The sequence below is a fragment of the Leifsonia sp. GW821-FHT13C05 genome, assembly GCF_058806515.1.
Genome location: NZ_JBXAPT010000009.1, coordinates 1 through 54,467 on the forward strand (window position 1 = coordinate 1; position 54,467 = coordinate 54,467).

At 64.1% G+C, this 54,467-nt stretch carries 61 protein-coding genes and 1 pseudogene (1 of these 62 running past the window's edge); 16 read left to right on the top strand and 46 right to left on the bottom strand.

Features of this window, described 5'->3' with window-relative positions:
* The coding region (locus tag AC1ROC_RS18950) for a LysR family transcriptional regulator (RefSeq protein ID WP_493001862.1) at positions 1–431 on the bottom strand (431 nt) is incomplete at its 3' end.
* Between the two features lie 109 nt (positions 432–540).
* Positions 541–1,443, bottom strand: a complete 903-nt coding sequence (lgt, locus tag AC1ROC_RS18955) for a prolipoprotein diacylglyceryl transferase (protein WP_085370130.1) — start codon at positions 1,441–1,443, stop codon at positions 541–543.
* Between the two features lie 469 nt (positions 1,444–1,912).
* Here lgt (AC1ROC_RS18955) and AC1ROC_RS18960 point away from each other — a divergent pair, with 469 nt between their 5' ends.
* Genes AC1ROC_RS18960 through AC1ROC_RS18975 form a run of 4 tightly spaced genes read left to right on the top strand, consistent with a single transcriptional unit; the run spans position 1,913 to position 4,296 of the window.
* The gene (locus AC1ROC_RS18960) at positions 1,913–2,116 is read left to right on the top strand and encodes an antitoxin VbhA family protein (RefSeq protein ID WP_085370113.1); all 204 of its coding nucleotides are present in this window, start codon (positions 1,913–1,915) and stop codon (positions 2,114–2,116) included.
* Entirely contained in the window at positions 2,109–2,867 is a 759-nt protein-coding gene (locus tag AC1ROC_RS18965; protein ID WP_493001863.1) for a Fic/DOC family protein, read from the top strand. The genes AC1ROC_RS18960 and AC1ROC_RS18965 overlap by 8 nt, the downstream gene beginning before the upstream one ends.
* Positions 2,864–3,478, top strand: coding sequence for a recombinase family protein (locus AC1ROC_RS18970; protein ID WP_493001864.1), 615 nt, complete (start codon positions 2,864–2,866; stop codon positions 3,476–3,478). The genes AC1ROC_RS18965 and AC1ROC_RS18970 overlap by 4 nt, the downstream gene beginning before the upstream one ends.
* A gap of 38 nt (positions 3,479–3,516) precedes the next feature.
* Positions 3,517–4,296: a hypothetical protein gene (locus AC1ROC_RS18975; RefSeq protein ID WP_493001865.1), complete on the top strand. Its 780-nt coding sequence runs from the start codon at positions 3,517–3,519 to the stop codon at positions 4,294–4,296.
* On the opposite strand, the gene AC1ROC_RS18980 is transcribed toward AC1ROC_RS18975, so the two are convergent.
* The 3 genes from AC1ROC_RS18980 to AC1ROC_RS18990 form a co-directional block, all read right to left on the bottom strand.
* Positions 4,208–4,483 (bottom strand): helix-turn-helix transcriptional regulator, encoded by a 276-nt coding sequence (locus tag AC1ROC_RS18980; RefSeq protein WP_493001866.1) that lies wholly within the window; start codon positions 4,481–4,483, stop codon positions 4,208–4,210. The two genes, AC1ROC_RS18975 and AC1ROC_RS18980, sit on opposite strands and share 89 nt — an antisense overlap.
* Positions 4,483–4,779: a glutaredoxin family protein gene (locus AC1ROC_RS18985; protein WP_493001867.1), complete on the bottom strand. Its 297-nt coding sequence runs from the start codon at positions 4,777–4,779 to the stop codon at positions 4,483–4,485. Before AC1ROC_RS18985 ends, AC1ROC_RS18980 begins: the two co-directional genes overlap by 1 nt.
* Positions 4,780–5,033: 254 nt before the next feature.
* Complete coding sequence (locus AC1ROC_RS18990) at positions 5,034–5,342, bottom strand: hypothetical protein (protein ID WP_493001868.1); 309 nt, start codon at positions 5,340–5,342, stop codon at positions 5,034–5,036.
* A gap of 242 nt (positions 5,343–5,584) precedes the next feature.
* On the opposite strand from AC1ROC_RS18990, the gene AC1ROC_RS18995 reads away from it, so the two are divergent.
* The 3 genes from AC1ROC_RS18995 to AC1ROC_RS19005 are packed head-to-tail and all read left to right on the top strand — an operon-like array spanning position 5,585 to position 8,523.
* Positions 5,585–5,983, top strand: a complete 399-nt coding sequence (locus tag AC1ROC_RS18995; protein ID WP_493001869.1) for a plasmid mobilization protein — start codon at positions 5,585–5,587, stop codon at positions 5,981–5,983.
* Between the two features lie 38 nt (positions 5,984–6,021).
* Positions 6,022–7,623, top strand: a complete 1,602-nt coding sequence (locus AC1ROC_RS19000; protein ID WP_493001870.1) for a relaxase/mobilization nuclease domain-containing protein — start codon at positions 6,022–6,024, stop codon at positions 7,621–7,623.
* 15 nt (positions 7,624–7,638) lie between these two features.
* The gene (locus AC1ROC_RS19005) at positions 7,639–8,523 is read left to right on the top strand and encodes a hypothetical protein (RefSeq protein ID WP_493001871.1); all 885 of its coding nucleotides are present in this window, start codon (positions 7,639–7,641) and stop codon (positions 8,521–8,523) included.
* Positions 8,524–8,531: 8 nt separating this feature from the next.
* On the opposite strand, the gene AC1ROC_RS19010 is transcribed toward AC1ROC_RS19005, so the two are convergent.
* The gene (locus tag AC1ROC_RS19010) at positions 8,532–9,218 is read right to left on the bottom strand and encodes an RES family NAD+ phosphorylase (protein WP_493001872.1); all 687 of its coding nucleotides are present in this window, start codon (positions 9,216–9,218) and stop codon (positions 8,532–8,534) included.
* Positions 9,215–9,886 carry a hypothetical protein gene (locus tag AC1ROC_RS19015; protein ID WP_493001873.1) on the bottom strand — a complete coding sequence of 224 codons (672 nt, stop codon included), beginning with the start codon at positions 9,884–9,886 and terminating at the stop codon, positions 9,215–9,217. Before AC1ROC_RS19015 ends, AC1ROC_RS19010 begins: the two co-directional genes overlap by 4 nt.
* Positions 9,887–10,049: 163 nt before the next feature.
* Here AC1ROC_RS19015 and AC1ROC_RS19020 point away from each other — a divergent pair, with 163 nt between their 5' ends.
* The gene (locus tag AC1ROC_RS19020; RefSeq protein ID WP_493001874.1) at positions 10,050–10,694 is read left to right on the top strand and encodes a hypothetical protein; all 645 of its coding nucleotides are present in this window, start codon (positions 10,050–10,052) and stop codon (positions 10,692–10,694) included.
* Between the two features lie 68 nt (positions 10,695–10,762).
* Here AC1ROC_RS19020 and AC1ROC_RS19025 read toward each other — a convergent pair whose 3' ends face one another.
* The 5 genes from AC1ROC_RS19025 to AC1ROC_RS19045 are packed head-to-tail and all read right to left on the bottom strand — an operon-like array spanning position 10,763 to position 14,232.
* The gene (locus AC1ROC_RS19025; RefSeq protein WP_493001875.1) at positions 10,763–11,698 is read right to left on the bottom strand and encodes an SDH family Clp fold serine proteinase; all 936 of its coding nucleotides are present in this window, start codon (positions 11,696–11,698) and stop codon (positions 10,763–10,765) included.
* Positions 11,695–12,030, bottom strand: a complete 336-nt coding sequence (locus tag AC1ROC_RS19030; protein WP_493001876.1) for a ubiquitination-like system serine protease family protein — start codon at positions 12,028–12,030, stop codon at positions 11,695–11,697. Before AC1ROC_RS19030 ends, AC1ROC_RS19025 begins: the two co-directional genes overlap by 4 nt.
* Complete coding sequence (locus AC1ROC_RS19035) at positions 12,018–13,343, bottom strand: ThiF family adenylyltransferase (RefSeq protein WP_493001877.1); 1,326 nt, start codon at positions 13,341–13,343, stop codon at positions 12,018–12,020. Before AC1ROC_RS19035 ends, AC1ROC_RS19030 begins: the two co-directional genes overlap by 13 nt.
* Positions 13,344–13,390: 47 nt before the next feature.
* Complete coding sequence (locus AC1ROC_RS19040) at positions 13,391–13,774, bottom strand: E2/UBC family protein (protein WP_493001878.1); 384 nt, start codon at positions 13,772–13,774, stop codon at positions 13,391–13,393.
* Positions 13,771–14,232 carry a multiubiquitin domain-containing protein gene (locus AC1ROC_RS19045; protein ID WP_493001879.1) on the bottom strand — a complete coding sequence of 154 codons (462 nt, stop codon included), beginning with the start codon at positions 14,230–14,232 and terminating at the stop codon, positions 13,771–13,773. Before AC1ROC_RS19045 ends, AC1ROC_RS19040 begins: the two co-directional genes overlap by 4 nt.
* Before the next feature lie 91 nt (positions 14,233–14,323).
* On the opposite strand from AC1ROC_RS19045, the gene AC1ROC_RS19050 reads away from it, so the two are divergent.
* Positions 14,324–14,530 (top strand): DUF6290 family protein, encoded by a 207-nt coding sequence (locus AC1ROC_RS19050; protein ID WP_493001880.1) that lies wholly within the window; start codon positions 14,324–14,326, stop codon positions 14,528–14,530.
* 441 nt (positions 14,531–14,971) lie between these two features.
* Positions 14,972–15,304, top strand: a complete 333-nt coding sequence (locus tag AC1ROC_RS19055; RefSeq protein WP_493001881.1) for a DUF7882 family protein — start codon at positions 14,972–14,974, stop codon at positions 15,302–15,304.
* A gap of 18 nt (positions 15,305–15,322) precedes the next feature.
* On the opposite strand, the gene AC1ROC_RS19060 is transcribed toward AC1ROC_RS19055, so the two are convergent.
* A complete protein-coding gene (locus AC1ROC_RS19060) occupies positions 15,323–15,595 on the bottom strand; it encodes a hypothetical protein (protein WP_493001882.1) in 273 nt (90 codons plus the stop codon).
* Positions 15,596–15,676: 81 nt separating this feature from the next.
* Between AC1ROC_RS19060 and AC1ROC_RS19065 the strand changes: the two genes are divergently transcribed.
* Positions 15,677–15,892, top strand: coding sequence for a hypothetical protein (locus tag AC1ROC_RS19065; protein WP_493001883.1), 216 nt, complete (start codon positions 15,677–15,679; stop codon positions 15,890–15,892).
* 1,119 nt (positions 15,893–17,011) lie between these two features.
* On the opposite strand, the gene AC1ROC_RS19070 is transcribed toward AC1ROC_RS19065, so the two are convergent.
* Positions 17,012–17,434: an Hsp20/alpha crystallin family protein gene (locus tag AC1ROC_RS19070; protein WP_493001884.1), complete on the bottom strand. Its 423-nt coding sequence runs from the start codon at positions 17,432–17,434 to the stop codon at positions 17,012–17,014.
* Positions 17,435–17,926: 492 nt separating this feature from the next.
* On the opposite strand from AC1ROC_RS19070, the gene AC1ROC_RS19075 reads away from it, so the two are divergent.
* Complete coding sequence (locus AC1ROC_RS19075; protein WP_493001885.1) at positions 17,927–18,250, top strand: MerR family transcriptional regulator; 324 nt, start codon at positions 17,927–17,929, stop codon at positions 18,248–18,250.
* 615 nt (positions 18,251–18,865) lie between these two features.
* Here AC1ROC_RS19075 and AC1ROC_RS19080 read toward each other — a convergent pair.
* From AC1ROC_RS19080 to AC1ROC_RS19140, 13 genes are all read right to left on the bottom strand, one after another.
* The gene (locus AC1ROC_RS19080; protein ID WP_493001886.1) at positions 18,866–20,602 is read right to left on the bottom strand and encodes an FAD-dependent oxidoreductase; all 1,737 of its coding nucleotides are present in this window, start codon (positions 20,600–20,602) and stop codon (positions 18,866–18,868) included.
* A complete protein-coding gene (locus AC1ROC_RS19085; RefSeq protein ID WP_493001887.1) occupies positions 20,599–20,859 on the bottom strand; it encodes a UBP-type zinc finger domain-containing protein in 261 nt (86 codons plus the stop codon). The genes AC1ROC_RS19080 and AC1ROC_RS19085 overlap by 4 nt, the downstream gene beginning before the upstream one ends.
* On the bottom strand, positions 20,859–21,326 hold the full coding sequence (trxA, locus tag AC1ROC_RS19090) for a thioredoxin (protein ID WP_391508838.1): 468 nt from the start codon (positions 21,324–21,326) through the stop codon (positions 20,859–20,861). Before trxA ends, AC1ROC_RS19085 begins: the two co-directional genes overlap by 1 nt.
* Positions 21,323–23,953 carry an ATP-dependent chaperone ClpB gene (gene clpB / locus AC1ROC_RS19095; RefSeq protein ID WP_493001888.1) on the bottom strand — a complete coding sequence of 877 codons (2,631 nt, stop codon included), beginning with the start codon at positions 23,951–23,953 and terminating at the stop codon, positions 21,323–21,325. Before clpB ends, trxA begins: the two co-directional genes overlap by 4 nt.
* Positions 23,944–24,255: a chaperone modulator CbpM gene (locus AC1ROC_RS19100; RefSeq protein ID WP_121264501.1), complete on the bottom strand. Its 312-nt coding sequence runs from the start codon at positions 24,253–24,255 to the stop codon at positions 23,944–23,946. Before AC1ROC_RS19100 ends, clpB begins: the two co-directional genes overlap by 10 nt.
* On the bottom strand, positions 24,255–25,178 hold the full coding sequence (locus AC1ROC_RS19105) for a J domain-containing protein (RefSeq protein ID WP_121264504.1): 924 nt from the start codon (positions 25,176–25,178) through the stop codon (positions 24,255–24,257). The genes AC1ROC_RS19100 and AC1ROC_RS19105 overlap by 1 nt, the downstream gene beginning before the upstream one ends.
* 3 nt (positions 25,179–25,181) lie before the next feature.
* Positions 25,182–25,736, bottom strand: a complete 555-nt coding sequence (locus AC1ROC_RS19110) for a nucleotide exchange factor GrpE (RefSeq protein ID WP_493001889.1) — start codon at positions 25,734–25,736, stop codon at positions 25,182–25,184.
* A gap of 58 nt (positions 25,737–25,794) precedes the next feature.
* On the bottom strand, positions 25,795–27,666 hold the full coding sequence (dnaK, locus tag AC1ROC_RS19115; protein WP_493001890.1) for a molecular chaperone DnaK: 1,872 nt from the start codon (positions 27,664–27,666) through the stop codon (positions 25,795–25,797).
* 108 nt (positions 27,667–27,774) lie between these two features.
* Entirely contained in the window at positions 27,775–28,392 is a 618-nt protein-coding gene (locus AC1ROC_RS19120; RefSeq protein WP_121264513.1) for an HdeD family acid-resistance protein, read from the bottom strand.
* Between the two features lie 138 nt (positions 28,393–28,530).
* A complete protein-coding gene (locus AC1ROC_RS19125) occupies positions 28,531–28,959 on the bottom strand; it encodes an Hsp20/alpha crystallin family protein (protein ID WP_121264516.1) in 429 nt (142 codons plus the stop codon).
* Between the two features lie 431 nt (positions 28,960–29,390).
* Positions 29,391–30,653 carry a hypothetical protein gene (locus AC1ROC_RS19130; RefSeq protein ID WP_121264519.1) on the bottom strand — a complete coding sequence of 421 codons (1,263 nt, stop codon included), beginning with the start codon at positions 30,651–30,653 and terminating at the stop codon, positions 29,391–29,393.
* 277 nt (positions 30,654–30,930) lie between these two features.
* Positions 30,931–31,716: a hypothetical protein gene (locus AC1ROC_RS19135; RefSeq protein WP_147440236.1), complete on the bottom strand. Its 786-nt coding sequence runs from the start codon at positions 31,714–31,716 to the stop codon at positions 30,931–30,933.
* The gene (locus AC1ROC_RS19140) at positions 31,713–32,093 is read right to left on the bottom strand and encodes a hypothetical protein (protein WP_085370095.1); all 381 of its coding nucleotides are present in this window, start codon (positions 32,091–32,093) and stop codon (positions 31,713–31,715) included. The genes AC1ROC_RS19135 and AC1ROC_RS19140 overlap by 4 nt, the downstream gene beginning before the upstream one ends.
* A 438-nt stretch (positions 32,094–32,531) precedes the next feature.
* On the opposite strand from AC1ROC_RS19140, the gene AC1ROC_RS19145 reads away from it, so the two are divergent.
* Complete coding sequence (locus AC1ROC_RS19145) at positions 32,532–33,176, top strand: cation diffusion facilitator family transporter (protein WP_183080111.1); 645 nt, start codon at positions 32,532–32,534, stop codon at positions 33,174–33,176.
* Between the two features lie 102 nt (positions 33,177–33,278).
* Here AC1ROC_RS19145 and AC1ROC_RS19150 read toward each other — a convergent pair whose 3' ends face one another.
* From AC1ROC_RS19150 to AC1ROC_RS19160, 3 genes are all read right to left on the bottom strand, one after another.
* Positions 33,279–34,193: a cation diffusion facilitator family transporter gene (locus AC1ROC_RS19150; protein WP_183080112.1), complete on the bottom strand. Its 915-nt coding sequence runs from the start codon at positions 34,191–34,193 to the stop codon at positions 33,279–33,281.
* Positions 34,194–34,381: 188 nt separating this feature from the next.
* Positions 34,382–34,756 carry an ArsR/SmtB family transcription factor gene (locus AC1ROC_RS19155; protein ID WP_085370094.1) on the bottom strand — a complete coding sequence of 125 codons (375 nt, stop codon included), beginning with the start codon at positions 34,754–34,756 and terminating at the stop codon, positions 34,382–34,384.
* A 572-nt stretch (positions 34,757–35,328) separates the two neighbouring features.
* Positions 35,329–35,733, bottom strand: a complete 405-nt coding sequence (locus AC1ROC_RS19160) for a four-helix bundle copper-binding protein (RefSeq protein ID WP_085370093.1) — start codon at positions 35,731–35,733, stop codon at positions 35,329–35,331.
* Positions 35,734–35,836: 103 nt separating this feature from the next.
* Between AC1ROC_RS19160 and AC1ROC_RS19165 the strand changes: the two genes are divergently transcribed.
* Positions 35,837–37,288: a hypothetical protein gene (locus AC1ROC_RS19165; protein ID WP_085370092.1), complete on the top strand. Its 1,452-nt coding sequence runs from the start codon at positions 35,837–35,839 to the stop codon at positions 37,286–37,288.
* A 312-nt stretch (positions 37,289–37,600) separates the two neighbouring features.
* Here the strand turns inward: AC1ROC_RS19165 and AC1ROC_RS19170 are convergent, their stop codons facing one another.
* The 8 genes from AC1ROC_RS19170 to AC1ROC_RS19205 all read right to left on the bottom strand — a co-directional run bounded on the left by AC1ROC_RS19170 (position 37,601) and on the right by AC1ROC_RS19205 (position 46,203).
* A complete protein-coding gene (locus tag AC1ROC_RS19170; RefSeq protein ID WP_085370091.1) occupies positions 37,601–37,903 on the bottom strand; it encodes a metal-sensitive transcriptional regulator in 303 nt (100 codons plus the stop codon).
* 29 nt (positions 37,904–37,932) lie between these two features.
* On the bottom strand, positions 37,933–40,137 hold the full coding sequence (locus AC1ROC_RS19175; RefSeq protein WP_085370090.1) for a heavy metal translocating P-type ATPase: 2,205 nt from the start codon (positions 40,135–40,137) through the stop codon (positions 37,933–37,935).
* A gap of 91 nt (positions 40,138–40,228) precedes the next feature.
* Positions 40,229–40,510: a YHS domain-containing protein gene (locus tag AC1ROC_RS19180; RefSeq protein ID WP_085370089.1), complete on the bottom strand. Its 282-nt coding sequence runs from the start codon at positions 40,508–40,510 to the stop codon at positions 40,229–40,231.
* A 36-nt stretch (positions 40,511–40,546) separates the two neighbouring features.
* On the bottom strand, positions 40,547–42,862 hold the full coding sequence (locus tag AC1ROC_RS19185) for a heavy metal translocating P-type ATPase (protein ID WP_085370088.1): 2,316 nt from the start codon (positions 42,860–42,862) through the stop codon (positions 40,547–40,549).
* Between the two features lie 215 nt (positions 42,863–43,077).
* Complete coding sequence (locus tag AC1ROC_RS19190) at positions 43,078–43,287, bottom strand: heavy-metal-associated domain-containing protein (protein ID WP_085370087.1); 210 nt, start codon at positions 43,285–43,287, stop codon at positions 43,078–43,080.
* Positions 43,288–43,424: 137 nt separating this feature from the next.
* On the bottom strand, positions 43,425–44,939 hold the full coding sequence (locus AC1ROC_RS19195; RefSeq protein ID WP_085370086.1) for a multicopper oxidase family protein: 1,515 nt from the start codon (positions 44,937–44,939) through the stop codon (positions 43,425–43,427).
* Between the two features lie 109 nt (positions 44,940–45,048).
* The gene (locus tag AC1ROC_RS19200) at positions 45,049–45,666 is read right to left on the bottom strand and encodes a DUF305 domain-containing protein (RefSeq protein ID WP_085370085.1); all 618 of its coding nucleotides are present in this window, start codon (positions 45,664–45,666) and stop codon (positions 45,049–45,051) included.
* Positions 45,667–45,747: 81 nt separating this feature from the next.
* Positions 45,748–46,203: a hypothetical protein gene (locus tag AC1ROC_RS19205; protein ID WP_143465915.1), complete on the bottom strand. Its 456-nt coding sequence runs from the start codon at positions 46,201–46,203 to the stop codon at positions 45,748–45,750.
* A gap of 280 nt (positions 46,204–46,483) precedes the next feature.
* On the opposite strand from AC1ROC_RS19205, the pseudogene AC1ROC_RS19210 reads away from it, so the two are divergent.
* Together AC1ROC_RS19210 and AC1ROC_RS19215 are read left to right on the top strand one after the other, a co-directional pair.
* Positions 46,484–46,953: pseudogene (locus AC1ROC_RS19210) on the top strand (DUF4396 domain-containing protein); the annotation flags it as partial.
* Positions 46,954–47,499: 546 nt separating this feature from the next.
* Positions 47,500–48,225 carry a multicopper oxidase domain-containing protein gene (locus AC1ROC_RS19215; protein ID WP_493001895.1) on the top strand — a complete coding sequence of 242 codons (726 nt, stop codon included), beginning with the start codon at positions 47,500–47,502 and terminating at the stop codon, positions 48,223–48,225.
* A 255-nt stretch (positions 48,226–48,480) separates the two neighbouring features.
* Here AC1ROC_RS19215 and AC1ROC_RS19220 read toward each other — a convergent pair whose 3' ends face one another.
* From AC1ROC_RS19220 to AC1ROC_RS19255, 8 genes are all read right to left on the bottom strand, one after another.
* The gene (locus AC1ROC_RS19220) at positions 48,481–48,879 is read right to left on the bottom strand and encodes a DUF3566 domain-containing protein (RefSeq protein ID WP_085370082.1); all 399 of its coding nucleotides are present in this window, start codon (positions 48,877–48,879) and stop codon (positions 48,481–48,483) included.
* 50 nt (positions 48,880–48,929) lie between these two features.
* A complete protein-coding gene (locus tag AC1ROC_RS19225) occupies positions 48,930–49,673 on the bottom strand; it encodes a cytochrome c biogenesis CcdA family protein (RefSeq protein WP_085370081.1) in 744 nt (247 codons plus the stop codon).
* A gap of 37 nt (positions 49,674–49,710) precedes the next feature.
* Positions 49,711–49,992 carry a hypothetical protein gene (locus AC1ROC_RS19230; protein WP_085370080.1) on the bottom strand — a complete coding sequence of 94 codons (282 nt, stop codon included), beginning with the start codon at positions 49,990–49,992 and terminating at the stop codon, positions 49,711–49,713.
* 46 nt (positions 49,993–50,038) lie between these two features.
* Positions 50,039–51,055 (bottom strand): c-type cytochrome biogenesis protein CcsB, encoded by a 1,017-nt coding sequence (gene ccsB, locus AC1ROC_RS19235; protein WP_085370079.1) that lies wholly within the window; start codon positions 51,053–51,055, stop codon positions 50,039–50,041.
* Entirely contained in the window at positions 51,052–52,746 is a 1,695-nt protein-coding gene (resB, locus tag AC1ROC_RS19240; protein ID WP_085370078.1) for a cytochrome c biogenesis protein ResB, read from the bottom strand. Before resB ends, ccsB begins: the two co-directional genes overlap by 4 nt.
* A 29-nt stretch (positions 52,747–52,775) precedes the next feature.
* A complete protein-coding gene (gene lgt / locus AC1ROC_RS19245) occupies positions 52,776–53,711 on the bottom strand; it encodes a prolipoprotein diacylglyceryl transferase (RefSeq protein ID WP_085370077.1) in 936 nt (311 codons plus the stop codon).
* 66 nt (positions 53,712–53,777) lie between these two features.
* Positions 53,778–54,407: a TlpA family protein disulfide reductase gene (locus AC1ROC_RS19250; RefSeq protein WP_306293898.1), complete on the bottom strand. Its 630-nt coding sequence runs from the start codon at positions 54,405–54,407 to the stop codon at positions 53,778–53,780.
* A protein-coding gene (locus AC1ROC_RS19255) for a M23 family metallopeptidase (protein WP_143465913.1) crosses the window boundary here: on the bottom strand, positions 54,400–54,467 show its final stretch. It continues 1,210 nt past the right edge of the window; 68 of the gene's 1,278 nt are visible here — the last part of the coding sequence; its start codon lies beyond the right edge, outside the window; its stop codon occupies positions 54,400–54,402. Before AC1ROC_RS19255 ends, AC1ROC_RS19250 begins: the two co-directional genes overlap by 8 nt.

Consider the following 54,467-nt stretch of genomic DNA (forward strand, 5'->3'; position numbering starts at 1 on the left):
CCGATCGCCGCCGCCGAGCTGCGGACGGCCAGGAGGACCGCTTCGCTGTTCGCGGCCGTCAGCTCGATGCGCGGCCCACGCACACCGGTACTCAGCGCCGTGAGCCAGCGCGGCGCGAGATGCTCCGCGATCGTCATGCTGGCGGCGATATGCAGCGTGTCGTCCGTCGTCTGGCGCAGGGAGGCGACGGAGGCGTCGAACCGTTCCGTGGCGTCCAGGAGGTCGGCGGCCCACTCCACGATGAGGGCGCCGGTCTCGGTCGGATGCGCGCCCCGAGTGCTGCGAACGAGCAGAGCAGCGCCCAGATCCAGTTCCAGCGCCGCGAGCCGCATCGAGGCCGCCTGTTGCGTGACGCCGGCTTCGCGGGCTGCGGAGGAGATGCTACCCGTCCGGGCGACCGCCACCAACAGCCTCAGGCCTGCAATGTCCACGAGCACCTCAGTCTTCGCACTCGCCCACGCTATCCCTCCTCGACGCCCGAGCTTCTCGCGGCGGCGCCGAAGTCAGCAGTTGCACCGATCCCTTGGCGGCGGCTGCCGGTCAGCTCCGCTGAGCTTCGACGGTCGTCCGTTCGGCCGCTTGGGGTTTCAGGTCGGTGAGTGCCGGCCGCAGATAGGGGGAGGGTTCGGCGCCCGGGTGTCGACGGGCCTGGACGATGAACAGCGTGATTCCGACGGCGACGGCGGCGAAGGAGGCCCACACGTTCGCGGGGATTCCCAGCCACCCGTCGCTGGTCGGGTCGATGCGGATCGCTTCGAGCCAGCTGCGGCCGAGTCCGTACCAGATGAGGTAGAGCGCGAGCACGCGACCCCACTGCAGGCGGAATCGCCGCTCGAGGAGCAGGATCAGGGCGACACCGACGAGGTTCCAGATGATCTCGTAGAGGAAGAGCGGGTGGAAGAGCGTGTCGGGCGGCATGCCGGCGGGGAACTTGGGATTGGTGGCCTCGATCTGCAGACCCCACGGGAGTGTAGTGGGGAGGCCGAAGAGTTCGTGGTTGAAGTAGTTGCCGAACCGCCCGAGTGACTGGGCGACGAGCAGCGCTGGGGCGAGCGCGTCGGCGAACGCCCAGAACCGAAGACCTGCGCGTCGGCAAGCGATGTAGACGCCCAGTGCTCCGCCGAGGAGCGACCCGTAGAGCGCGTTGCCGCCGTCCCAGATGGCGAAGACATTCCAGAGGTTCGCGCCGGGGTAGAAGTAGTCGCCGACGTGGGTGAACACGTGGTAAAAGCGGGCGCAGACGATGCCGAGCGGCACGGCCCAGAGGACGACATCGAGCACGATTCCGCGGTCGACGCCGCGGCGACCGAGCCGGCGCGCGGTGATCAGGGCCGCGGCGATGATGCCGCTGAGAATGCACAGCGCATAGGCGTGCACAGTCAGTGGACCTATCTGGAACTGTGCAAATTGCGGGGGCGGGCTGGGGATGCTCAGGGCGAGCACGGATCTCCTCGTATTCAACCGACGGTGAGCTAGTGCATGTTCTGCCGAAGAGCGGAAGCGCAAAGCGGGAGCCGGACAGCGGGCAGTAAGTGTGTGTGCCGAGATGTTCGTGCCTTCTCGCTCGTTCCGACCGCGGGGCGTCCCAGCTCACGCTCCGACCCTAAAGCACAGGCCCTGACCAGCGCGGGGTAAGTAGTGCGCCGAGGCTAGCAGCGGCTGCGAATGTTCACACGGTCGGCCCTTCTCTTCCACTTCGGGGTTTCTGAGCTGTGAACGAGATCGCGGGCCCGCTTGCATGGGTGTGCGAAAACGATCGTTTGCGAGCAGCTCCTCGACCGGCGAGGCGTGCCGCGAAACTTCGCGGATCGCGTATTGATCAAAACCCTTGCCGAAACCCTCTTCTGTTCAGAACGCTATCTGGGGGTTTTTGAGCAGGTCTGGTAGAATGAAGAGGTCGAAAGGGGCAGCGATGAGCGTCAAGACCGCGAGCACTATCTCCGCCGCTGAGCGCGAGCTCCGCGAGCGTGTGGTGGCTGACGCCGCGCACAGCTCCGAGATGGAGGGTCTGTCTTCCACGGCCGAGTACCGTGCGGACGCTGCAGCGTTCGTCGAGGGGGAGTTCGACGCCGACGAGCTGGTGCGCCGCACCCGCGCCCGCTACGGCCTTGCCTGAGTTCGTCGACCCGTACCTCGAGCCCGCCTCGGGCATCCTCCGCAATAACTTCGGCATCACCGATCAGCGTGCCCTCGACGCAGCTGAGGCGGACCTGGTTGAGGCGCGCCGCGTCCAAATGATCATCCGACCGGTGAAGGTCACCGGGGATCTGCGACAGCTGCAGGCGATCCACGGTCAGTTGTTCCAGGACGTCTACGACTGGGCCGGCCAGCTGCGCACCGTCGATATCCGCAAGGGCACGGATGCGGAGGCGGAATTCTTCATGCCGGTGTCCCGGCTCGAGTCGGGGGCAGGGTTCGCGTTCGCGGAGCTCGCGGATGACAATCAGCTGCACGGGCTGGACCGTGACCGGTTCGTCGACCGGCTGGCGCACCACTACGACCAGGTGAACTACCTCCACCCGTTCCGGGAGGGCAACGGGCGTGCCCAACGGATCTTCTGGACGCAGGTCGCCGCAGGCGCCGGTTATGACCTGGACTGGAGCCAGGTCACCGGCGCCGAGAACGACAGGGCGTCGCGGGACGCGATGGAGCGGCGAGACTTCTCCGGGCTGCACATGATGTTCGACCGGATCGTGCGGCCGGCGACGCCGGGCGGCCGGCTCACACCGGAACGGCTGGAACAGCTGCGGACGTTCGCAAGCATGGGCGGCCCCGCCACGCCGTCGCGTGGCATCTCGTCGGCCTCGGCGCGGCCGACGCGATCGCAGACGCAGGGATATGACTCCGATCTTGGGAGGGGACGATGACCGTCGTCGGATACGCGCGAGTGTCGAAGCGGGAGCAGAACCCACGAGCGCAGGAAGCTGAGCTGAAAGCGGCTGGTGCCGAGCGCGTCTTCATCGACCACGGCGACTCCAGCCGGATTAAAGACCGCCCGCAATGGGTCGCCTGCATGGACTACATGCGGGCCGGTGACGTTCTGCTGGTGCGGCGCCTGGATCGCCTCGGGGGTACCGAGCGGATCCTGATCGAAACGTTGCACGAGCTCGAGGATAAGGGTGTCGATATCAAGAGCCTGACTGAACCCGTCATCGACACCACAAGCCCGATGGGCCGCGCGCTGTTCGGCATCGTCGCCGTGTTCGCGCAGCTGCGCGTGGACACCATCAGAGAGAACACGCGACTGGGGCTCGAGTATGCACGCGCCCAGGGGCGGGTTGGCGGCCGCCCAACTGTCATGACGTCGGAGCGCATCGAGGTCGCGAGGCAGATGCGTGCGCAGACACCGCCGGCGACGTGGGACGCGATCGCCAAGACCCTCCGCGTTGGCTCCGCCACCGTTCGACGTGCTTTGGCGCAGGCGACCGAAGATGAGAACGCTGCTCGCGAGCCCGAAGTGCGCGCGGGCGCGAAGTAGTGTCCGGTTTCCGGAGGGACGAGCTCTACGCAGCCGCCGTGGTGGAGCATGTGTTGGGTGCGAGCGTGGTGCAACTCGATGTGCCTGGCGCACCGCGGAAAACGATCGATGGTGAGATCCGCTACGGGGACGGCAGGAGAGCCGGCCTTGAAGTGACAAGTGTCGAGGACAGTTCCGAGCACCACCTCAGAGCGAAGCTCAAGACTCGGCCTAGTGCGCCGGCACCTGGACGCCTAACGTGGACGATCCACGCGCCTAGCGTGCGTGACCTTGCTCGGCTGGAGAAGCTCTATGAGCGGGTGATCGCGTTGGCTGAGCGACACAACGTAACCCGCCCGGAAGACTTGCCGCTTGACGTAATTCACGGTGATCCTGAGCTGGAGTGGCTCGCTTGGGAGGTGGGCCCGGTGATGTGGGGATACCTACCCAGCGGAAAACCGAAGGTCTATTGGATGCCGCCTGTTGCCGCCGCCATATTCAGCAGCGAGGGCGAGGCGATCGCCGAGGGTGTCGACGCCGCTCTCCAGGTCGATCCCGCCCGCGACCACATTGCGAAGCTGTTGGCCGCTCCGTACGACGAGCGGCACCTGTTCCTCATCGTCGGGACGACGGGTCTCAGCAACGCGGCCGCCTATGCGCTTATCGAACCCAGCGAGGTACCGTCCGAGGATCCCGCCCTCCCGGTCGGGATTGATCACCTGTGGCTGGCGCCTGGCTGGGGGCAGACGGTCACGGTGTGGAGCCGTCCGACTGGATGGCGGCACGAGCGGCTGCCAGATCCGCCCCGATCGGCTGAGCGGAGCACAGCCACTCGTTGACGTCGCCTCGGATGTATCGCACGGTTCGTTTGCCGATCGTGATGTACGCCGGCCCTTGACCGCGCTGGCGCATCCGGCGCAGCTCGTCGAGTGTCAGTCCTGTCTCTGCGGCGGTCTCTTCTGGTGTGTAGGAGCGCAGCTGGGCGGGCACGGTGACGCGGTGCCGGCGGAGGTATTCGGCGCTCATCACTGGCAGTTTTCGCAGTAGAGGGCGTCCATCGGATCGACGGGCACCTGGTACACCTCGAGCGCCTGCTGGGATGCGAGTCGTGCGATCAGGTCGGGCCGGTATCCGTCCCAGCTGCTCCCGTCGACGACCGTGACCGGCGCCATCGCGTAGGAAGTTCCCACCGCCTGCAGGGGGTAGTCGTCCGTGCTGACTGACACCAGCTCGTAGACGATGCCGGCGTTGTCCATTGCTGCTTTGGTTTTGTCGCTTGTTGCGGATCCGGACTCCACGTACAAGGTGACGTTCGTGCTCATGGCGCGCTCCCTCTCTCATCTGAAACCCATTTGCCTTTCGGCGCTTTTGCCGAAACAGCGCTGGGGGTGAATGAGCAAGGGACCGTGGAATACCGGAGGGAGCGCAGCGAGTGAGGATATGCCGCGAAAGCTCTTGCTCAGAGAGGAACGGTGCGTACCATCACTTAGCCGAAAGGCAACGGAGTTGCCCAACGAACAGGCCCCACCGAGCGACGCTCGGCGGGGCCTGTTCTAGAAGCTGAGGAGCCGCAGGCTCACCCTTCAATGCTCTGTGGCTGAGGTGCAGCTGCAGCACGGCGCTTACGCGCTCGGGGCGCGGACTGTCCCGGCGCACGAGCGCCAATCTCGCGCAAGTTCTTCTCTGTCCACCCCGCGGCAAGCGCAGCACTCCACGCCTTATCGTGCGCGGCGGCAGCATCCTTGACGGCCTGCTCCGCAGCGTCGAACGCGTTGGTCGCGGACACGAGTTCTTCAACGGAGCGCACGCGCGCGTTCTGCTCCGCCTCGATGATGGTCCGCGCCTTCCGGGCGGCTTCCTGTGGGTCCAGTTGTACGTCGCTCATAGCCACAGATTAACAGGACCGCAACCGGTCCACTAGGCGTAACGTTGCACCCTCCAGGCGCTGCCTCACCGTTGCTCGCGCATCGTTCGGGCGGGAGCCCCAGACGGAGCAAGCTATACAGTTACCCGGGGCAATTGGCTTGTGGTGCTGGACTGCCTGGTCCGGCACCGGCATACTTGTCGTATGGTCCCCGGCCAGGAGGCGGGTTCGCTGCGCTGGGCCAGAGGGACGGGGGAGGGGCGATGTCGGAGCAGAATGAGAACCGACTGTTCGGTCGTTCTCGTCGCGCCAACGTCCGCGGTGAGGCGAAGCGCGTCAAGCGGTACGAGGTTTCGGTGACTCCGGAGGAGGACACGCAGCTGCGTGCTCGTGCCGCGGTTCGTGGGGTGACCGTTCCGCGTCTGTTGTTTGAGTCCGCGATGAGCGGTCATGTGCAGACGGACACGGATCGTAAGGCTGCGATTGTGGAGATTTTCGCGGTTCGCCGGTTGCTTGCGAACCTGGCGAACAATGCGAACCAGCTTGCGAAGTACGCGAACAGTGAGGGCACGTTTCCGGCCGAGGCGGAGGCGATCGTCACGGAGTACCGGTCGCTTGTTCCGCGCCTGTCCGCAGCGATTGAAACGCTGGCAGACTCATGATGCCGAACATCACCCGGGGGAGCCGGATGGGTGGGCTTATGATCTACCTCGCCGGCCCCGGTCGCTCGAACGAACACGAGGAACAGCACCTCGTCGCCGGCAACTCCGCCATCGTCACGATGCACGGATACGGTGTGCTGGATCGTGAGACGGCGTTGGCGATCGCGAAGGACCTCGACGAGCCGCGCGTCGCGCTGGGCGTCGAGGTGACGCGCGCACAGAGCATCACCGACCCGGAGACGGGTCAGGTTCACTCGACCACGACGCCCGCGGATGTGTGGCACTGTTCACTGTCTTTGCGCGCGGACGAGGGCCAGCTGTCCGATGAGAAGTGGGGCGCGATCGCGCAAGACTTCGTGGACCGGATGGGATTCACTGAGGCGAGCGGTAAGGCCGAGTGCCGGTGGGTTGCTGTCCGTCATGGGCTCTCGACCAATGGCAACGACCACGTCCACATCGCGGTTTCACTGGTGCGCGAGGACGGCACCAAAGCGAGCACCCACAATGACTTCAAGAAGGCGCAGGACACGTGCCGCGACCTCGAGCGGGAGTATGGGTTGCAGGAGCTCAGCAGCCGGGAGCACGGGCTGGGGGAGCGGGGCATCAAGCCCGCGGAGCAGGAGCGCGCGCGCCGTACCGGCGCGGTCGAGGTCGACGCGCACCGGCTCGAACGGGCCGTGCGTGCTGCGGCGGCCGCGTCGATCGACGAGGGCGAATTTGTACGTCGGGTACGTCGCGCCGGCGTCCTCATCCGGCCCCGGTTCGCAGCCGGCCGTGACGACGTTGTCGCCGGTTACTCGGTGGCGCTGCGCACCGAGCACGGCACCCCTCCAGTTTGGTACGGCGGCGGCCGGCTCGCCCGCGACTTGACCCTCCCGAGGCTGCGCGAGGGATGGCCCGACAGTCCCGAGGCGGCGCAGGGCGCGGTCGACGAGTGGAAGGCCACCAGCCGCAACCCCTGGCAGTACCGGCCGGTCGCACCGGGCCGTGAAGAGGCAGAGCCGGCCCCTGAGCTGTGGCAGAAATACTCCGACGACATGCGCCGGATGCGCGACGAGCTGCGCAGCGTCCCACCGGGCGATCGGGCAGCGTGGGCGCACGTCGCGCGCGACACGGCCGGTGCGTTCGCTGCCTGGTCACAGCGCGTCGAGACGACGCCCGGACCACTCGCTGCAACCTCCCGCGAGCTGGCCCGGTCGGCGCAGATCAAGGCGCACACCTCGAAGCCGAAGAAGGTGAGCATGGGCAGCGCCGGCGGTGCCGCCATGCTGCTAATGCAGGCCGCTAGCCAGGGTCAGGGGACGATGGCCGAGGCGATCCTGATGCGCCAGCTCGCACGGCTCACCGTGGCGATCATCGACATGCACAAGGCCATCGGTGACGAGGCCCGGGCGGCGGAAATCTCCCGCACCCTGAACTCGCAGATGGCTACCGTCGCATCCCGGCTGCCCGAGGTTTCCCGGAAGGATCAGAACCCCGCGCCCGTCGACGTCGACGAGCGCACGGCCGAGGCGGTCCGCATCGCGCAGACAGGCCTCAGCGCTCCCCGTCCCGGCTCGCCCGTGCCGACGAAGATCGAGCCCGCTAAGCCCCACAAGCCCGCGACCGGACCCGAGCAAGACCGCGGCATCGGAAGATAACGGAAGGTGGCAATCATGGCCGAAGAGAACGACGGCATCGCGGACGCGGTAGACGGTCAGCTGCGGATCGCGCTGACCGTGGCGGCCCAGCTGGGCGCACGATTCGCTCGGATCCGGGAAGAACTCGCTCGCACCCGGCAGGCTCAGACGGAGCGGCAGAACCGTGAGCTGCAAGCCCGGTTCGACGCTGAACGCGCCGCGGCCCGCGCCGAGCTCGCGCCCGTGTACGACCGCACCTGGTGGGACGCCGCGAGCGTCGACCAGATCGCTGGCGTCCACGAGACGGCCACCGCCTGGCACGGTATCGACCCGGAGACCGACCGTGCCGGCGAACGCATCGCAGAGGAAGTCCGCGACCGTTACGACCTAGACGTCCGCGACCTAGTCGCCGACCCTGCAGCCGTACGCGAAGCACTCGCCCGAGCAGAGCGCACCCGATCAGAGGCGGCCGCCTCGCGCGGCGAGAGCGCGGTCGACGTCGCGGAGGCCGGGGCCTTCCTCAGCGCAGCGGAGACGCTGGATCGAGCCGCCGAACAACGACAGCGACAGGCGGACGAACGTGACCAGCGAGCGTCCGAGCTGGATGGATTGTACGACGCTGAACAGCTGCGCTCAGAGGCCGAGAATGACCGCGACGTCACCGATGCCCTGCGCGGCGATTCGAACGACAATCGCGCGCGCACTGTCTCGGTGTTCGACAGCGCCGAGCGGCGGGAACGCTTCGCATCGTCGCTTGAGGGCAAGGCCGACCGTGAGGTCATCGACGCTCGCATGACGGCCGCAGCCGACCAAGCACGGCATCCCCGCGAGGCAGTGACAACGGCACCCAAGCGCGCCCCCAAAGCGCGCAGGACGCCCACTGGCCAGGGAAAGCAGCGAGAGCGGCACCTAGGCCGCTGACTTAAGTGTCAAGTGCCGCCGATACCATTCTGCGGCGACGGGCGCCAGGCAGGGTCGGGCCAGTCCGGCTCGGCCACGGTGAGGGCGCCGAGGTCGTCATCCGGGATCACCGGGATTCCGGTGCGGCTGATCGCGGTCAAGCCACCGACCGCGGCCGCCGGGTCGGACGGGAGATCCGGGTCAGGTGCCCCGGCGTCACCAAACAGGGCGTAAGCGAACGCGGACGTGCCTGTTGTGTACCGGCTGAGGTAACGAATGCCCTCGAATCCAGCGGCGTCGAAGGCGGCCGCCCATACCTGGGGGACGGCATAGTCGCGCATCGATGCGATTTCGCGGCTGACGTTCCACTTCCATGCGTTGTCCGCCTCGAGGTCGGCCAAGGTGGGGCTGTACTCCAGGCGAATCGGAGTCACCCGTAGCTTGGCGGCGTCGGAGGCGGCGATCCCGCCCTGCTCACGCATGTCCGGGCCGAGAGTCTCGATTACCGCTGCTTCAAGCGTGTCAGCCGCATAGCAGGTGCCCCGCGGCTCAGGCAGATTGAAGCGGCCCTTGTTGGTAGAGCTGAAGTACCAAACCCCGTTCGCTGCCAAGTGCAAGCGAAAGATCCAGCGGTCGCCGTCAAGCACGTGCGGAGGGAATTTCTCAAGCTCATCCAGTTCGGGCGCAGGCTGCGGGGCAGCGAGCCGATCGTTCACGCAGAAAGCCGCTCGTTGAGCTGTGCCGCAGCCTGGACAACCTGATTCACGTCGCCGCCCCGGAGCACTTCCACCGGAGTGCGGTCGTCAAGGTCGCCATGCGGGCTCCGCAGCCAAAAGGCAACGGACACGGGACTGCTAAGCGCGGGCGCCAGCGCACGTTGCACCTCAGCAAGGCCGGGCAGCATGCCGCCGGCCGAATCGAACTGAAACGTCGGATAGTACGCGCGGCCGCGTGAGAGGAGGCGGAGGAGGTGGCCGGCGACGACGCGTTTGTGAACGGCCGCCTCGCTGATGCCCCACTTACCCGCCAGGGCCTCGCTCTCGTAGAAAGGGCCAAGGCGGTCGTCGACGACACTGCGGGCTTTAGTCGGAAGTGCCGACGAGAACAGCGCTGCGGCCTCGGTCGGCTCCATCTCTTCCAGAGCTTCCTGCTGACCCTCGTCAAGAAGAGACACAGCGGTGGCAGCCGACTCCAGCAGACGCCACGGGATGGTTCGCTCCATCCCATCGATAAGGATGACTACCTCGAACTGTTCTGCTCCGCCTTCGGTTAAGTTCGGCCAGTCGATTCCCTGTGTACGTAGAAAATGGAGTGCGCCGTACGGCCGGTTGGGGCGGTGCGGGTCAGCCTCGAGGCTGCTGCTACGCACTGGTGAATCGCTCATCGCTCGTCTCCCATCAACCTGATCAACCACAAGCCTAGATGCTCCCATCAACCTGGTCAACCATTCCCGGGCCCGCTCGGTAGACCGCCTCAGGGAGAAGATCCTTGGCATAGCCCATTGGGCTACTGCCTCCGGTGTCCGCTGTTCCGGCTACCGTGAGCGCATGACAGCAGTAGCGCAAGTCACCGAGTCGGTATGGGCGAAGATTGGATCGCTTGTCCTCGCGCCGCGGTTCGTTCTTGGAGTGATCTGGACGGCGATTGTGGTTGGTATGGCCATTTCGGCGACGTGGGCAGTCGCGCTCTTTTGGGCACTGATGGCTCTCACCGCCTCAGCCACGATGTTGGGTTTGGCCGGCGCGCGCCCTCTGGCCGCGCTCAGCGAGCGAAGCCACCTATTTCTGAGATTGTCGTGGCTCGTGCGGTATGGCACAGCGACGGCAGTGCTGTGCCTGTCGACATTCCTTGGAGCTCTGGCAGGCTTCCAGGCGGGAGCATCAGACGCTCAGACGATCATTGGTGGCGTAGGTGGTTTGCTCGGCGCCGTCGGGATCTGGGCGGCGAAAATCGCGGCCGTTCTATTCTTCGGATGGCTCGTGGTGGACGTCTACCGGATGAGCGAGCGGCGGCGGCGCAAGGGAATCAAGCGGGCCATCCGAAAAGTGGTGCCGCGGGAGCTTCAGGGGGTTGCCCTTGATGGGGTCATCGTCAATTGGTTTGTTGTGCTCAGTTCCCGTCTCAGTACCACCGTTTCTCTGGGTGCAATTGTGGTTGCTCTGATTTTGGCCCTGAATGCCTCGGGGTCGTGATGACGACCGGCGGCACGGGTCCACTCTGACGACCGCCGGCGATTACTACCGTGTGAGGCTTTGAATGGTTATGAGACTGCCAGCGACGCCCACGAGCTTTCGAAGAGCTTGACGTTTCCCGCAGCGGACCAGAGTTGCATGGAAAAGAGTCGCCAGTACATGATCCACAGGTCGTCGTGCGGGGCGAGGTAGGAGACGTTCAGTCCGATTCCTCGGGCGGTTTCATGGGAGATCATCTGCCCATGAGAATGCCATTTCTTGGTGTCGCTGAGCTGGTTGGCGATATCGGTTGCCTGGGCGACGTCTTTGATCATTGCCTGGCCGAGTAGTGCCTCGGCGATGGCGCGGGACCGCTTGGTCATGCGTTCGAGCTTGCGGACGGTGGCGGGTTCCATCTTGTTGAGCATGAGCAGGGCGACCGGGTCTTTTGGGTTGTCCTTGAGGCGTTCCGCGTGAAGGTGGAATGCGTCGAGGTAGCTCTGCGCGGACAGCGTCTGTAGATGGCCATTGGAGTCAGGCAGCTCGACCTGCGGGTCGATCGCGCCCAGCTCGGACGAGTCCGACATGACGATGGTGTTCGCGCCGAGTGCGATGAGGGTGGCAGCGCTCTTGGCGTAGTCGGGGACGACCACGCGGACCGGCGCGGTGCCGGCGCGCTTGCGGATCAGCAGGATCAGCTTCTCGGCGGCGTCGATGTTGCCGCCGGGGGAATGCAGCATCAGGTCGATCGCAGTGCCGGGGGTGATGTTGTGCAGTAAGTCGACCATGCCGATTACGTCAGTCCGATCGATCTGCGGGTTCGAGGCGACGTAACAGATGAGGGTGGTGCCGGTGACCTTCTCGATCTCCTTGATGAGGGTTTGCCGGGCGTAGCGTTCCGCGTTCATTGCCTCATAGAGGGGCGTGCGGGTGGGGCCCTTCGGCGCCGGGGTGGGTGCGGGGCGCGGCGGCGGTGTAGGGACGTACCCGGTCTGATCATCGGGTTCAGCATGGGGGGTGGTCATCGGTGATCCGTTCGTTCAATCCATCGCACGCGGCCTTCATGTACAACGTAGTGACAGTGCCCGATCGCGCTACGCTCATCCACGCTGGGCTGCAGGGTGAGCGGATAGGTAGAGCTGACCCGCCACCGGGGCGTGTACCCGGTATCGAGGTTCAGCATGACGCGATGCCCCCGTCGACAAGGGCAATCAAATACCAGCCATTTGGGGTGCGTCGCGGTACCGACGATAACCGCGTGATGGGTAGGCAGCTGCGTGGGGACGTCGGCGGCGGAGCTGGCGTTGAGATCGGCTTTGAGGCGGCGCCAGTAACGGATGCGGTTCAAGATGCCCAATTTAGCCCCAGGAACATATCGCTATCGGTGCCGATGTGGCGGACGGTCAGATCGCAGTAGTGACCGGGGCGTGCGTCCTGGATGTTACCTCGGAGGGTCCGGTCGTGGATGTAGAGGATCAGCTCGGAGGGGGTGGGGGTGTCGCCGTAGCCGACGAGTCGTTCCAGCAGTTCGCTGACGGCGGTCGCGGCGACGAGGGTGGTGAAGGTGACTACGGCGGGTTCGACTCCGGGCAGTGCGGGCGCGTAGCCCTCCTTCTCGAGCCGATGCTGCTCGTCGGCGGAGCGGGTTTCAGCTTCGGCGAGGGCGAAGTCGATGCGATCCCGGCAGGTCAGACATGCTGCACCGGGGTGGAGGGTGGTGACTCGGCCGAAGACGCCGGAGATGAGTCCGTTCTGGTCGGCGGGGATCTGGACACCGCAGTCGATGACGGGGGTGAGGTAGTAGTACGGCAGTCGAGACAGGCGCAGCCGGCCGGCGTTGTCGTCGGTGCAGCCGAATACCACGTCCGCGCCGACGAGGGTGCGGGCGATGCGCTCGGTAAGGATGGAGCCCTGGATGCGGGTGGTGTGCACGCCGTGCGCGATACGTTCGAGGTGGTCGCCGAGGACGTCGACCTTGGGGCGTCCGACGTCGGCCGGGGAGGAGCCGTAGACGCGGGTGGTGTTCGAGTCGGAGAGGGTATCCGGATCGATGAGGATGAAGTCACGCACGCCGAGTCGGGTGAGCTGTTCGGCGGTGGCAGAACCGGTGCCGCCGGCGCCGATGATCGCCACCGTGAGGTTGCTGATGGTGGCTTGGATTCCGTCGCCGAAAGCGCGGATGTTCCGGTCGAACAGGGCACGGTCCGCGCCGGCGGCAGTGTCGTAGGCGGGCCGGAAAATCCATCGTTCCCCACTCACGGTCAGGCGCGTGACGGGGGTGGTAATGCGTCCGCTGAGTTCGCCGGTAAAGGTGAGCGCGCCACCATCGTGGCTGACAACGAGGTAGCCGTACTGGTGGGTTTCGGTGCGGTCGCCGAAGAGCGGCTCGAGCTGTTCGTTCACGCCATGGTCGTGGATGCTGGGCCGTGGGATGGCCCGGTTACCGGGGTGGCTGTGCACCCAGAGAGCGATCATGCCGCGTTCGCGGGCGGTCTTGAGGGCATGGACGAATCCGTCGGACGTGATCTGCAGGGCACGATCGGTGCGGATCTCGTACGCATCGTCGGGCACGGCGATGAGGTCATCCCCGAGAAGGATGACGTTGCCGTTGTCGAGCGTGAGCTGGTGGGCGAGGAGGATCGCACCGGTCTCGATCGGGCTGGTGGCCATGGTCAGCAGCTCGTCGTGGAGGGGACTGCTCAGCCGGAGAGTGGCGGTCATGCGGCGGCGCTCCCCAGTTCGTTGCGTAGTAGTCGCACGTAGCTCTCCAGGGAGTCGATTCCGGAGCGCCACGCGGACGGTTCCAGGTGCCGGGACCAGCGCTGCCAGCTGCGTCCGTCGTGAGTCTCGATGATCTCGGTGGCAGGGATCACGCCGCCGCCGACGGGGGTGAGGTGAGGGATTACCCACCACATGTCCGGCGGGGTGTCCGGGTAGCTGGCCGAAAGCCGGAACAGCACGCTGGCGGTGTTGGCGTTCAGGCCCGGCGGCAGGGGGAAATCGAGCAGCTCGACGTTCAGCATGCCGGTGCCGTCATCGAAAACCCGGTAGGTGATGCCGGACCGGTCGAGGAATTCGCGGTCCGGCTCAGGCAGCTTCATGACTCTCGTCCGGGGTTGATGCGGCCGGGGGCGGTGAAGAACCGCATCCCATCCTTGAGGCGGACGACGTCCTCGTCCTGGATCTTGACGTCGCGCTTGTCTGGCACGTCGAGCCAGAGATCCCGGTCGGCGGCGACGTCGGGGCTGGGCACGGCACGCAGTTCGGTCCCGGTCATCTTCCGCTTGTACAGCTCGTACTCGATCCGGTCGATGCGGATCTTGATGGCGTCGATCTCAGTGAAGAAGCGCATGCCGTCATGCACGTTCACGGTGCTGGCCTCATCAAGCAGCTCGTCCTGAGCGTCTTCAATGTCAAGCCACAGTTCTTTCCCTGCTGGCACGGGCGGTCGGCGCAGCGCGCGCAGTTCGGTGACCGGCGTCGGCCCAGCGGCGACCTTGTACGGCTCGGTGTCGATGTAGATGGTGATGCGGGCGGGGCGGGTTGCTGAGGTGTCCACGATGGTCCTTCCCATGTTGGTGTGGTGATACCACGATACCATGTCACCACGACAGTTGACAATCATGACGGTTTGGGGTCAAACTAGGTGCATGCCCGGACAACAGAAAGCAATGACGATCAGGCTGTCCGCCGAACAGGCGGACCAACTCGAGACCGTGGCGAGTGTCGAAAACCAGCCGGTATCAGAAGTGATCCGCGCAGCGATTGCCACCCACATCGAGTCCGTCTCAAATGACGAGAAATTCCAGGCCGGCCTTCGCGAGCGCATCGAGCGCGCGCAAGGCTTGCTCCGCTGAACAACCAAGAAGCTCCCGGCCCCAGAGGGTCGGGAGTTTTGCTTTTTAGCGTCCTAACCTGGCATATTCGTATCGCCGATAACCGTCGTTATGTAGATTTCTTGGGGTCCGAATCAGGGGTGACATCACCGTGCAGGGTGCGCTCAGACGCTCGCATCCCAGCCGCAGTAGTGACCTCACTGGCCCAAGGCCTCACCGCCGCCCGCTGACATCTCCGCCGCCGTCTCAACAGACAGTTCTTCGACACCTGCCAGATGATCCAGATAGTCGCTCCGCTTGGGGTTCTCCACGACCCTTGAGACCACGGCATGCAACACGGCAGTTCGTCGCAGCTCGTGAGTAGTGGCTTGTCCGGTCCGTGCCGTGGGGCATGCGCGCTAAAATATTGCCGATCCACGGCGGACGGGAGCGCCGCTAGGGTGAGCGAGGGAGGGGATTCCGATGGGTTATCTGGTATACGACAGTTCGACCCGAGTCTCGTTCGATGACCGTGTGCTCGCGCACTTGGAGGTCGTGATCATCGCCAAGCTCCGGCGTAAGGAATCGTTCGCGATTTCGTGGCGTGAGCCGCGCGCGGTGGGGTCGGGTCGAAGCACGCTCTGGTTCGATTCATCGATTCCGTTGCGCTTCCGCTTTGATGGGTCCAGGCCGCCGTTGATCGATCGCGAGTGGGTTGATCGCCTGGCGGTGGCGGCCAGTTCTCATGGCGCGCTTGTTGTGGCCGACGAGGACGGCGAAATCGTGACCGGCACGACGAACGAGCACGGCTTCTGACAGGACACGGCGGGACGGTTACCGGAGTTCGGCCGTCTTGTTCCGGAGCATGGCAACAAGTCCCGGGTCTTCTATTTCTTTGCCTGCGAGGTCGATGCTTGCGGTGACGATCTGACTGGCTGGTCCGATGATGACCTCAACGTTGGAGTCGTCTCCGAAGGCTGTACGCCCGGGGACGAGCACGGTGTCTGCGATGTTGTGTCGAGCGAGTGCCCGCGCGTATTCGAGAATCGCTGCGGCGATCTCGTCGCCCGTGTCGAACCAGGTCCCTGCGTACGTGATTCTCCGCATGGTCACATAGTGAGCTCTGGGCCTCGATCTCGATAACCCGTTGACAACATCCCTGGCCGTGATCGGCGTACGGTTTTGGGCATGCTCGGGGATAACCCAGACGAATGGAGCGACGCGATCCTGCGACGCCTGGAAGGCGACGAGATGCTGTCGCTGCTCATCGTCGCCGGGCGGCTCCCGAAGCAACTGCGCCTGCCGATCGATGACGACTGGTTCGAGGAGTTCCAGATTGATGCCTGGGTAGACGGTGCGCCCGTCTACCGTTCGATCGGTTTCGTTCTGCGATGCGATGAGTGACCTCAGTGGTGGACCACGGCAGCTGGACGGGCTGCGCGCCGCAGACCCTGGCGAACTGGCAGGTACTCGGCAAAGGTCCTGCGTTCGTTCGGATCGGACGCAGCGTGCGGTACTCTCGCGACGAAGTCGACCGATTGATGCGGAGTGGCGAGAATGGCCGAGCATCAAGAATTGGACCGCGGTCCGCGGTGCTGTTCGAACTGTGTTTTGGATTCGGCGTGATCCAACCTGCTAAGCACTGTGGCCGGCTGCGGAAAGGGTACCGGCTCGTCAGTGATGCCCCGGTCGCCTGCGAACAAGCCGAGCAAATCGGGTTCTTCGCTGGGGCAGCCCATTGCGGCGGCCGACATCCCAACCGCCTGTGACTACCATCAGATCGCCACGGGCAGCGTTACTCGGGAACTTCGTATGCGCAATCGCTGCGCCGCGCTCAAATGCCGCACCTTATTCAGGGCGATGCGGTCGTGTGCCAGCAGACCAGGCTGTCTTTGGCACACGATCAGACGTCAAACCGTAGTTACAACTGGTAGTAGTCAGTTATCCCGCTAGCGGTCTGAATACTCGGGCCCAGGTTGGGCCGTAGATTGTGTCGATCAGCCCGGTGAAAGACGCGATGAGGAGAACAAGTGCGGTGGCGCAGATCGTAGCGGCGAGGAGAAACTGAGGGAAAGCGCTGAGGTTTTCAAAGGTGAGGTCCGACACTCGGACCGCCGTGTTGAATCGCGGGAGCTTCACGCGAAGAACTTTGCCCACGCGCTGAGCGGCCTTCTTCGCGCGCGTGAGGAGGGGATAGCGGGGCCGCGCCGCCAATGCTGAAAGGGCGGGGTGCCCGGCGGCCCGGAGCATGTTGGGGATTCGTGGCATCGTGGCCTCTCCTTTCATACGGTGTCGGTTATGCGGGTGGGGAGTGGTCGCGGAAACCCGATTCCTGCGGCCACCCCCCACGTCTCATACGATGTCGGTGATGCGGGCGGGGGAGTGGCCGTAGAAATGGGTTCTGCGGCCATCCCCGCGCACCCGGGGAAGCATTCTTCGCCGCCCGCCCCATGCGGTCCGGCATGCACATCCGGGCGCTGCCCGCGTCGCCCTCGGATCCGATTTAGGGCGTTCACTGTTCGTCTACGACTCGTTTTGCACGACCGGGGACGGCGATTCCACCTTGATCTTGCGCGGCTTCGCGCGCTCCGAGATGGGGATCAGGAGGTTGAGCACACCGTTGTCGTAGGTCGCGCTGATCTTGTCGATGTCGACCTCGTCGCTGATGGTGAACTGGCGCTGGTACGTGCCTGATGGGCGTTCCTGTACAAGCCATCGGGCGTTCTCGCGCGTGTCCGCCGATCGGTGAGCACGGATCGTCAGCAGTTGCCCGTCGACGTCGACCTCGATCGAGGCGGGGTCTGCACCGGGAAGGTCCGCGTTCAGCATGTAGTGCTCACCCTCGCGGATCAGGTCGACCGGCATCGTGCGAGGTTGACGGCTCGTGTCAAAGACGCTCTGCGCGATCTTGTCGAGCTGGCTGATGGGGCTGTACGACATGGTCATGTGGTTCTCCTTTCCGCATTAGCTGCACATCAAACAAACTGAGTTGACACCGGACTGCCGCGCCGCGAACGCGGCGCGTTCTTACGGAGGCGAACGGACCCGTGAGATCGGCGACGGGGGGAGAGCCTCCCTCGCCGCGGCCGTGTGGGCCGCCCGACGCTCCTCCGGGCGGCGAGCCGGACTGAGGGGTGCCCGCGGCGGAGCGATGACGGTCTGCGGCGTTTGCCAGAACTCGGCGACGATCGCTTCGAACTCCGCGTCCATCCAGTCCGTTTCTGAACAGACAATGTCTGCGAACATTTCCGCTAGCCGTGGCGAATCCTCCGCCGTGGGCATACCCATCACAGTTCACCTCCTGCGTTTCTGCCTATCCGGAACTGCCCCGCCTCGTTCATGAGCAGGTGGCCCCGGAAGAGATAATCTGCATGTTGTAGTACCAATTTTCTACATCGTCACATTGACAAACGCAAGTGGTGGGCGGAAAATTCCAGTGTGAGTGATCGTTCTGAGTCCACGCCGGTTTATAGCATCGCGGTGGCGGCACAGCTCTCAGGCCTGCCGCAGGCGACACTGCGTCTCTACGAGAAGAAGGGCTTATTGACGCCAGCTCGCACAGAAGGAGGCACCCGCCGATACAGCGATGACGAAGTCACGAGGCTTCGGCAGGTCGCTGATCTACAAAAGGACGGCGTCAACTTGACCGGGATCAGTATGGTGCTGGAACTGCAGGACCAGAACGAGGCTCTGCGTAAGCAAGTCGCCGACACGGCTGGCAGCGCGCCGACCCGCAGCCAGGAGGACGCGCCGGAAAGCTAAGCGGCTGGAGCCCAAAGGAGTTCACTGTGCAGCAACGTCTCCTGCTCGGCAGAGGAAGCAACGCAACCTCGCTCGCCTCGGCACTCCGAGAAGATAGCTTCCGACAAGGGCAGCTGCGTGTCGATAAGGCCCTGCGACGGTGGCCGCTGGACTCAGCAAACCGTTCGCGATGGCCACTTCATCAGCACCGGGCGCCCCAATCACCTCCGCGATGACCATGCGTAATCCCCATCGGCCTTGACGGGGGACGATAGCTACCCCGCCGGGCCCACAATAGGCGCCCAGGGGTGGGCCGTTGCGTCCTAGCCTTGGAGGCCTCAGCGTCTAGGCGCTGACGGCCGTCCAGGACAGGGCGCACGTTCGTTGCCCCTCGCCGCCCGATCGGCTCACGGATGAACGACCTGCCCAAGGACGCAGAGTGGCTCTAATCACCCCCACCCCGTCTCCGTTAGGGCGAGCCGCTCGCACTGGTTCAGCGCAATGGCGCAGCTACGGATGCTGCAGGGCTTCCGGATGAGCAGTTCGCCCAACGCTCACCGTCGCATGGCGATGGGTTTTCCAGGAGCGGTCGCTGACAGCGTTCCCAGTGCGGTGCTACCGGCCGCCGGCCGAACGCTACTCGGCTCGAACGTGGCGGCCGCCATTGAGGTAGTCGTGCAACTGGCGGACTACGCTTGCGCCTTCGCCGATTGCTGACGACATTCGTTTCACTGACCCGCTTCGGACGTCGCCTATTGCAAAGATGCCGGGGACGCTGGTCTCCAGCGGCAGTGGATGACGTTCGGGATCTGCTAACGCCACGTCATCGTCGTGAAAGCGAGCCGCCTCGCCCGTGAGGAGGTAGCCGGCTTGATCGCGAGCGACCGATGGGTCGAGCCATGTCGTGGAGGGTGAAGCGCCGGCGAAGATGAACAGGTGCCTCGCCTGCAGAGCATGACGTTGACCGGCCCCGTCCTGGACCACGAGCTCCTCGAGCTGTGTCTTTCCGCGCGCTTCGACAACCTCCGTTGAGAGCAGAACATCGATTGTGGGGTTCTGCTCGATTTGGTCGACCAGATAGCGCGACATTCCGTTGAGGAGATCTGGTCCGCGGACGATGAGGTGAACTTGTGAAGCGGTCCGGGCGAGGAAAAGCGCTGCTTGACCCGCAGAGTTGCCGCCACCAACGACCGCGACCGGGGCATTACCGCAGAGGCGCGACTCTTGCGCGGTCGCGGCGTAGAACACGTCGGAAGTCTCGAATCGTTCCAGTCCTGCCGCCGGCAGATGTCGATACTGCACGCCGGTTGCCACAACGACCGCATCAGTGCTGACTTCGTGTCCGTCGGTGAACTCCACCCGGAAGCGGCCGTCCTCCCGAATCACCCGCTGCACGGTTGCCGGAATGTCGAGAGTGGCGCCGAACTTCCGTACCTGCAAAAGCGCGCGTTCTGCTAGCTCGGCACCGGAGATGCCGGATGGGAAGCCGAGGTAGTTTTCTATGTGTGCGGAGGTGGCCGCCTGGCCACCAGCGGCGACTCGGTCGCACAGGTAGACGGAGAGTCCGTCGGACGCGGCATAAACGGCGGCCGCCAACCCAGCGGGGCCGGCTCCGATGACCAAGACGTCGCAGTTACTAGGCGGGACAGGTGGGCGCATGCCCAGCTCGTCGGCGAGGCTCGCCGGTGTCGGGTTCTTCACCAGGCTACTGCCGCCGAGGATAACGAGGGGGAAGTCGGCGGCGGTCAGACCGGACTGGCGCACAAACGCCTCGGCTTTCGGGTCCTCGTCGAGGTCGATCAATCGGTGCGGGAGGCGGTTGCGTGCCACGAAGTCCAACAGCTCGCGGGTACGGGGAGAAAACCGCGAGCCGACGATCCGCAGTCCGCTGCCGTACCCGATCGCCAGCGACCGGCGGATCAGGTAGGCGCGCAAGATGGTCTCACCCACGCTGGGGTCGCTGAGCACGATCGATTTCAGTTCCGTGACCGGTACCTCAAGGACCGCACCGTCATCGATCGCCATAATGGTGACGAACGAGGGTTGGCCTTCGAGGAGCCCAACGTCGCCGACGAACCGCCCGGGCCCGTGGATGGTGACAGTTGGTTGGCTGGTGGAGGCCGACTCTGTCGCTTCCGGTTCGAGATCCGCGGCAAGCAGATGGCCATCCAACACGGCGAAGAAGGCGGCAGGGTGCTCACCGTTTCGGGTGAGCACCTCCCCAGCCTTGACAGTTCGCGTTCGACCTCGCGACGCCAGCTTTTCAAGCTGCGCGCCGGTCAGTCTCGGGTAGGCGCCGACGGAATCGGGGGTTTCCGCGCGTACCGGGACGTGATGTCCCGAATCGTTGGTTCCCTGACCGGCCTCGCTCATACATAGTCCTGGTCGATGTAGCACCAGCTCCAGTTCTCGCCCGGTTCCAAGGACCGCACGATTGGGTGGCCTTCCCTTACGGCGTGCGCGTGGGCGTGCCGCATCGGGGAGGAGTCGCAGCAACCTACCTTGCCGCAGGTTCGACACATGCGTAGGTGAAGCCACGGGGTTCCCGCTGCGAGACAGTCCTCGCAGGCTCCGGGCGTGCGCGGCGCAATAGGACGGACATACACCAGGTGTGGGTCGTAATACGGCATCAGGTGTTGCTCCCCGCCTGGCTCGATTCAGCCTCCTTGTGGTTCTTGAGCGTCTCGTCGAACCAGGCACGCAGCACGTGCACGGGTGCTGCGCCGGCCTGCCGGGCAAGTACCTTGCCGCCCTGCAGGATGAGCAGGGTGGGCACCGCCTGAACGGCGAACCGGTTGGATAGCGTAGGCGCCTTGTCCACGTCGACCTTCACGAGTTTGACCTGCCCCGCCCGTTCGGTGGCGAGCTGTTCCAGGACCGGGCTGACCATCCGGCACGGCCCACACCAGGTCGCCCACATATCAACCAGCACCGGCTGGGACGCCTTTTCCGCGACCTCAGCGAAGTCGGCGTCGCCGGCGTCGACGATCCAGGGAAGGTCTTTGTGACATGCGGCGCACCGGGGGTGCCCCGCCGCTGCGGCGGGGACCCGATTTCGCTTGCCGCAGTTGGGGCACGCTATGACGGTCGTTCTCATGCTGCCTCCTCCGCGTCGGACGGGTTCTCAATGTCGAATACCAGTTCCGAGTCGACGACGTCGAGTCGCACCGTTGCACCGTCGGTAACCTGCCCAGCCAGCAGTGCTCGGCCCAGCTTGGTTTCGATCTCGTGCGAGATGTACCGGCGCAGCGGGCGTGCCCCGTAGACCGGGTCGTACCCGCGCTCCGCGATCAGATGCCGCGCCGCGCTGGTGAGTTCGATCGAAATTTGCCGCTCCGCTAGCCGGGAACGCAGGTCGGTGAACTGCAGCTCCACGATGTTCTCGATCTGCTCCAGCTGCAGCGGGGCAAAGACGATGATGTCATCAACCCGGTTCAGGAACTCCGGACGGAAATGCGAACGGAGCTCACCAAGGACATCCGCTCGCACGTCCTCGGGGATGCTTCCTGCGCTAGCGGCACCCAGCAGGTACTGCGCGCCGATGTTCGAGGTCATGATCACGATCGTGTTGCGGAAGTCGACGGTGCGACCCTGACTGTCCGTGATACGACCATCATCCAGCACCTGCAGCAGCGTATTGAACACATCCGGGTGGGCCTTCTCGATCTCGTCGAACAGCACCACACTGTACGGGTGGCGGCGGACCGCTTCGGTGAGCTGGCCGCCCTCGTCATAGCCGACGTATCCCGGGGGCGCCCCCACCAGTCGGCTGACAGTGTGTCGCTCCTGGTACTCGCTCATATCGAGTCGGATCATCGCGGACTCGCTGTCGAACAACGACTGGGCGAGGGCCTTAGCCAGTTCTGTCTTTCCCACGCCGGTCGGCCCGAGGAAGATGAACGAGCCGATCGGCCGGCGCGGGTCGCGGATGCCGGAACGGGCGCGGATGATCGCGTCGCTGACGAGCGAGATCGCTTCATCCTGGCCGATCACCCGCTCCTTCAGCGTCTGATCCAGCGACAGAACCTTGTTCCGTTCCCCCTCCTGCAGGCGGGCGACGGGGATGCCCGTCCAGGCTGCCACGATCTCGGCGACCTCCTGCTCCGTGACGACCTCACGGAGCAGCCGCTGCGCTCCCTGCTTGGATGCCAGCCGCTCTTCTTCGGCCTTCAGCCGACGCTCGGCGTCGGCGAGCTGCCCATAGCGAAGCTCCGCCGCACGATTCAGGTCGTATGCGCGTTCGGCATCCTCCGCCTCCCGGCGCAGCCGCTCCAGCTCGCTGCGCAGCTCCTGCACCTTACGGATCGCCTGACGCTCGGCTTCCCATTGGGCTCGCTTGGCGTCGGCCTCTCCGCGCAGATCAGTCAGCTCACGGCGGAGCTCCTCAAGGCGGATTTTGCTTGCTGCGTCGGTCTCCTTAGCCAGTGCCGCCTCCTCGATCTCCAGCCTGGTCACCCGACGCGTCAGCTCGTCCAGCTCGGCTGGCATCGAATCGATCTCCGTCCTCAGCCGCGCGCAGGCCTCATCGATCAGGTCGATTGCCTTGTCCGGTAGGAACCGGTCGGTGATATACCGGTGCGAGAGCACCGCCGCGGCGACGAGGGCATTGTCCTGGATGCGGACACCGTGGAACACCTCCAGTCGTTCGCGGAGGCCACGGAGGATGGAGATCGCGTCCTCCACATTTGGCTCATCAACAAGGACCGTCTGGAAACGACGCTCCAGGGCGGCGTCCTTTTCGATGTGCTTGCGGTACTCATCCAGGGTGGTCGCCCCGATCAGGTGCAGCTCACCACGGGCGAGCATGGGCTTGAGCATGTTGCCAGCGTCCATCGCACCTTCGGTCGCTCCGGCACCCACCAGCGTATGCAGCTCGTCGATGAACAGCAGGATGCGTCCCTCGGCGGCCGTCACCTCAGCCAGAACTGCCTTCATGCGTTCCTCGAACTCGCCGCGGAACTTCGCGCCCGCGATCAGCGAGGCAAGGTCGAGGGAGAAGATCGTCTTATCCTTCAGCCCCTCCGGAACGTCCGCGCGAACGATGCGCTGGGCGAGGCCTTCGACAATCGCTGTCTTACCCACACCAGGCTCCCCGATCAGAACCGGGTTGTTCTTGGACTTGCGGGAGAGGATCTGAATGTCCCGTCGGATCTCCGAGTCCCGACCGATGACCGGGTCTAGCCGGCCGGCTCGAGCATCCGCGACCAAGTCACGGCCATACTTCTCCAGCGCTTCGTAGGTCTGCTCGGGGGTGGCCGAGTTGACGTGCTGGTTGCCGCGGATCGCAGTGAGGGCGGAGAGGAACGACTCCCGGTTGACGCCGTAGTTGCGCAGCAGCCGCGCGGCCGCGCGCCCTGATGCGTCGTCGGTGAGGGCGATGACCAGGTGCTCGACCGAGACGTAGGAGTCCTTCAGCCGCTTCGCCTCCCGCTCCGCGCGTTCCAAAGTCGCGGCGAGACTGCGGCTGAGAAACACCTGCCCAGGTGCAGCAGCGCCCCCCGTTGTGCGCGGTTTGCGAGCGATCTCGGCTTTCAGATCCGACTGGAGCGCGTCCAGGTCAACCCCGGTACTCTGCAGCAGCCGCGCGGTGAGCCCTTGCTCCTGGGTGAGCAGAGCAAGCAGGAGATGCTCTTCGTCGGTTTCCGTCTGACCGGCGAGGACGGCGATGCTCTGCGCCTCGGTCAGAGCCTCCTGCGACTTCTGAGTCAAGGTGTTCATATCCATGAGCGTTCTCCTTTCAACTGGATGAATCGCTGATTTTCAAGGGCTTCGATACGGGTCAGTAGGTCAAGGACGAGCCCGATGCCCGCGTAGTTCAGCGAGAGCTCGGCGTGGAGCCGGCGGATCGTCTGCACCCGTGAGGGTGTGGACAGTGGAAACCACAGGGTTCCTGATGCGTCCCGGCGGGCCTCGAGTAGTCCGAGTTCCACAAAGCGGAGGAGTACATCGGGGTGCACTCCTGCCTTGAAAGCCGCGGTCTCAAGGTCCAACTGAACGACGCGGACTGGAAGGTATCGAATGCTCATTACGATGCCCTCCTCGACTCCGTACTCGACACGTCGCGCAGCTGCTCGAACAGCTTCCGCTGCTGCTCGTTGAGCTGCTTGGGTACCACGATCTTCAGCCGGGCGTAGAGGTCACCCGGCTGCCCGGTGCGTCGGGGCATCCCTTGTCCGCGGAGGCGCAGTCTGCGCCCGCTCGAAGATCCGGCCGGGACGTGAACGGTGATCGGGCCGGCGGGTGTTTGCGTATGGACGTCAGCTCCGAGCGCTGCTTCCCATGGCAGGATCGGCAGCTCCATCTCAATGTCCGCGCCGATCAACTCGTACCGGCGGTCGGGTTTGAGTCGCAAGGTGACGATCAGGTCACCACTGGTTCCCCCGTCGCCGGCACCGCCAGCGCCGGGGATCCGGATGCGTTGACCATCCAGTGCGCCCGCAGGGATGTTGATCTCATACTCGCGGGTGCCTCCGGCAGGATCCTCGAGCCGGATAATGCGCGGGCCTCCCCGGTAGGCCTCTTCCAGGGTGAGCTCCAGGACGGCGGTGTGGTCCACCCCTCGGCTGGCTCTTCTTCCCCCGAACATGTCACCCACGAAGACATCCCCGAACAGGTCGTCCCAGTTCATGTTTCGCGTAGCGCCACCCGGGGAGCTTGCCCACCCGGATTGGCGGGGCCGACCGTTCGCGTCGGTGTGACCTGCGCCGCTTGGGCTTGGCGCGCCGGCGTATTGACGGAAGTTCTCTCCAAAGCGGTCATATTGCGCCCGAGTTTCGGGGTCGGACAAGACGTCATTCGCTTCACTGATCCGCTTGAACTTCTCCTCGGCGGAGGGGTCCTTATTGATGTCCGGATGGAATTTGCGTGCCTTCTCGCGGTAGGCCCGCCGGATCTCTTTCTGATCTGCGGACCGCGGCACCCCCAGCACCTGGTAGAGATCCTCAGCCATCGGTTAGCTCCCCTCGGCCTCACGGGTCACGACAACGCTGGCAGGTCGGAGCACTCGCCCGATCGATCCGAAACCGGGGCGGACGACCGCGACCACGGTTCGTGGCGCAACGCTCGGGTCGTCGGTGACGGAGACCACCTCGTGCAGGCGCGGATCAAATCCTGCACCTTCTGCGGCGATCCGCGGATAGCCAAGCTCCCGCAACGCGTCGATGGCTTGCTGGTAGACGGCGGTGATTCCGCTGAGCAGTCCGTCGTCGGAGGACTGTGCGAACTCGAGCGCTCTCTCGAGCCCATCGACTACGGGGAGGAGGGCGCGGGCGGCGCGCTGCCGCTCCTGCTCACGCGCCGCCTCCATCTCCCGACCCATCCGCTTGCGATGATTGTCCAAGTCGGCGACTGCCCGCCGCCAGCGATCTTCAGCGGTCGCAAGCTGGGCGGCGAGGACCTCCTGCGCAGCGCGGAGATCCTCCGGCGTTGGCAGGTCCAGGCCGTCCTCTGGCGTTGCTGCCGCTGAGGGCTGTTCCCTCTGGCGGGTCACCTCGGCCTCTTCACTCATTCTCGGCTCTCCCTAGATAGTCGTTCTCCTCAATGTCTGTCTGGCCAGCGTGAGCTGCCTACCGGTCGAACTCGGCATCCACGACATCATCGGTGTCGTCGGCAGAATCCGTGGACGAGGTGGACTCACCCTGGGTTGCGCGCGCGGCTGCCAGGGAGGCTGCCATCTGCCGCAGCTCGCTTGTGAGGTCCTTAGCTTCCTGCTCGGAGGCTTCCTTCTGGACGGCTTCACGAGCCTGCCCGATCAGCAGTTCGGCGCGAGCGCGCTCGTGCTGCGGTGCGCCATCACCGAGTTCCGTGAGCGTGCGCTCGAGCTGGTACGCAGCGGAATCCAGTTCGTTGCGGGCCTCGATCGCCTGGCGCAGGGCCTGGTCTTCCGAGCGGTGCTGCTCCGCCTCCTTGACCATGCGGTCGATCTCGCTCTGATCAAGGTTCGACGTGTCGCTGATGGTGATGCCCTGCTCGGTCCCGGTGTCCTTATCACGGGCGGTGACGTGGAGAATGCCGTTGGCATCGATATCGAACGTCACCTCGACCTGCGCTTCACCGCGAGGTGCGGGGCGGATCCCGGTGAGCTGGAAACGCCCGAGGACACGGTTGTCGCCTGCCCGCTCACGTTCGCCCTGCAGAACCACGATCTCGACCGAGGGCTGGTTGTCCTCGGCGGTGGAGAACACTTCGCTGCGTCGTGCGGGGATGGTCGTGTTGCGCTCGATGATCTTCGTCATGACACCACCGCGGGTCTCCACACCCAGCGACAGCGGGGTGACGTCCAACAGCAGAACATCGTCGACGTCGCCCTTGAGCACGCCGGCCTGGATGGCCGCGCCAACGGCGACGACCTCATCCGGGTTCACCGTCATGTTCGGCTCCTTGCCGCCAGTGAGGCGCTTAACCAGAGCCTGCACGGCAGGGATGCGCGTGGACCCGCCGACGAGGATGACCTCGTCGATGTCGTTCTCGGTGACCTTCGCGTCGGCCATCGCCTGCCGGACCGGGCCCAGGCAGCGCTCGACGAGGTCATTGGTCAAGTTGTCGAACACGGACCGCTTAAGCGTGGTGGTCAGGTGCTTGGGGCCCGAGGCATCCGCGGTGACAAACGGCAGGCTCACCTGGGTCTGGCTCACCGAACTCAACTCGACCTTGGCCTTCTCCGCGGCTTCGAACAGGCGCTGCAGCGCCTGCGGATCCTTGCGCAGGTCGATACCGTTCTCCTTCTGGAACTCATCGGCGAGGTGATCCACTACACGACGGTCGAAATCGTCGCCACCGAGGTGGGTGTCGCCTGCGGTCGAGCGCACCTCCACCACGCCGTCGCCCACGTCCAGGAGGCTCACATCGAACGTTCCGCCGCCGAGGTCGAAAACGAGAACGGTCTCGTGCTCCTTCTTGTCCATGCCGTAGGCCAGAGCCGCGGCGGTGGGCTCGTTGATGATTCGGAGCACTTCAAGGCCGGCGATTCGTCCGGCATCCTTGGTCGCGGTGCGCTGAGCATCGTTGAAGTACGCGGGGACGGTGATAACCGCCTCGGTTACCTTCTCACCGAGGAACTTACTGGCGTCGTCGACGAGCTTGCGGAGAACGAGCGCGCTGATCTCCTCAGGCGCGTAGAGCTTTCCGCGAATATTGAAACGGGCCTCTCCATTCGGGCCGGCGACGACATCGAAGCCGACCGCCTTCGCCTCCTCCTCAATCTCGTCGAATGTGCGTCCGATGAAACGCTTGGCGGAGGAGATCGTGCCCTTCGGGTTCAGGATCGCCTGGCGCCGTGCAAGCTGCCCGACCAGACGTTCCCCATCCTCTGTGAAGGCCACGACCGACGGAGTGGTCCGTGCGCCCTCGACGTTCGGGATCACCTTCTCCTCGCCGGCTTCCCAGACGGCGATCACGGAGTTCGTGGTGCCCAGATCGATACCTACTGCCTTTGCCATCAGAGTCTCCTTTCATACGGGAAGGGATTTCGCTGGTGAAAGCGATGGTGCCTGTTCCGGTCCGCCCTGTCGGGCGACCCCGGATTACTTGGTTTGCTCGTTCACGGATTATTCGGTTTGCTCGTTCAGTTCGTTCCGGCCGAATGTGAATGCGCGCACGATGCCGAAAGCACCAAGGACGATGAGCGCGATACCGGCGAAGACGACCAGTACGACGGCCGAAGACGCGGGAAGGAAGAGCATGATGATGCCGGCGAGGATGCTGAGGATGCCGTAGGCGACCGGCCATGCGGGTGTGGTCGTCCGCACCGACTCGGTGATCGCGATCACGCCCTCGATGATCCATCCGACCGCGATGAAGGCCACCGCGAAAATGACCAACGTCGCTGCGGCGGCAACCGAATTTCTGAAGATCACGATGCCAGCCACGACCAAGAGGACACCGAGAATCACGTTCAACGCCCGGATCCCGGCGCTGATCCCCTTACTGAATACACCCATTCCAAGCCGGATCGCGCCGGCGATGACGAAGTAGATGCCCAAGATCACCGCCAGTGCTGCGAGGGTCTTGATCGGCTGCACGAGCAGCACGATGCCCAGGACGAGGGCGAGCAGACCACTGACCCCGATCGCAGCGCGAATGCCGTTGATCGCAGACCGGGTCAGGTTTCGTGCGTCCAGCGCAAAGTCGTGGATGACGGCGTTAATCGGGTTTGCTGAAGTCACAGAAGTCCCCTTTCTTTGAGCTTCGCCGTGTGAACGGCAACGAGATTCCGGGCCCGTGGCGGGGCGACGATGGTCGCATAGCCCGCCGCGGTCCGGGCGGTGTGGGGAAGGACCCCCGCCCTCCCCACACCGGCTTGGTCACGCCCCGAGGAGGCGCTTCTTCCTTTCCGGCTTGCCAGTGATCTGGATCTTGCGCGGCTTGGTCTTCTCGTTCACCGGGATGCCGATGCTCAGAACACCGTTCTCATAGTTCGCGCTGATCTGATCGAGGTCGACGCCGTCGCCGAGGCTGAACTGGCGAACATACGAGCCATAGGGGCGCTCCTGGGTGAGCCACTTGGCACCCTCAACGCTTGAGGCGTTCCGCTCTGCTCGGATCGTCAGAACCTGGCCATCCACATCAACATCGACCGAGTCGGGGTCTACTCCCGGAAGGTCCGCGGTGAGAACGTAACGGTCACCTACCCGGTACAGGTCCACCGGCATCAGCCGCGGCGCGCGAGCCGTGTCAAGCACGGTTGCCGCAAGGCGGTCCAGCTGGCTGAAAGGGTCAAACGACATAGCCACGAGGAATCTCCTTTCTTGACTTGAGTTAGCTCGACTCAACTTTGTTGTACTACTTCTGACGCCATCGGTGCAGGTTTTATTTCTCCTCCAGCCGATTTTTTGGGCTGGTGAGAGCCGGTATCCCGGCCACCAACCGACTGTGTGTCGCAGATAATCTCTATCCGTCGCCATAAATTTTCTACTCGGGACGTCGAAAGTCAAGTCTGTCGGGCGTCGATTTCGTGACGGAGGAAAAGGCCCCTCCCGCTCCGCGTGGCCAGGGGTAGATAGTCAGCGGGTCATTGCATTTAGTAGCCGAAGCGACCGGTGCCAGAGCGCGTCACTGGTGAGGCGGGCGAGGATCCGGACTACCGCAGCGCCCGCGCTGCACTCGGGGCAGCGATCCCGGAGGATCACCGACGGCTGTACGTGCTCGCCCTTGAAAGTGTGGTCTAGGACGGCAAGCCGCGGCTGCCGAGACTCTGCACGATTGGAAGTAGCTCGTACGCGGCATCGATGATCGCGTTGCGACGCGTAGCCGGGTAGGCGTCGAGCAAGTGCCGGGGCTCAAAGACATTCGATGCGCTCACTGAAGAGGTGGCAATCTTCGCCACGTGATCCCAGACGGGAGCGGGATGCCCTACCGCGCGTTCGAGAAATTCGCTCGAGATCCCTGCCGTCGGAACCTGCGCGGCTGTCAATTGTGAGCGTAGAAGCTCGTTGTTGGCGAGGTCATAGTCGCCGAGCGTTATAACCAGCCCGATGAGGGGACGATCGGCTGGAATGTCTGCGAATTCTGGTCGCGCTTCGCGGATACGCGCTGCAGTCCTGTTGATCTGGTCGATACCCCTGCCGATCACCTTCTGATGGGCCTCGACGAGAGTCGCGCGTCCCTCTCGGACGTCAGCACTCGGGAAGGCGCTCTTGCATTCGATCAGGAATGTGGCAGTCGGCGTGACCAGGACCCAGTCGACCGATTGATTTGAGGGGCGGAAGTGGATTTCGGGGTGGACGACGGCCCCCCGGATCAGGCGCAGGTGTCGACCGATGTAGGCCTGGAAGAGGTATCCCAGCTCGTACGTGAAGTCGTTCTTGAACTTTGCGAGGCCGGCATACGCGATCGAAGGGCTGGATGCCTTCTGCAGCACGATAGGCGCGCACGGAGCGATCCAGTGCCCATCGCTCATTCCCCCTACGAAAGGACGATCCTGCAGGGCGTTGAATCCCCAGGGCTCGAGGTCGAACTCCGGTACCTGCCATTGCTCGGCGGCTTCGGCAAGCCGGGGTATCGGGCGTTGAAACTCTTCGATGGTGGCCAAGAAGCTCCGGTGTGCGATCCGGTGAAAAGACTCCTCGTCGTCTTTATCCGCGAAGAGCGGAAGGTCCTGCGTCGGCAAGCCGAACGGATACGGCAATCCTTGGACCGCCAGCGAGTGCATCAAGAAGGCGGCAGAGCAGTACTCCGTGATCGATGCTCCAAGCAAACGCTCCTGCCAGCCCTTGGTAAGGACCCGGCACGGCGCGTCTTCTGGGTACGGCGTTTGCTCGAAGAGTGCAACTGTGCGGCCGAGCGTGTTCAACGGTGACCGCTGAAACAACCACTGCGACGAGACACCTCGCGAGACCATCCCGATCATCCCGTTGGTGCCGTCTTTGTGGTCAACAGGATGATCTAGCAGCGTGAAGTCGCCGACGAACCGCGAGAGTTCCATCACGGTCGCGACTCGACTTCGAGACCGGCCGTGGCGCAATAAGGTTGCCGCGGCCCCTGCCACATCCCAAGGCAGGAAGGATTGCACCTGCCCGCGCGAGTCATGAAGCTTGCCATCCCAGCGCGCGCTCTGCTGCGCCAATAAGCGAAGAGCTGAGTCGCGGTCGAACTGCCTACAACGGCGCACGTACGCCGCGTACGTGGTCCGAGCGGTCGGCGCGTGCGTTGCGATGACTGAGATTGGGTTGCCATCCCGGGCAGCCCGGCTCCGACCGAAGGCGCTACCCATTGTGTGAACGAAGGTGGAGCCATCCGGCGACGGTTGTTAAGGCGGGATCATCCTCGTCGATGCGTGCGGTGTTCACAACCGCGAGGCCGGTGGGCATCTCTTCCTGGTAGGGAAGCCAGATGGCTCGGCACCAGGCGCCACCGTGCTTGCTGCCGAAATGGACGCCCCGCGGGGTGGTGCCGTCGTCGAGTTCAGCGTCCCGCATGATCTCGGCGAGCATGGTCGTCACGTAGCGGTTGTCGCTGGTGAGAACTGACACGTTCAAGGCCGGAATGCCCTGGTTCGCCAGGAACCGCGACACGACGCCGTCATGGGCGGATTCCAGGGCCGAGATCGTGGCCGGGTGCGCCACGTCTACGAGCCACCCATCGCCTTCGATCGCGAGCTGGTACATGCGCCGCTCTGATCGCCAACGGGCAGGGATAGCGCCAACGGCGCGATAGTCCTCCTCGCCCCAGTCCTCGGAGATTTGAGCGAGCAGCTGATCGACTGTCAGATCGAGGGCCGCCGCGATTGGCGCGAGCGGGTCTACCTCGCCGGCCTTGCGCTTGTACTGGGAGAGAACTTCGGCGTACGCACACTCGGCGGTTTCGGCCACGTAGTAGGTGCGTCCGAGGGTGTCAAAGCGCCCCCACTCCTGGCGGTGCACATCCGGCGTCCGCCAGGGTGCGGATGGTTGCGCGTAACGCGACTTGGCGACGTGGAAGCCGGCAGCCTGGTCGACGGGGACCAGGCGCAAGCCCGTGGCACTACAGATGCGCGGTTCCGCCGCCGTCATTCGTCGACGTCGCCGTCGATGAACGCCTGCGCCGCCCGCCGAACCTCGGCGTGGCGGTCCTCGCGGATCGCCATGATCGGCGTGCTCTCACCGAGCAAAGGATTCCCACCGATGAACCACCGGCGCGCAACGTCTCGCCCTTCTTCTTCCCGCAACGCCGTCCAAACCTGGTGCGCGAACTGAATCCGGTTCCATGCCGCCGGCCGCGGCATGCCGCCGCCAGGCCGCGCCCACTCGTTCGGCTGCTGCCGACTCTTCACCCCAGCCAGCGCCGCCACGAGCGTCGCCCCCAGGGCATCATTCAGCTGCCGAACGATCTCATGCTCGTCAGTCATGTTCGTGCTGCGGTGCAGGCCCAGCGGCGTCAAAGTTGCCATACCTTGAGTTTACGTGGGATTGACACCGTGAGGTCAAATTCTGAGCGAAAAACCACCCTTAAAATTACGCTGAAAATGCGCGTCATGTCATGGCCTGGAGTGCGTCCTCCAAATTCGGCAGGATGCACGCTAAGGGTAAGAGAGAAAAGCGCGAGCATGGGGAGCCGCCATCTAGCGCGCCACGGGCAGACGCCAAATCGACTACGGCGGCGAAGTGAATGCTCTTAGCACGCGTACGGCATACACTCAGACTGTCATAATCACGCTTATCAGCGCTTAAAAGCATGAGGTTTTTATACGGCAGGACGACGCTGTCGACCGGCGATATGGAGTGTCTTTCCGCCACGAAGACTGTCCCCAAATTGTTCGGCGTGATTCGTTCCTGGAAGCGCGAAACAAGGAGGGGTGTGTCCGACGCTTCCGATCGATCCCGCCCCGGTGACCGATAAGGCGCCGAGATGGAGTCAGCGTCGGCGGATCCTGATCGTTCTCTGCCTCAACCTCGCGCTGATCGTCGGCTTGGTCATCGCGGGGTGCCTTGCTCACTCAGTGAGCGTGCTCGCCGCCGCCGGCGACACGGTTGCCGACTGCTTTGCCCTTGTTGTTGGGCTCATCGCGATCGCTCTTCGCGATCGGGACCCTGACCACCCGCACGCGCAGCGGCCGATTGCGATCGCTGCGCTCGTAAACGCGACGCTTCTGCTTGCCGTGACGGTGGCCGTGACGATCGAGGCAATCTCTCGGCTGCGCGAAGGCTCACCTCCGGTTGAGGGCCTGCCGATGGTGATCGTCAGCTTGGTCACGCTCGTCGTGATGCTCGCTGGCGCGCTGGTTCTCGGTCGCTCGGCTGCGGGCGAGGATCTGCACATGCGCTCTGTCCTGATCGATGCCCTTGCGGATGCCGCCGCAGCGGCAGCGATCGCGGTGGCCGGCGTCGTCATCCTGGCTGCGAACGGCCTCTACTGGCTCGACCCCGTGCTCGCGCTGGCGGTGGCAGTCCTGATCGCCATCGCCGCGATCCAGCTGATCGTCAAAGCGATCTCAGCCCTACGGGGTAAGCCGGTCGATTTCGACGACGACTGAGCCCTCAGACAGCACATTTGATGCGGAGCGTCTTGCAGGAACGTTGTGCCGGGCGGCCTCGTTTCCTGCGTTTCCCGGCAGCTGCTCTGGGCCCGCGAGTACTCAGTGTTGGTGGTCGGCCTGGACGGGAGTGATGGTGAAGCTGTCGAGGTTCCGCAGCTCTTTTCGTACGTGCTGCTCGGCGCGTTCGGCAACCTCTCCTGCTTCGTGCAGAGTGACGGCTTTGGTCTCGATTGTGGCGGCGCCGGTGAGGCGGTGGCCGATCCATCGCAGTTGGATGGTTCGCACGCCGGTGACTCCGGTGGCGTTTTCCAGTGCGTGCTCGGCCTTGTCGAGCAGGTGTGGGTCTATGCCGTCCATGAGGCGGCGTCCGATCTGCTTCACCGTGCCCCAGAGCAGGAGCAGGATCGACACCGCAATGAGCAGGCCGATGATCGGGTCCGCGATCGGCAGCCCGAAGAGGACGAAGATCGCGCCGAGCACCACCGACAGGGAGGTGAAGCCGTCCAAGCGTGCGTGTACGCCATCGGCCATCAGAGCGGCGGAGCCGATGCGGCGTCCCACCCGGATCCGGTAGATCGCGACGATTTCGTTGCCGGCGAAGCCGATCAGGCCGGCCAGGATCAGCAGCCACGCGTTGCGGATGTCGACCGGGTGGAAGAACCGACTGATCGCTTCCCAGCCCGCCACGACGGCGGAGAGCGCGACGACGAAGACGATGAACATGCCGGCGAGGTCTTCGGCGCGCCCATACCCGTAGGTGTAGCGGCGTGAAACGACGCGGCGCGCGAGGACGAAGGCAATCCACAACGGCACCGCTGTCAGGGCATCGGCGAAGTTGTGGATCGTGTCGGCCAGCAACGCGACCGAGGCGGTGAAGACCACCACGAGGGCTTGCAACACGGTTGTGCCCAGCAGCACGAACATCGAGATCTTCAGGGCCCGAACACCGGCTGTGCTGGCCTCCATCGCGTCGTCGATCGAGTCGGCCGAGTCGTGCGTGTGCGGCACGAACATGTCGTAGAGGAACCCGCGGACGCCACCGTGCGGGTGGTCATGTCCATGCTCATGCTCATGCTCATGCTTATGCCCGTGCCCGTGCTCGTGCTGATGGTCGTGACCGTGGTCGTGGTCGTCGGCTTGGTCGTGCCCGTGCTGATGGTCGTGGTCGTGGTCTTGGTCTTGGCTTGTCGGGTGCGGGGTGGTCACGCGGTCGCCTCGTCGCTCTCGGGTTGCGCGTGGTGGTGGCGGGGGCTTCCGCCGAGGGCGTGTTCGGCTTGGAAGATGGCGTCTGAGACGAGTTGGCGCGCGTGCTCGTTGGCGAGCTGGTAGAAGACTCGGGTGCCTTCCTGGCGGGTCGAGACGATCCGGGCGAGGCGGAGCTTCGCCAGGTGCTGGGAGACGGATGCGGGGGTTTTGTCCAGAATGTCGGCGAGATGGTTGACCGAGAGTTCCTGGTCGCGCAGGGCGAGGATGATTCGCACCCGGGTGGCGTCAGCGAGCATTCCGAACACTTCGACGGCTAACTCGACGTATTGACTGTCAGGCAAGCGCCCGCAAATCGCGTTATCTGCATCCATACGCAAATTATTGCATTAAGTCTGGCCGGAGTAGATTGCTGCCACGAAAACAGAGGGCCCGAGCATCGCTCGGGCCCTCTGGGAGTCAAGGAAATGCGCGGTGTTCGGGTCACCAGCGCTGAGCCCCCTGTCCGCTTCGGGTGCGGACACACATTCTTATCATGTCCCCCTTAATGAGGACAAGGAAGCGGCCGATGTTCCTACCGAACGATGGGCTCGGTCGCGGTGACCGCGTCAGCTTGCCGTGGCAATGCAGGTGTGAGGGTGCGGTGTCCTTTGAAGCTGCGCAGTCGGAGGCTGTTGCTGACCACGAATACACTGAAGGGTGCCAAAGGCACCGCCAGCTAGCAGTGGTTCACTGCACTCAGCATGGCGTGCATGGCGTGCATGGCGTGCATGGCGTGTTGTGAAGTCATCTCCGGTCCGGTGATGAGTTCGTTATCAACGCTCGTGAGCGTACCCGCGCGGTCACGGGCTCGTTGGGCGGACGCTCACGGGCGCATGTGTTTTGGCTGGTTTGAGCCCGCCATTCACCTGGCGGCCGCCAAGACGCTGAAGCCCGTAGCGGGTCTTCAGAGAATGCTGATGAGGTCGGCGCATGCCTGCTCGCAGCGCCGGCACACCTCGGCGCAAATTTGGCAGTGCTCGTGCATGTCGGCGTGCTTTTCGCACTCGTCCGCGCACGCGCCGCACACGGTACGGCAGGCTTCGAGCGCCGCTCGGGTGACGTTCGCGTCATAGCCGGTGTGACGGGAAAGCACGGCTTCGGTGGAGGCGCAGATGTCAGCGCAGTCGAGGTCCGTGCGGATGCATTTGACGAGTTCGGCGACCATTTCTTCGCTGAGGCATGCATCGGCGCAGGCGGTACACGCTTGCCCGCATTCGCCGCACGCTTGGATGCAGGCGACGAGTTTCTCCTGGTCGACGCCGCTGAGATCGGCTGGGTAGCTCTCGAGCATTTGCTGAACGGTGGACATCGGTTTCTCCTCATGGATTGGCAGTCCCCCTACGGAAGTGACGGTACGCCGATCGGAACCCAAAGACTAGAAGAATACCCCCTGGGGGTAGTAGCATTCGTATATGAGTCCTTCGGTCCGGGTTCGCGGCATCGGCCAGTGGAGTGCGTGGATCGTCGTAATTGCCAGCATCGCGGGTCTAGGTTCCGCCTACTGGGATGACTCCTGGCACACCACTCTTGGTCGTGACAGTGTCTTCATCCCGCCTCATTCGTTGCTGTACCTCTCGTTCGCGTCCGTCGGAACTGTGTTGGGGTTCTGGGGAATACGGCTACTCAGCCGGAGCGGGTCGATTCGAGCCCTCGCCAGGGAGCCCGGCTTCCTGCTTGCGGCCGCAAGTGCGGCCGCAACTGTCGCCGCCGCACCGGTGGACGCGTATTGGCACACCGCGTTTGGCCGTGACGCCGTCCTGTGGTCTCCCCCGCACTTGCTATCGGTGATTGCGACAACCGTTCTGCTGGCCGCGATACTGGTGAGCATTGCGGATCGGCCGTGGCCGCGACTTCACATCGGCGTGTCTGCGGTGCTTCTAGCTGCGTCGCAAATCGTCGTTATGGAATACGAAACCGATGTTCCACAGTTCACGGAACTGGTGTATCTACCGATTATGTTGTTCGCGGCGGTGGCCGCCGCATGGGTGATAACCCGAACAACAGAATTCCGGTTTGCACTGACCGCAGCCGTGATCGTTTTCCTCGCGTTCCGCGCTGCGCTTACTGTGGGTTTGACTGCTGCGGGGTGGTTGCCGCCGGATCTTCCCCTTGCGCTGCTGGGTTTGGTCGCGGTCGATGTTCTTCCCCAGCTGCCACGATTGCGATGGGCGGTCGCGGCCGCGGCGGTCGCGATTCTTCAGACACTGCTGGCTGCTACGGGCTTCAGCAGCGTCGCAATCTCGAACACGATTCCAGCAGCAATCGCCATTGCGGGTCTCGCCCTCATGGTGGTCGTCACCGCACGATTTCGGAGTCGAATATCCATGGCAGTTGTTGTCGTCCTGGTTTGCTCAATCGGCTTTGCGCTGACTACTCCGTCGCCCGCATCAGCTCACGACCCGGGCCAGGGAGCCCCGTTCGGAACCGTCACGTTGTCGATTCTGGGGAATGGGACCGGTGGGCTCGAGGTCCAGGTCACTGATATCCGGATGGCTCCGGCCCTGTCGGAGCCGGCGCATCTGATTGCGCGCAGAGCCGGCGTGACCATCACCGCACCTTTGCGCTTCGTTGGGACGAATGACGCTACCGACCTTGCGGGATCGATTAGGGTGCCGAGTTCTGGTCGATGGTTCGTTTACGCGGAGATCTCGTCGTCCTATGGGACGCTCGAAGCGTGGATGCCTGTTGAAAATGACCTCTCGGGATCCCTAACAGAGGCCCGGACGCTCTACCAACCGGCGGGATCAAAGCCGTGGATCTTCGGGCAGTTTCTCCTCGCCGGACTGCTTCTAGGTACAGCCGCCGGACTCGTTGCATGGCTAGCAACGGCTCTCGTTCGCTTGCCTCGGTCGCGCAGGAGATGACGGTTTCGAACAACTCATGACACCTCCCGGCTCCCTCACTGAATAAGGTGGGGCGGCCAGACGGAGGCAATCGGTCCGCCGAGACGCGGGCGACGGCCAGACCCATTTCAAACTTCGGGAGGACGTTACTCAACACCTCTCGTGCCGCACGAACTGGGGGGTTTGCGTTGTCCATAGCTGGTGCGCCACCAGCTGCGCCCGGGCGGCTCTTAGGTGGACATGGCGATGGCGAGCAGTGGTACGAGCAGGGCCGCCACAGACTCGACCACGGGCTCGCCTCGCACCGATCGCAATCCGCTGTTGCGGCGGTATTTAGGAGCGAACGAGCCTGGCGATAGCGTCGGAGGCTTCTTTGATCTTGGCGTCGGCCTCGCCGCCGCCAAGTTTAACCGCGTCGGTGACGCAGTGTTTGAGGTGATCGTCCATGAGCCCGAGTGCGACCGATTGTAAGGCTGAGGTGAGCGCGGAGATCTGGGTCAGGATGTCGATGCAGTACTTCTCCTCATCGACCATCCGGTAAACGCCGCGAGCCTGCCCTTCGATCCGCTTCAGCCGGTTCAGGTACTTATCCTTGTCGGTGATGTAGCCATGCGCCGAGTCAGTTGCGGTGTCCATCGTTTGTTCTACTTTCTATTGAGTCTCGACTATGCCTGGCGTGCTGGCTCTGGCACCGAGGTGTGGCCTGCAGGATCGAGCATGGCACGAGTGCTGATCTCAGGGCGCAAGTCAAGTCGGCGCAACAGTTGCGCGTTCAGGGCGACGACGATTGTTGAGAGTGACATCAGGATTGCGCCGACCGACATCGGCAGCACGAATCCTATGGGAGCCAGCACACCCGCTGCCAATGGGACGGAGATCAGGTTGTAGCCGGCTGCCCACCAGAGGTTTTGCTTCATCTTTCGGTAGCTGGCGCGGGACAGCTGGATCACCGAAAGGACGGAGCGTGGGTCGTCGCTGGCGAGGATGACCCCGGCGGAGGCGATTGCCACGTCGGTGCCGGCGCCGATGGCGATGCCGACATCGGCCTGGGCGAGCGCGGGGGCGTCGTTAACGCCGTCGCCGACCATGGCGACCTTGCGGCCCTCGGCCTGCAACTCCTTGACCTTCGCCGACTTGTCTTCCGGTCGCACGCCGGCGAAGTAGCGGTCGATGCCGAGTTCGGTGGCGACCGACTTGGCGACGGCTTCGGCGTCGCCAGTGATCATGACGACGTGGACGCCTTGAGCATGGAGAGCTTCGATGGCTTGCCGGGATTCCTCACGCACCTCGTCGGCGAGTTTGAGCGCGCCGATGACCTGCCCGTCGACGAGCACGTGCAGGATGATCGCGCCTTCTTCGCGCCAGTCATAGGCGATGTCGAGTTCGTAGCCGTTTTCCTGTTCGAGGAGGTGCGGGCCGCCGACCTGGACTCGGGTGCCGTCCACTGTCGCGGTGACGCCGACTGCCGGCGACGAATCGAACCCGGTCGCCTTCGGCACCGTGAGCTGCCGTTCCTTCGCGGCGGTGACGATCGCGCGGGCAAGCGGGTGCTCGGAGTCGGTTTCCGCGGCGGCGGCGAGGGCGAGCACGCGGTCCTCGTCGTGGTTGGGGGTCGCCTCGATGGCGGATACGGTCGGTTCGCCCTTGGTGAGGGTGCCGGTCTTGTCGAACAGGACAGTGTTGACGGTGCGCATGCTTTCCAGCGCCAGTCTGTCTTTGATCAGAACCCCGCCACGGGCTGCTCTTTCGGTCGCGATCGACACAACGAGCGGAATCGCGAGGCCGAGGGCGTGGGGGCAGGCGATCACCAAGACGGTGATCGTGCGGACGACAGCGTCATCCGGTAGCCCGATCAAGGTCCACACGATTGCGGTGATCACACCGGATCCCAGCGCGAACCAGAACAACCAGCCGGCAGCGGTATCGGCGATCCTTTGAGCGCGGGAGGAGGAGTTCTGCGCTTCGGTGACGAGTCGTTGAATGCCGGCCAGGGCAGTGTCGTCGCCGACGGCGGTGATCTCGACGCGAAGGCCGGAGTCGGTTGCGACCGTTCCGGCGATAACCTTGTCGTCTGACCCGCGACGGACGGTGCGGGATTCGCCGGTGATCATGGACTCGTCCATGCTGGCCGAGCCGTCGACGACCCTTCCGTCAGCCGGCACGCGACCACCAGGCCGAACAACGACGACGTCGCCGACCCGCAGTTCGGACGGCGGCACCGAGATGGTCTGGTCGCCTTCGACTCGTTCGGCTTCGTCCGGGAGGAGGGCGGCCAGGGAGTCGAGTGCGGAGGTGGTCTGGGCGAGGGAGCGCATCTCGATCCAGTGTCCGAGCAACATGATCACGATCAGAAGGGCAAGCTCCCACCAGAAGTCGAGCTGGTGATCGAGGATGCCGAGGCTTGCCCCCCAGGATGCGAGGAATGCGACCGTGATCGCGAGAGCGATCAGGAGCATCATCCCTGGTTTCCGGGAGCGGAGTTCGCTGACGGCGCCGGTGAGGAACGGCTTGCCGCCCCAGACGTACATGATCGTGCCGAGGACCGGCGAGATCCAGGCGACCCAGGCGGCATCGGGCAGGTGATAACCCAGGATCATCGCGAACATCGACGAGAAGACGACGACCGGAACGGCGATCACCAGCATGATCCAGAAAAGTCGGCGGAACTGCCCGACGTGATCGCCGTGTCTACCGTGCCCGGACATGTCATGACCGGCGTGACCGGGCATCTCGTGACCGGCGTGCGCGGACTTGTCGTGCTCGCCCGGGCCGGCCATGTCGTGTCCCGCGGGCGTTTCCGAAGCCGTTGACCCTGCCTGCATGGTGTCGGTGGGGACACGGTGGTCCTCGTGTCCGGAGTGGTTGGTCATGGTTCCTACCTTGTAACGGTTGGAGGTTTCTGTCGAGATCGGTTCTGGATGGTGGCACGGGTGGCCGAGCGGGTCACCCGTCTTGAGTCGGTCAAGCGGTTGCGTATTGGGCCGGGGCGGCGTCGAACTTGGGTCCACATCCGGCGCAACAGAGGTAGTACCTGTTGCCCTCGTAGTCGCGGAAGAGACCGGCGGCTTCTGCGTCCGCCTTGACGACGATGCTGCCCTTCATGACCGGGCATTCTGCCAGGTCGGCAGCGGTCGGGCCGAGGAGATTCTGGGCGCCGGCAGGTGCCCCATCGTGGTGTTCGTGTACGTCGGTCGTGCCATGGTGGTGCTCGTGTGCCATGCTGTGGTCGTGGCTGTCGGTCATGGTTGTGATCCTTTCGGTGCGGTGGGTTGCTTGTGCTCAGATGTTCTGAGGGGCCAGCGAAGCGGTTGTGCTCTGCGGGAGACGTCCGACGTCGTTTGCGTCGGATCGGAACGATCGCAGACGCAGGCTGTTGCTGACGACGAAGACACTGGAGAACGCCATGGCGGCGCCGGCCAGCATGGGGTTGAGTAGGCCGAGAGCGGCCAGCGGGATCGCAGCCACGTTGTAGGCGAAAGCCCAGAACAGGTTGACCTTGATCGTGCCGAGCGTTCTGCGTGCCAGACGGATCGCGTCGGCGGCCGAGCGCAGATCGCCACGCACCAGGGTGAGGTCGGCGGCTTCGATCGCGACATCGGTGCCGGTTCCCATCGCCAGCCCAAGGTCGGCCTGCGCGAGCGCTGCGGCGTCGTTGACACCGTCGCCGACCATCGCGACGACCTTGCCTTCAGCCTGCAGGCGCGTGATGACGTCCACCTTGTCTTTCGGGAGAACCTCGGCGATGACCTGGTCGATTCCGACCTGAGCGGCGACCCGACGGGCCACGGTCGCGTTGTCGCCGGTGAGCAGCACCGGGGTGAGCCCGAGTTTCTTGAACTGGGTGATCGCTTCGGCGCTCGTGTCTTTGACCGCATCCGCCACGACGAGCACGCCGCGAGCGACTCCATCCCAGGCGACCATCACCGCACTCTGCCCAGCGGCCTCGGCCTGCTTCTTGGCCGCAACGAGCGCCGGGTCGCTCGGCACCGACCAATCGGCGAGGAGCGAGTCCCGGCCAACAAGGACGAGGTGCCCGTCGATGACGCCCTGGACACCCTTACCTTCGATGTTGACGAACGACTCAGCGGTCGGCAGGTCGCCGACGCGTTGCGTGGCGCCCTTCGCGATCGCTTGCGCGATGGGGTGCTCGGAGGCGTCCTCGACCGCTCCAGCGAGACGGAGCAAGTCAGCTTCGTCGACGGCGGACGCCGTGTGGATGCCGAGGAGGGTCATCTTCCCGGTGGTGACGGTTCCGGTCTTGTCGAGCACGATGGTGTCCACTTTCCGAGTCGACTCGAGGACCTCGGGACCCTTGATGAGGATGCCGAGCTGGGCTCCCCGGCCGGTACCGACCAGCAGGGCGGTCGGTGTTGCGAGGCCCAGCGCGCACGGGCAGGCGATGATCAGCACAGCGACCGCGGCGGTGAACGCCGCCTCGACGGGGAATCCGCCGCCCAGCCACACGCCAAGCGTTGCGACAGCGATCACGATCACAATCGGCACGAACACCCCAGAGATCTTGTCCGCCAATCGTTGCACTTCCGCTTTGCCGGATTGGGCGTCCTCGACCAGCTTGGCCATCTGCGCCAACTGGGTGTCTGTCCCGACCCGGGTCGCACGGATGATGAGGCGTCCGCCGGCGTTGACGGTGGCTCCGACAACGGCGTCCCCTTCGGCAACTTCGACGGGCACCGACTCGCCGGTAAGCATGGAGGCGTCCACCGCACTCGTGCCGTCGACGATCGTGCCATCGGTGGCGATCTTCTCACCGGGACGGACCACGAACTGGTCGCCGACAGCGAGCTGGTCGGTGGGGATTCGGGTCTCGACGCCGCCGCGGAGTACGGCGACCTCTTTCGCGCCGAGCTCCAACAGGGCGCGCAGGGCCGCACCGGCCTGCCGCTTCGAGCGCTTCTCGAAGTAGCGACCGGCGAGGACGAACATCGTCACCCCGGCGGCGACTTCGAGGTAGATGTCCCCGGCCCCGCTGCTGGGGGCGATCGAGAACTCGAACCCGTGTGTCATTCCCGGCATCCCGGCGGTCCCGAAGAAGAGCGCGTACAGCGACCACAACAGGGCCGCGAGCGTGCCGACCGAGACGAGGGTGTCCATCGTCGCCGCACCGTGCCGAAGGTTGGTGAGTGCTGCCTTGTGAAACGGCCAACCAGCCCATACGATCACCGGGACCGCGAGCGTCAGCGACAACCATTGCCAGTAGGTGAACTGGAACGCCGGAACCATGGCGAGCACGATCACCGGAACGGAGAGCACGATGCTGCCGATCAGTCGTTGTTTCAGTGACGTGAGTTCGGCATCCGGTGCGCCGTCGTCGGAGTTCGCTCTCGGTTCCTTCGTGACGGGGATCATGGCGGTGTAGCCCGTCTTCTCCACCTCCGCGATCAACGATTGCGGATCGAACCCGGCCGGAGCGGTCACTCGCGCCTTCTCGGTGGCGTAGTTCACCGTGGCGCTGACTCCGTCGAGCTTGTTCAGTTTCTTCTCGATCCGCATCGCGCACGAGGCGCAGGTCATCCCGCCGATTTCGAGCTCGATGTTCGCGGCGGAGAGCGGAGTGAGCGCTTCGGGTGTGGTCATCTGGTCCTCCCGGATCCGGGGGCGCCGACAGGCGCGGTTGACTGATTTAGTGTCCGGCCGGACTGCTGCTGCGGGTCGTGATCGATTGCTCGCCAGCGTGCGACATGGCAGCGGATACATCCGCCGGAATCAGCAATCGGCCGAGGGTGAAGCTGGCTACAAAGACGGCCGCCAGCCCCACCCCGTACAAGCCCAACTTGGTCGGAGCGTTCACCTCAAGCCCGCACGGCTGAGTAGCCAGCCTCCTTGACAGCTGCAAACACCTGTCCGTCGTCGAGGGCGTCGGCGCTCGTGACCAAAAGCTTTCCGCTTGCCGCCGACACGTCGATGTTCTCCACCCCGGCGATCTGTTCCACTTCTTCACGCACGGACATCTCGCAGTGTCCGCAGGTCATCCCGGATACTTGGTATTCAGTCGTCGACATTCGTTCTTCCTCCGAAAATACGGGCAAGGGGTATCTCGCCACCAACAACATGATACCCCCTGCCGGTATTCCCACAAAGGCGTGGGCCATCCCGACCAAAAATCTTGTGACTCGTGCCGTCCGGGCAGAGGCTGTCGCTATTTCTGGTAGGCGAGAACAGTCATCATGCCGGATTCGCCGTGATAGATGTTGTGGCAGTGGCTCAGCCACTGTCCCGGGTTATTCGCGTCGAAGTCGACCTCCAGGCTCTTGCCCGGGAGGATGATCGAGGTGTCTTTGCGTGGCCCCGCGTTCGGGTGCTGGTACGTGTGGCCGTGGAGATGCATCGGGTGCCACATGGTGGTGGAATTCACGAATTTCAGTCTCACCCGCTCCCCTTCGCGGACAATGAGTGAGTCCTGCAATGGCCGGTTCGGGTCGAATCGGCGGCCGTTGATAGCCCACCTGTAGGAGTTCATGTCGCCGGATAGCTTCATCGTGACCGTTCGGTCGATGCCGCGGGTTTTCAGCTGTACGGCATCGGCTGCGGTCAGGTCGCTGGCGACGCCTATTCGGGTGGAGTTGAGTTCGGGTAGCGTCTTCAACGCAGCCGGTGCGGTCCCGCCGCCAGAGCGGAGGACGGCGTACGCGGCCGCGTCCTTGCCCTCGGCGGCGGCGACAAGCGGGAAAACCCCGTCTGCGGCGGTGACGATCACGTCGTACCGCTCCCCCATCCCGATCAGGACACTGTCGACTTCTTTGGGCTGGACCGGGTAGCCGTCGGTGTGCGTGATGGTGAGGGTGTGGCCGCTGAGGGCGACCCGGAAGGCAGTGTCAGCACCGGCGTTGATGAACCGGATGCGCACCCGGGAGCCAGGTTTTGTGGTGAACGTCTCCGGATCGGCCGCCGACCGGCCGTTGATCAGATACAGCGGGTAGTAGACGTCGCCGGTGTCGCCGCCGAGCAGCGCCGAATTGGTGCCCATAAGCATGTTCCCCATCCGCATGAGCATGCCGTCCATCCCCATCGATCCCATCCCTTTGGAGAGATCGGCCAGGACTTGGTCGGGCGTGGCGGTGACTCCGTCGAGCCAATCATCAAGAATGACAACCCACTCTTCGTCATACGCCAGGGGTTCCCGCGGGTCATCGACGATCAATGCCCCGTAGAGGCCACGGTCGATCTGGACGCCCACATGCGGGTGGAACCAGTAGGTGCCGGGGTGCTCGGCGGTGAAGTTGTAAGTGAATGCGTCACCGGCGGCGATCGCGGATTGGGTCAGTGGGGGCACACCGTCCATGTCGTTGCGCAGGGCGATGCCGTGCCAATGCACCGAGGTCGGCTGCGCTAGCCCATTGGATACCCGAGCGTGAACGGTGTCGCCGGCACGGATCCGGATGGTTGGCGCCGGTGTCGAGCCAAACGTCCAGGTGTTCGCGACCCGACCGGCGAGGTCGAGCTGGGCTGGTTTCGCGTCCAACCCGACGGTGGCGACGCGTCCCGTGCGGCGGCGCGCTTTCTCGGCCGCAACGACAGCAGCGGACGTCGGTGAGATCAAAGTCGGGGTCGCCGGCGTGCAGGCGGCCAATGCCGCAAGAGTGGCCGCGCCGAGGCTCGCACCAAGAAGGGCGCGTCGAGACAGCGGGCCCGAAGGGATCGGAGAAGTGGGCATGAAGGAACCTCGCAGAGTGAAGCAAGCAGAAGAAGGGGCCCGGTGAGGTGGCGCAGGGGGAATGCGTGGTCCACCCCACCGGGGTCGAATCAGACCGAGGCCGAAACGCCTAGCCGAGCGCGGCCAGCATGGCCTTCATGTCGGCGATCTCCTGAGTCTGCGCTTTGACGATGTTGTCGGCGAGTTTCTTCGCGGCGCTATCTTTGCCGCCGGACTGCTCTTGTTCAGCCATGGTGATCGCGCCCTGGTGGTGCTGGATCATCAGGGTAAGGAACTGCTTGTCGAACGCGGCACCGGTTGCTGCTTTCAGACCAGCCATATCTTGCGCTGTCATTCCCGGCATCGAGCCCATACTGGACGTGTCGGTCGGCATCGGAGTGGACATCTCCATGCCGGCCATGGTGGTCGGTTCTCCCCACGACTTCAGCCACGATTTCATCAGGTCGATTTCGGGCTGCTGGGCGGCCTTGATCTTCGCGGCCAGGTCCTTCACCTGGGTGGAAGTCGCCCGTGTGGGAGCGAGGTCAGCCATCTGGATTGCGCCTTCGTGATGCACGATCATCATCTGGGCGAAGGTGACGTCTTGGGTGTTGTGGGACGCGGCGGCCGTCGAGGACGAATGGGACATGCCGGACATGTCGCCCATGCCGGAACTGGTGCAGCCGGCGAGGAGCCCGCCGGCGGCAATGACGACGCCGGCGAGGGCGAGACGGGTTGCGATTTTCATGGGTACTCCAAAGAATGGTGGGTGAATTGTTGAGGTTGCGTTCATGGAAAGGAACTCAGCGCAGAGTTCTCCCACGAGCCTCTAAATCCGTAGTACCTGGAGAGCCAGAGTCCGGTCGGTTCCGCGCATCGCAGTGCCCGGCCGCCGGTGGAGCGTGAGACGCGGGTGGCTGACTGGAAGTTTGTCGCCCACGGAGGGAAAGCAAAGAAGAAGCAGAGCCGCCGCGATCACGAGGAACAGGCAGGCGTGCATGGCGTCATGGGTCATCGAGCCCATCAGTTTCTCGACCGCTGAGAGGTTGGCTGTGCCGACCGTCGGCATCGAGGTGAGCGGCATCGTGTGGGCAACCAACTCCGTCCCCGACGAAGGCAGCTCAGCCTGCTCGGCTGTTACCGGAGCGGTCGGGCGTAGGGACGCCATCGGCATATCGATCGCCGAGTGCATGGCCGCGATTCCGGCGATCAACGCGAACACGATAGAGAGCCGGGCGAGAAGTCTCGTCATCCCGGTCTGTACTCGCGACTTGCTCGTTGCCACCCTTCGAAGATACCCGCCAGCGGTATACGGAGAGAAACGCACCCGGCGCATTCTCAGTTCTGCGCACTCTTACCGGCGAATCTGACAGCTCTCGTTGCAGCGAGGTTGTCTGTGGCGTAATTTCTACCCCGCGGGGGTATGCGCGTCCATGCCCTGGAAAGGGTGCGCTGTGCTTATCCAACCGATCGACTATTTCCTGGTCGTCTGGTTCCTGCTGGCCGGGATTTCCACGTTGTACGTCGCCGTCGATCAGTTCCGGAAGAACCCGGAGCCGACAGTGATGAAATGGGGTTTCATCCTCGTCACGCTCTACCTCGGTCCGATTGGATTGCTGCTCTACGTGCTGGTCGACAAGGAACCGCATCCCGGCGAGCATGAAGAGTTCACCAAACCGTTGTGGAAGCAGGGCGTTGGTTCAACGATCCACTGCGTGGCCGGTGACGCCACCGGCATCATCGCAGCGGCGGCAATCACCGCCGTCCTCGGCCTTCCGATGTGGTTGGACCTGATCATTGAGTACCTGGCTGGGTTCGCGTTTGGGCTGCTGATCTTCCAGTCCCTTTTCATGAAGAGCCTGATGGGTGGGACGTATCTGCAGAACGTGCGGAGCACGTTCCTGCCGGAATTCATCAGCATGACTTCATGATGGCGGGGATGGCGCCCGTGATGACGCTGCTGATGATGGGTACGGATATGCGGGCGATGGAACCAACCGAGCTTCTGTTCTGGGGAGTGATGTCGGTGGGCGTCGCCGCAGGTTTTGCGTTCGCGTATCCGGCAAACGTGTGGCTGGTCTACAAGGGGTTGAAGCACGGTCTGATGACCACACGCCACGCCGGCACGCACAATGATGGGGACCGTAGTCACGACCAGAAGGCCATGCCGGGTATGGCGGGTAGAGGCGAGCGCGGGGCGCGCCAACCAACTCGGCCACAGGTGGCGGCAGTCGCCTTCGTTGGCGTGATCGCCTTGGTTGCGGGGATCTCCGCACCGTCGAACGCGGTGAACATGTCGCTGAGCGCTCAGGACGTCGGTGGGGCGATCATGCCGCCCGGGATGATCATGACCCGCGACACTCCGGGCGCGGCAATGCGCGACATGGCAGCAGTCGACCCCCGGGACGTGACCGAGACAGCAACGGCTGACGCGCGCGGTGACCGACCGCTCGAGGCGCACATGGTCGGCGGGGTGAAAGAGTTCGACCTCACTGCATCGCTCATTAAGTGGCAGATCCTCCCAGGCCTCTGGGTGGACGCGTACGCCTACAACGGGCAGGTTCCCGGCCCGCGGCTGAACATGGTGCAAGGCGATCGCGTGCGCATCAATGTCACCAACAAGCTGCCAGAATCGACAACGGTGCATTGGCACGGCCTCGACATCCCCAACAACATGGACGGACCTGCCCAGATCACCCAGCATCCCATCGATCCCGGCACAGCCTTCACTTACGAATTCACGGTCAAGCAGGCTGGCACGTTCTTCTACCACTCGCACGACCACGCCGACCGACAGGAGTCGCTGGGGCTCTATGGGGCATTGATCATCGCGCCAGCGAATTCGTCCGACGCGGTTCGCGCGGATGTGGACTACACCATCCAGCTTGGCGAATGGCTGAGCCGGAATGGGCTGACCTGGCCGGCCATGCCGATGGAGGGCGTTCTGGCGAACTACTTCACGATTAACGGGAAGGCCTATCCGGCGACGGAGACGATTCGGATGAACGTTGGACAGACGCTCAAAGTTCGGTTCATCGGAACGAACTCGGTCGATATCCACCCAATGCACATCCACGGTGGACCGTTCGAAGTGGTCGCCCGGGACGGGGTCACGCTCGCCCCGTCGGCCCGGTTCCAGGCCGATACCGTCAACGTTGGCCCCGGGCAACGCTACGACGTACTGTGGAAGGCCCGTGCGCCCGGCAAATGGCTGATCCATTGCCACATCAATCACCACACGACGAACAACAACGTCGAGCAGGACGGCGCCGGCGGCCTCACCATGGTCATCGACGTCACCCCATAGAAGACCGAAGCAGGCAAAGAAGTGCAGGACGAAGAACGCGACCAGCCCTGGTGGGAGACGGGAGCCCCATCAGAGCCGGCCCTCTCCCCCAACTTCCGCAAACACCGGACACTCCTCATCACCGCAGCGTGCGGGGTCTTCCTCGCGTTGGTGGGGTCCTTTGTCAGGGTTTTCGCAATGCACATGTGACGATCGAAACCCCGCCGTGCCTAACCAACCGGTGCGCCGTCTAGTGGTGATTGGGAGAGGCTCCGGTCAATCGCGTTGGAAACCGACGAAGAGACCACCGGTGAATCGTGCGCTGACGTTGTACAGGAGCGCAACGATTGCGCCGACAACCATGGTGAAGATGGCTCCGAGAAGACCGAGCGCGGATGACATGAGTATGACGGTGCCAGGGTTGACGATCTTCTTCACACTGGCTGTGCTCGCGGCGTCGGCTGGGGCGGGGCCGGACAGGATGGAATCCAGCTGATTAAGCACGCCACTCTGGTCCAATACTGTCCACAGAATGAGGCCGGACACGGCTGTCACGACCGCCAAGATCAGCCCGGCGAGGAGGGACACTTTCGCGACCGACCAGACGCTCGTGTAGACCAGGTGGAGGCGGACCGGCCGGTGGTCTGAGGGTTTCCGCGCGGTATGGGGTTCCATAGGTTCCTCGTGTGTTTGACGCTTCCTTTGGTTGGCTGATGGATTTGTGGCTAGATCGGCAGGGTGACGCCGCCGATCAGCGCCTGAAGGCTGTAGATCCAGGCGGACCAGACGCCGGTGACCATCAGGACACCGATCAGGATTAGGAGTGTTCCGCCGGCGATGTTGATCGTGCGAATGTGGCGTCGGAGGAAGCCGATGGTTCCGGCCATCCATGCGAATCCGAGCGCGAGCAGTATGAAGGGGATGCCCAGCCCGAGTGCGTAGAAGCCGGTCAAAACCGCACCGCGCAGCGCGGATTGGCTGGAGAGGCTGAGGGAGAGAACCGCGGCGAGGGTCGGGCCCATGCAGGGTGTCCAGCCCAACCCGAAGACCAGTCCGAGGAGGGGTGCGCCGGTGAGGCCGGTTGCTGGCCGGATCGGCAATTTGAGGGTGCGTTGGAAGATCGAGAACGTGCCGATGAAGGCGAGACCCATCACGATCACCAGGAGGCCGAGGATGCGGGTGATGAGGTCCTGCCAGCGGATCATCCACGATCCGAACGCACCGAAGAGGGCTCCGTAGGCGATGAAGACGATTGCGAAGCCGAGCACGAATAGTGCCACACCGGTAACCGTCCGTCGGCGGCCTTTGCGGGCATCTGGCCCAGAGACGCCGCCAACGTAGGCCAGGTAGCCGGGGACGAGCGGTAGAACGCAGGGAGAGGCGAAGGATACCAATCCGGCAAGCACGGCCACTGGAATGGCCAGCAGTAGGCCGCCGTTAGCAGCGATCGCAGCGAAACCGTTTCCCATTACCGTTCCGCCCGCATTGGTGTCCGCGCCGGGAGGTTCACTTTTGGCCGGCCGTGATGGCGCCGCCGACGAGCAGAACGGCGGCCAGCGGGTAGCCGGCGGCGAGGTCGACCCAGCCAGGCGGCTGGGCGCCAAAAACGCCGAGGTGGGCGAGCCAATGCTGCAGACCGACGATCAGACCGATTGCCATGAGGCCTTGGCCGATGCGCAGGAATCGGCGTTTGCGGAGGTAGCGGGCGCGGAGTTGTTCCGGGGTGGGTTTGACGTCTTCGTGGGTGGAGCGCCGGCGGGGCGGCTCCTCCTTGTTCTTTCGTACCATGATGTGCCTTTCGGGTGGGGAGTGTCGTTGGGAAATGGGACTGGGGTCAAAGACCGCTGTAGGAGTGCAGGCCCTTGAAGAAGACATTCACGATGCCGAAGTTGAACATCACGGCGCAGAAGCCGATGATGGCTAACCAGGCCGACCGCGAGCCGCGCCAGCCGCGGGTGGCTCGGGCGTGGATGTAGCCGGCGTAGGTCACCCAGATGATGAAGGTCCACACTTCTTTGGTGTCCCAGCCCCAGTACCGACCCCAGGCTTTTTCCGCCCAGATCGATCCGGCGATGAGAGTGAAGGTCCAGAGGAGAAAGCCGACGATGTTGACTCGGTAAGCGAGGTTCTCGAGCGTTGACGCGTTCGGCAGAGTGCTGAGGAAGTGCATTGGCGCTGGTGCGCCCTCGGCGATTTGGTGTTCCCTTCGCGATTGCACGAGCTGCACCCCTGACAGGGCGAATCCCAGAGCGAAAAATCCGGTAGCGATGATGGCCACCATCACGTGGATGACGAGCCAGTACGACTGCAGGGCCGGCGGGAGCGGGGCAACCTCGACGTAGTAGCGCATGCTTGAAATGCCCAGCAGCACGAGCACCAGCCCGGTGACGAACGAGCCGAGAAAGCGGAGGTCATATCGGAGGGTCACCAACAGGAACACACCGACGATGATCAGGGTGCCGGTCATCGAAAATTCGTACATGTTCGCCCAGGGCACCCGGCTGGCGGCGATCCCACGGAGGATGTCAGCGCCGAGATGGAGTACGAACCCGTTGATCGTGAGGATATAGCCGACCTGGAGACTTCTTGGGGTGGAACCCCTCTGCGTCGGTCCGTTCTCGAGGCGGCCGCTGAGCCGGGTGAGGGTCGCGGTCACGCCGCCGATGGGACGGCTGTCACTGGTGGTAGCCGCAGCTGTCTGGGTTCGTCGTGCGACTGCGCTTGGCACGGTGGCGGTTACCTGAGCTCCACGGCGTGCCAGATCGATCGCGAACGCGATGAACGCGGCAGCATAAACGGCCATCGCACAGATGAGGAGCAGGACAGAGAGTTGCGACAGGGATTGAGTCATGAGGGTTCCTTCGGATCGGTGTTCTCCGGTGACCCGCTCGCCACGTCACGGAGCGTGGCGGAGTGGGCCGCAGTGAGGGCAGCGACGGTTGCCTCCAATTGGGGGTCGTCACCACGGGCAAGGCCGGCATACTCGACGCGGAGTGGGTCGCCGGCGCGTCCGATGACCTTCACCCACAACCGTCGTCGCGGGACGAAGAGGGAAGTGAAGAGGCCGCCGAGCGCGCCGATGGCGAACAGCAGCACCCAGCCTTGGGCGGGGTCGTGGTGAACTTCGAAGGAGGCGAACCGGGAGACGCCGTCGAAGGTCACCGAGCCCAGCCCGCCGGGTAGCTGCTGTGTTTGGTCGGGTTTGAGCTCCAGGGATTGGACCCCGGTTTTCCCGCCAGTGAGTTGGGTAAGGGTGGACGTGTTGAGCGCATACACCGATTTGGGTTGCCCGGTATTGAGGCCGAGGTCCCCGGCGTAGGCATTCAGGGTGAGGACTGGATCTTTCAGGTCCGGGTAAGCGGAGAAGAACGCGCCAGTGCTCGAGGTCGCCTTGGTGGGGTAAAAGAACCCGATCAGTCCGACCTGCTTTCCCAACCCGTCGGGGACTTTCACCACACCGAGCGAGGTGAGATTGGCATCCTGTGGGAGGAAGGGCACGAGGTCGCTGAACACGGCGCGGCCAGCCGGGTCGCGGACGGTGATCCGGGGTGCGTAACCGTTGCCGAGCAGGTAGACGTCGGTGCCGCCGATGTTGAGTGGTTCGTTTACTTTGATCGTCGCCTTGTCCTTGACCGGTGACCCTTGCTGTTGCGTGGTGACCGTCGCGGTGTAGTCGGTTGGCAATCCGCGGGCGCTCTTGTTTTCGGTTTCGTAGGTGACGGCGAGTTTGTCGAGAGTGAGGGAATACGGGGTGAGCCTGTTGCTGTTGAAGAACCGGCCCGGGTTGAAGGAGTCGTAGGCGGCGAGAGTGTTGATCATCGACTGGCCCTCCACGACGACTCGGTTGCCATTGAACCCGAACCCGCCACCGACACCGACGGCCACCAGGACTCCCACCAGCGCAATGTGAAAGAGAAGGTTTCCGGCCTCCCGGAGGTAGCCGCGCTCGGCGCTGACCGACATCTCGAACCCGTCCGGTGTTCGTCTTCCTTCGTAAAGCGCGACCCGGTAGCCGCGTTTGCGCAGCAGGTCCTTTGCGGTCTCAACGGCTGCCGGAACGGTGACCGGTACACCCGTCGCATCACGCAGGTCGGTGGGGATCTGAACGGCACGGTAGCCGCTCATCCGGGACAGCCGGGCGGGCGTTTTCGGTGGGGCGGCGCGCAAGGCTCGAAGGTGATGAACCGTGCGTGGCAGGACGCAGCCGATCAGCGAGATGAACAGCAGCAGGTAGATGCTGGAGAACCAGAATGAGGTGTATGCGTCGAATGCTTGCAGCTTGTCGAGGATTGGTGCCAGTGACGGGTTGTCCTTGAAGTATTGGACGACTCCGTTGGGATCCGAGCTGCGTTGTGGCACCAGCGACCCCGGGACGGCCGCGAGAGCGAGAAGCAGCAACAGGAACAGGGCGACGCGCATGCTGGTCAGCTGCCGCCACATCCAACGCAGCCAACCGGTCAGAGTCAGTCGCGGCTGGTTGTAGTCGGATCCGCCAGGGGTGCGCTGGGGTGGCGTGTCGATGTGGTCAAGCGGTCGCGACATGACTGACCCTTCGACACGACGATTTGCGGCTAGTTGTGGTTGTCATCGCGGCCACCCCGAGAGGAGGTTGTGCTTTCGGTTTGAATCCGTTCGCCCTCGTCGGACCCCTGCGTTGGTTCGCGGCCGTCGCGATATGGTGACGATTCTGGTTCCGGATGACGTTTGGTTTGGACGACGAAGAGCACGATGCCGAGTGCGACGGCGGCGAAGGACGCCCAGACGTTGGCCGGGATGCTCAAGAACCCATCACTGGTGGGGTCGATCCGGATGGCTTCCAACCAGCTGCGGCCGAGTCCGTACCAGATCAGGTAGAGGGCGAACGCTTTCCCCCAGCGCAGGGCGACGCGACGCTCTAGGAGCAGGATGATTCCGACGCCGATCAGGTTCCAGATGATCTCGTACAGAAACAGTGGGTGAAAGAGGGTGGCGGCGGGCAGGCCGGCCGGGAACTTCGGATTGCTGGCTTCGATTTGCAACCCCCATGGCAAGGTGGTGGGAAGGCCAAAGAGTTCGTGGTTGAAATAGTTCCCGAACCGTCCCAACGCTTGCGCGACAAGCAGGGCGGGAGCGAGGGCATCGGCGAATGACCAGAACCGGATCCCGGTGCGGCGGCAGCCGATGTAGGCGCCGACCGCGCCGCCGAGTAGCGACCCGTAGAGGGCGTTGCCGCCATCCCAGATGGCGAATATGTTCCACAGGTTCGCGCCTGGATAGAAGTAGTCGCCGGTGTGGGTGAACACGTGGTAGAACCGTGCGCCGACGATTCCGAGCGGGACCGCCCAGAGAATGATGTCGAGGACAACGCCACGTTCGGCGCCGCGGGTGGACAGCCGGTTGGAGGTGATGAGTGTTGCTGCGACGATCCCGGCGAGGATGCAGAGGGCGTAGGTGTGGATCGTGAGCGGGCCGATCTGGAATTGCGCGAACGCGGGGTCGGGGCTGGGGATACTGAACCGGTGGAGCATGATCTGTCTTTCACTCAAGAGGGAATTGTGGGCTCATCCGGCCGTCGATGACGGCGGGGTTCGCTGTTAAGGTCCTTGCTCGCTGAGGACCCTGCTGATCAGTGCGGTGAGTACGGACGCGTCGGGAAGCTGCCCGAGTACACGGGCTGCGACCCGCCCTTGCCTGTCGACGACCAACGTGGTGGGTACCGCGTTCGGGGCCACCACCCCGCTGAACGCGAGCTGCATGGCACCGTCCGAAGCGTCCAGGACGGACGGATAGGTGATGCCGTAGGTGCGTGCGAAAGCGAGCGCCGTGTCGGCCTGATCGCGCACATTCACACCCAGGAACTCGACTCCGCGACCGCTGAACTTGCTGTTATTCTTTTCCAGATCAGGCGCCTCCGCCCGGCAAGGGGCACAGCCGGCGTACCAGAAGTTGAGGACCAGCACTTTGCCGGCGTAGGCGGCGGAGGAGACCACGTTTCCGTCTTCCAGCTTTCCGGCGAACCGGACCGCTGCGGTCCGGTTCTTGGGTTGGATTTCGGTGATGGTGCCGTCGCCGGCCACAAAGTTCTTGCCGGAGCCGTCTTTGAATTGCTGCGCGAGAGCATCGTTGCTGCTGCATCCGGAAATGGTCACGGCGAGCGTGACGGCGGCTGCCGCAGCGAGGATCGCAGTCCGGATCCTTCTGGCTCGAGCGCTGATCCTAGCCAAGGGTGACTCCTCTCGCGCCCATGAAGGGTTGCGGGTCGACGCGGTTGCCACCGACACGCA

Bases quoted from the DNA above. Each gene is read 5' to 3' on its own strand.
- AC1ROC_RS19215 (WP_493001895.1), top strand. From the start codon at position 47,500: ATGGTGCAAGGCGATCGCGTGCGCATCAATGTCACCAACAAGCTGCCA.
- trxA (WP_391508838.1), bottom strand. From the start codon at position 21,326: ATGAGAACGACCGTCATAGCGTGCCCCAACTGCGGCAAGCGAAATCGG.
- AC1ROC_RS19170 (WP_085370091.1), bottom strand. From the start codon at position 37,903: ATGGACACCGCAACTGACTCGGCGCATGGCTACATCACCGACAAGGAT.
- AC1ROC_RS18960 (WP_085370113.1), top strand. From the start codon at position 1,913: ATGAGCGTCAAGACCGCGAGCACTATCTCCGCCGCTGAGCGCGAGCTC.
- AC1ROC_RS19100 (WP_121264501.1), bottom strand. From the start codon at position 24,255: ATGAGCATTCGATACCTTCCAGTCCGCGTCGTTCAGTTGGACCTTGAG.
- AC1ROC_RS19165 (WP_085370092.1), top strand. From the start codon at position 35,837: ATGAGTCCTTCGGTCCGGGTTCGCGGCATCGGCCAGTGGAGTGCGTGG.
- AC1ROC_RS19000 (WP_493001870.1), top strand. From the start codon at position 6,022: ATGATCTACCTCGCCGGCCCCGGTCGCTCGAACGAACACGAGGAACAG.
- AC1ROC_RS19035 (WP_493001877.1), bottom strand. From the start codon at position 13,343: ATGGCCACCAGCCCGATCGAGACCGGTGCGATCCTCCTCGCCCACCAG.
- AC1ROC_RS19015 (WP_493001873.1), bottom strand. From the start codon at position 9,886: ATGAGCGATTCACCAGTGCGTAGCAGCAGCCTCGAGGCTGACCCGCAC.
- AC1ROC_RS19135 (WP_147440236.1), bottom strand. From the start codon at position 31,716: ATGACGGCGGCGGAACCGCGCATCTGTAGTGCCACGGGCTTGCGCCTG.
- AC1ROC_RS19060 (WP_493001882.1), bottom strand. From the start codon at position 15,595: ATGCGGAGAATCACGTACGCAGGGACCTGGTTCGACACGGGCGACGAG.
- AC1ROC_RS19190 (WP_085370087.1), bottom strand. From the start codon at position 43,287: ATGTCGACGACTGAATACCAAGTATCCGGGATGACCTGCGGACACTGC.
- AC1ROC_RS19055 (WP_493001881.1), top strand. From the start codon at position 14,972: ATGGGTTATCTGGTATACGACAGTTCGACCCGAGTCTCGTTCGATGAC.
- AC1ROC_RS19180 (WP_085370089.1), bottom strand. From the start codon at position 40,510: ATGACCGACAGCCACGACCACAGCATGGCACACGAGCACCACCATGGC.
- AC1ROC_RS19070 (WP_493001884.1), bottom strand. From the start codon at position 17,434: ATGACCATGTCGTACAGCCCCATCAGCCAGCTCGACAAGATCGCGCAG.
- AC1ROC_RS19140 (WP_085370095.1), bottom strand. From the start codon at position 32,093: ATGGCAACTTTGACGCCGCTGGGCCTGCACCGCAGCACGAACATGACT.
- lgt (WP_085370077.1), bottom strand. From the start codon at position 53,711: ATGCTCCACCGGTTCAGTATCCCCAGCCCCGACCCCGCGTTCGCGCAA.
- AC1ROC_RS19040 (WP_493001878.1), bottom strand. From the start codon at position 13,774: ATGAAGCTGCCTGAGCCGGACCGCGAATTCCTCGACCGGTCCGGCATC.
- AC1ROC_RS18980 (WP_493001866.1), bottom strand. From the start codon at position 4,483: ATGAGCGCCGAATACCTCCGCCGGCACCGCGTCACCGTGCCCGCCCAG.
- AC1ROC_RS19155 (WP_085370094.1), bottom strand. From the start codon at position 34,756: ATGGATGCAGATAACGCGATTTGCGGGCGCTTGCCTGACAGTCAATAC.
- AC1ROC_RS19195 (WP_085370086.1), bottom strand. From the start codon at position 44,939: ATGCCCACTTCTCCGATCCCTTCGGGCCCGCTGTCTCGACGCGCCCTT.
- ccsB (WP_085370079.1), bottom strand. From the start codon at position 51,055: ATGACTCAATCCCTGTCGCAACTCTCTGTCCTGCTCCTCATCTGTGCG.
- AC1ROC_RS19065 (WP_493001883.1), top strand. From the start codon at position 15,677: ATGCTCGGGGATAACCCAGACGAATGGAGCGACGCGATCCTGCGACGC.
- AC1ROC_RS19160 (WP_085370093.1), bottom strand. From the start codon at position 35,733: ATGTCCACCGTTCAGCAAATGCTCGAGAGCTACCCAGCCGATCTCAGC.
- AC1ROC_RS19085 (WP_493001887.1), bottom strand. From the start codon at position 20,859: ATGCCGTATTACGACCCACACCTGGTGTATGTCCGTCCTATTGCGCCG.
- dnaK (WP_493001890.1), bottom strand. From the start codon at position 27,666: ATGGCAAAGGCAGTAGGTATCGATCTGGGCACCACGAACTCCGTGATC.
- AC1ROC_RS18990 (WP_493001868.1), bottom strand. From the start codon at position 5,342: ATGAGCGACGTACAACTGGACCCACAGGAAGCCGCCCGGAAGGCGCGG.
- AC1ROC_RS19230 (WP_085370080.1), bottom strand. From the start codon at position 49,992: ATGGTACGAAAGAACAAGGAGGAGCCGCCCCGCCGGCGCTCCACCCAC.
- resB (WP_085370078.1), bottom strand. From the start codon at position 52,746: ATGTCGCGACCGCTTGACCACATCGACACGCCACCCCAGCGCACCCCT.
- AC1ROC_RS19200 (WP_085370085.1), bottom strand. From the start codon at position 45,666: ATGAAAATCGCAACCCGTCTCGCCCTCGCCGGCGTCGTCATTGCCGCC.
- AC1ROC_RS19175 (WP_085370090.1), bottom strand. From the start codon at position 40,137: ATGACCAACCACTCCGGACACGAGGACCACCGTGTCCCCACCGACACC.
- AC1ROC_RS19225 (WP_085370081.1), bottom strand. From the start codon at position 49,673: ATGGGAAACGGTTTCGCTGCGATCGCTGCTAACGGCGGCCTACTGCTG.
- AC1ROC_RS19150 (WP_183080112.1), bottom strand. From the start codon at position 34,193: ATGTTCGTGCCGCACACGCACGACTCGGCCGACTCGATCGACGACGCG.
- clpB (WP_493001888.1), bottom strand. From the start codon at position 23,953: ATGGATATGAACACCTTGACTCAGAAGTCGCAGGAGGCTCTGACCGAG.
- AC1ROC_RS19020 (WP_493001874.1), top strand. From the start codon at position 10,050: ATGACAGCAGTAGCGCAAGTCACCGAGTCGGTATGGGCGAAGATTGGA.
- AC1ROC_RS18970 (WP_493001864.1), top strand. From the start codon at position 2,864: ATGACCGTCGTCGGATACGCGCGAGTGTCGAAGCGGGAGCAGAACCCA.
- AC1ROC_RS19220 (WP_085370082.1), bottom strand. From the start codon at position 48,879: ATGGAACCCCATACCGCGCGGAAACCCTCAGACCACCGGCCGGTCCGC.
- AC1ROC_RS19005 (WP_493001871.1), top strand. From the start codon at position 7,639: ATGGCCGAAGAGAACGACGGCATCGCGGACGCGGTAGACGGTCAGCTG.
- AC1ROC_RS19105 (WP_121264504.1), bottom strand. From the start codon at position 25,178: ATGGCTGAGGATCTCTACCAGGTGCTGGGGGTGCCGCGGTCCGCAGAT.
- AC1ROC_RS18985 (WP_493001867.1), bottom strand. From the start codon at position 4,779: ATGAGCACGAACGTCACCTTGTACGTGGAGTCCGGATCCGCAACAAGC.
- AC1ROC_RS19050 (WP_493001880.1), top strand. From the start codon at position 14,324: ATGCCCGGACAACAGAAAGCAATGACGATCAGGCTGTCCGCCGAACAG.
- AC1ROC_RS18995 (WP_493001869.1), top strand. From the start codon at position 5,585: ATGTCGGAGCAGAATGAGAACCGACTGTTCGGTCGTTCTCGTCGCGCC.
- AC1ROC_RS19025 (WP_493001875.1), bottom strand. From the start codon at position 11,698: ATGACCACCCCCCATGCTGAACCCGATGATCAGACCGGGTACGTCCCT.
- AC1ROC_RS19185 (WP_085370088.1), bottom strand. From the start codon at position 42,862: ATGACCACACCCGAAGCGCTCACTCCGCTCTCCGCCGCGAACATCGAG.
- AC1ROC_RS19080 (WP_493001886.1), bottom strand. From the start codon at position 20,602: ATGAGCGAGGCCGGTCAGGGAACCAACGATTCGGGACATCACGTCCCG.
- AC1ROC_RS19110 (WP_493001889.1), bottom strand. From the start codon at position 25,736: ATGAGTGAAGAGGCCGAGGTGACCCGCCAGAGGGAACAGCCCTCAGCG.